Annotated in this window: 56 protein-coding genes and 2 tRNA genes (2 of these 58 only partly in view); 31 read left to right on the top strand and 27 right to left on the bottom strand. The window is 37.7% G+C overall.

Annotated elements, in window-relative coordinates; genetic code table 11:
* The 6 genes in view from yidC to H3T46_RS02385 are tightly spaced (at most 37 nt apart) and all read left to right on the top strand, a layout consistent with a single transcriptional unit that may run on beyond the window.
* On the top strand, positions 1–629 hold the 3' end of the coding sequence (gene yidC / locus H3T46_RS02410; RefSeq protein WP_198197311.1) for a membrane protein insertase YidC. The gene continues 1,141 nt to the left of window position 1, outside the view; only the last 629 of its 1,770 coding nucleotides appear in the window; the start codon falls outside the window, past its left edge; the stop codon is at positions 627–629.
* A gap of 6 nt (positions 630–635) precedes the next feature.
* Positions 636–1,295, top strand: a complete 660-nt coding sequence (yihA, locus tag H3T46_RS02405) for a ribosome biogenesis GTP-binding protein YihA/YsxC (protein WP_155580519.1) — start codon at positions 636–638, stop codon at positions 1,293–1,295.
* 24 nt (positions 1,296–1,319) lie between these two features.
* On the top strand, positions 1,320–2,252 hold the full coding sequence (gene argB / locus H3T46_RS02400) for an acetylglutamate kinase (RefSeq protein ID WP_198197310.1): 933 nt from the start codon (positions 1,320–1,322) through the stop codon (positions 2,250–2,252).
* A gap of 37 nt (positions 2,253–2,289) precedes the next feature.
* Positions 2,290–3,138: a 2,3,4,5-tetrahydropyridine-2,6-dicarboxylate N-succinyltransferase gene (gene dapD / locus H3T46_RS02395; RefSeq protein WP_122123702.1), complete on the top strand. Its 849-nt coding sequence runs from the start codon at positions 2,290–2,292 to the stop codon at positions 3,136–3,138.
* 28 nt (positions 3,139–3,166) lie between these two features.
* On the top strand, positions 3,167–4,300 hold the full coding sequence (dapE, locus tag H3T46_RS02390) for a succinyl-diaminopimelate desuccinylase (protein WP_155569342.1): 1,134 nt from the start codon (positions 3,167–3,169) through the stop codon (positions 4,298–4,300).
* Positions 4,297–4,944, top strand: a complete 648-nt coding sequence (locus H3T46_RS02385; protein ID WP_155569341.1) for a hypothetical protein — start codon at positions 4,297–4,299, stop codon at positions 4,942–4,944. The genes dapE and H3T46_RS02385 overlap by 4 nt, the downstream gene beginning before the upstream one ends.
* On the opposite strand, the gene truA is transcribed toward H3T46_RS02385, so the two are convergent.
* From truA to def, 3 genes are read right to left on the bottom strand one after another with little or no spacing between them, the layout of a single operon-like run.
* On the bottom strand, positions 4,938–5,717 hold the full coding sequence (gene truA / locus H3T46_RS02380; RefSeq protein ID WP_198197309.1) for a tRNA pseudouridine(38-40) synthase TruA: 780 nt from the start codon (positions 5,715–5,717) through the stop codon (positions 4,938–4,940). The genes H3T46_RS02385 and truA overlap by 7 nt on opposite strands.
* On the bottom strand, positions 5,717–6,646 hold the full coding sequence (fmt, locus tag H3T46_RS02375; RefSeq protein ID WP_155569339.1) for a methionyl-tRNA formyltransferase: 930 nt from the start codon (positions 6,644–6,646) through the stop codon (positions 5,717–5,719). The genes truA and fmt overlap by 1 nt, the downstream gene beginning before the upstream one ends.
* A gap of 21 nt (positions 6,647–6,667) precedes the next feature.
* Positions 6,668–7,192: a peptide deformylase gene (def, locus tag H3T46_RS02370; protein ID WP_198197308.1), complete on the bottom strand. Its 525-nt coding sequence runs from the start codon at positions 7,190–7,192 to the stop codon at positions 6,668–6,670.
* Between the two features lie 212 nt (positions 7,193–7,404).
* Here def and H3T46_RS02365 point away from each other — a divergent pair, with 212 nt between their 5' ends.
* Positions 7,405–7,923, top strand: coding sequence for an Hsp20 family protein (locus tag H3T46_RS02365; protein WP_122123698.1), 519 nt, complete (start codon positions 7,405–7,407; stop codon positions 7,921–7,923).
* Between the two features lie 62 nt (positions 7,924–7,985).
* Positions 7,986–8,252 carry a DUF1150 family protein gene (locus H3T46_RS02360; protein ID WP_110438132.1) on the top strand — a complete coding sequence of 89 codons (267 nt, stop codon included), beginning with the start codon at positions 7,986–7,988 and terminating at the stop codon, positions 8,250–8,252.
* Between the two features lie 58 nt (positions 8,253–8,310).
* Here H3T46_RS02360 and hpf read toward each other — a convergent pair whose 3' ends face one another.
* The 7 genes from hpf to H3T46_RS02325 form a co-directional block, all read right to left on the bottom strand.
* Positions 8,311–8,886, bottom strand: a complete 576-nt coding sequence (hpf, locus tag H3T46_RS02355; RefSeq protein WP_198197307.1) for a ribosome hibernation-promoting factor, HPF/YfiA family — start codon at positions 8,884–8,886, stop codon at positions 8,311–8,313.
* A 143-nt stretch (positions 8,887–9,029) separates the two neighbouring features.
* Positions 9,030–9,809 (bottom strand): LPS export ABC transporter ATP-binding protein, encoded by a 780-nt coding sequence (lptB, locus tag H3T46_RS02350; protein ID WP_122123696.1) that lies wholly within the window; start codon positions 9,807–9,809, stop codon positions 9,030–9,032.
* Positions 9,810–9,841: 32 nt separating this feature from the next.
* On the bottom strand, positions 9,842–10,804 hold the full coding sequence (locus H3T46_RS02345; RefSeq protein WP_198197306.1) for an LptA/OstA family protein: 963 nt from the start codon (positions 10,802–10,804) through the stop codon (positions 9,842–9,844).
* A 5-nt stretch (positions 10,805–10,809) separates the two neighbouring features.
* Entirely contained in the window at positions 10,810–11,583 is a 774-nt protein-coding gene (gene lptC / locus H3T46_RS02340) for an LPS export ABC transporter periplasmic protein LptC (protein ID WP_230881068.1), read from the bottom strand.
* Positions 11,580–12,572, bottom strand: coding sequence for an SIS domain-containing protein (locus H3T46_RS02335; RefSeq protein WP_198197305.1), 993 nt, complete (start codon positions 12,570–12,572; stop codon positions 11,580–11,582). Before H3T46_RS02335 ends, lptC begins: the two co-directional genes overlap by 4 nt.
* A gap of 88 nt (positions 12,573–12,660) precedes the next feature.
* Complete coding sequence (locus H3T46_RS02330; RefSeq protein WP_155566906.1) at positions 12,661–13,323, bottom strand: ribonuclease D; 663 nt, start codon at positions 13,321–13,323, stop codon at positions 12,661–12,663.
* Between the two features lie 47 nt (positions 13,324–13,370).
* Entirely contained in the window at positions 13,371–13,787 is a 417-nt protein-coding gene (locus H3T46_RS02325; RefSeq protein ID WP_155566905.1) for an EVE domain-containing protein, read from the bottom strand.
* 282 nt (positions 13,788–14,069) lie between these two features.
* Here H3T46_RS02325 and H3T46_RS02320 point away from each other — a divergent pair, with 282 nt between their 5' ends.
* Complete coding sequence (locus H3T46_RS02320) at positions 14,070–16,370, top strand: TonB-dependent siderophore receptor (protein ID WP_230873062.1); 2,301 nt, start codon at positions 14,070–14,072, stop codon at positions 16,368–16,370.
* A 26-nt stretch (positions 16,371–16,396) separates the two neighbouring features.
* The gene (locus H3T46_RS02315) at positions 16,397–17,080 is read left to right on the top strand and encodes a Fe2+-dependent dioxygenase (RefSeq protein WP_198197304.1); all 684 of its coding nucleotides are present in this window, start codon (positions 16,397–16,399) and stop codon (positions 17,078–17,080) included.
* 176 nt (positions 17,081–17,256) lie between these two features.
* Here the strand turns inward: H3T46_RS02315 and lysA are convergent, their stop codons facing one another.
* Positions 17,257–18,582, bottom strand: coding sequence for a diaminopimelate decarboxylase (gene lysA, locus H3T46_RS02310; protein WP_198197303.1), 1,326 nt, complete (start codon positions 18,580–18,582; stop codon positions 17,257–17,259).
* A gap of 132 nt (positions 18,583–18,714) precedes the next feature.
* Here lysA and H3T46_RS02305 point away from each other — a divergent pair, with 132 nt between their 5' ends.
* Positions 18,715–19,467: a serine protease gene (locus H3T46_RS02305; protein ID WP_198197302.1), complete on the top strand. Its 753-nt coding sequence runs from the start codon at positions 18,715–18,717 to the stop codon at positions 19,465–19,467.
* Positions 19,468–19,471: 4 nt separating this feature from the next.
* Here the strand turns inward: H3T46_RS02305 and H3T46_RS02300 are convergent, their stop codons facing one another.
* Both H3T46_RS02300 and argH read right to left on the bottom strand, forming a co-directional pair.
* Complete coding sequence (locus H3T46_RS02300) at positions 19,472–19,621, bottom strand: hypothetical protein (RefSeq protein WP_196424512.1); 150 nt, start codon at positions 19,619–19,621, stop codon at positions 19,472–19,474.
* Positions 19,618–21,018, bottom strand: coding sequence for an argininosuccinate lyase (gene argH, locus H3T46_RS02295; RefSeq protein ID WP_232349950.1), 1,401 nt, complete (start codon positions 21,016–21,018; stop codon positions 19,618–19,620). The genes H3T46_RS02300 and argH overlap by 4 nt, the downstream gene beginning before the upstream one ends.
* 131 nt (positions 21,019–21,149) lie before the next feature.
* Here argH and H3T46_RS02290 point away from each other — a divergent pair, with 131 nt between their 5' ends.
* Entirely contained in the window at positions 21,150–21,824 is a 675-nt protein-coding gene (locus H3T46_RS02290) for a RadC family protein (RefSeq protein ID WP_232350049.1), read from the top strand.
* Here H3T46_RS02290 and H3T46_RS02285 read toward each other — a convergent pair.
* The 4 genes from H3T46_RS02285 to rpmE form a co-directional block, all read right to left on the bottom strand.
* Entirely contained in the window at positions 21,787–22,914 is a 1,128-nt protein-coding gene (locus H3T46_RS02285) for a 5-(carboxyamino)imidazole ribonucleotide synthase (RefSeq protein WP_198197300.1), read from the bottom strand. The two genes, H3T46_RS02290 and H3T46_RS02285, sit on opposite strands and share 38 nt — an antisense overlap.
* A gap of 26 nt (positions 22,915–22,940) precedes the next feature.
* Positions 22,941–23,450, bottom strand: coding sequence for a 5-(carboxyamino)imidazole ribonucleotide mutase (gene purE, locus H3T46_RS02280; RefSeq protein WP_198197299.1), 510 nt, complete (start codon positions 23,448–23,450; stop codon positions 22,941–22,943).
* A 2-nt stretch (positions 23,451–23,452) separates the two neighbouring features.
* A complete protein-coding gene (locus H3T46_RS02275) occupies positions 23,453–24,094 on the bottom strand; it encodes a DUF1013 domain-containing protein (protein WP_198197298.1) in 642 nt (213 codons plus the stop codon).
* Positions 24,095–24,270: 176 nt separating this feature from the next.
* Complete coding sequence (rpmE, locus tag H3T46_RS02270) at positions 24,271–24,498, bottom strand: 50S ribosomal protein L31 (protein WP_110438117.1); 228 nt, start codon at positions 24,496–24,498, stop codon at positions 24,271–24,273.
* A 198-nt stretch (positions 24,499–24,696) separates the two neighbouring features.
* Between rpmE and mscL the strand changes: the two genes are divergently transcribed.
* Both mscL and H3T46_RS02260 read left to right on the top strand, forming a co-directional pair.
* Complete coding sequence (gene mscL / locus H3T46_RS02265; protein WP_230880500.1) at positions 24,697–25,167, top strand: large-conductance mechanosensitive channel protein MscL; 471 nt, start codon at positions 24,697–24,699, stop codon at positions 25,165–25,167.
* Positions 25,168–25,218: 51 nt separating this feature from the next.
* The gene (locus tag H3T46_RS02260; protein ID WP_198197297.1) at positions 25,219–25,551 is read left to right on the top strand and encodes a hypothetical protein; all 333 of its coding nucleotides are present in this window, start codon (positions 25,219–25,221) and stop codon (positions 25,549–25,551) included.
* Positions 25,552–25,589: 38 nt separating this feature from the next.
* Here H3T46_RS02260 and secF read toward each other — a convergent pair whose 3' ends face one another.
* Positions 25,590–26,528, bottom strand: coding sequence for a protein translocase subunit SecF (secF, locus tag H3T46_RS02255; protein WP_198197296.1), 939 nt, complete (start codon positions 26,526–26,528; stop codon positions 25,590–25,592).
* Positions 26,529–26,538: 10 nt separating this feature from the next.
* Entirely contained in the window at positions 26,539–28,092 is a 1,554-nt protein-coding gene (gene secD, locus H3T46_RS02250; protein WP_198197295.1) for a protein translocase subunit SecD, read from the bottom strand.
* A gap of 242 nt (positions 28,093–28,334) precedes the next feature.
* On the opposite strand from secD, the gene H3T46_RS02245 reads away from it, so the two are divergent.
* Positions 28,335–29,333 carry a Gfo/Idh/MocA family protein gene (locus H3T46_RS02245; RefSeq protein WP_198197294.1) on the top strand — a complete coding sequence of 333 codons (999 nt, stop codon included), beginning with the start codon at positions 28,335–28,337 and terminating at the stop codon, positions 29,331–29,333.
* A gap of 141 nt (positions 29,334–29,474) precedes the next feature.
* On the opposite strand, the gene H3T46_RS02240 is transcribed toward H3T46_RS02245, so the two are convergent.
* The gene (locus H3T46_RS02240) at positions 29,475–30,533 is read right to left on the bottom strand and encodes a tRNA-dihydrouridine synthase (RefSeq protein ID WP_198197293.1); all 1,059 of its coding nucleotides are present in this window, start codon (positions 30,531–30,533) and stop codon (positions 29,475–29,477) included.
* A gap of 164 nt (positions 30,534–30,697) precedes the next feature.
* Positions 30,698–32,533, bottom strand: coding sequence for an ABC-F family ATP-binding cassette domain-containing protein (locus H3T46_RS02235; protein ID WP_198197292.1), 1,836 nt, complete (start codon positions 32,531–32,533; stop codon positions 30,698–30,700).
* Positions 32,534–32,800: 267 nt separating this feature from the next.
* On the opposite strand from H3T46_RS02235, the gene cydD reads away from it, so the two are divergent.
* The 8 genes from cydD to H3T46_RS02195 all read left to right on the top strand — a co-directional run bounded on the left by cydD (position 32,801) and on the right by H3T46_RS02195 (position 42,055).
* Complete coding sequence (gene cydD, locus H3T46_RS02230) at positions 32,801–34,495, top strand: thiol reductant ABC exporter subunit CydD (RefSeq protein ID WP_155568192.1); 1,695 nt, start codon at positions 32,801–32,803, stop codon at positions 34,493–34,495.
* Position 34,496: 1 nt separating this feature from the next.
* Positions 34,497–36,182, top strand: coding sequence for a thiol reductant ABC exporter subunit CydC (cydC, locus tag H3T46_RS02225; protein WP_198197291.1), 1,686 nt, complete (start codon positions 34,497–34,499; stop codon positions 36,180–36,182).
* Between the two features lie 76 nt (positions 36,183–36,258).
* Positions 36,259–36,648: an OmpA family protein gene (locus H3T46_RS02220; protein ID WP_122123676.1), complete on the top strand. Its 390-nt coding sequence runs from the start codon at positions 36,259–36,261 to the stop codon at positions 36,646–36,648.
* Between the two features lie 26 nt (positions 36,649–36,674).
* Positions 36,675–38,507, top strand: a complete 1,833-nt coding sequence (gene recQ, locus H3T46_RS02215) for a DNA helicase RecQ (protein WP_198197290.1) — start codon at positions 36,675–36,677, stop codon at positions 38,505–38,507.
* Between the two features lie 306 nt (positions 38,508–38,813).
* Positions 38,814–39,602 carry a 30S ribosomal protein S2 gene (gene rpsB / locus H3T46_RS02210; protein ID WP_110438106.1) on the top strand — a complete coding sequence of 263 codons (789 nt, stop codon included), beginning with the start codon at positions 38,814–38,816 and terminating at the stop codon, positions 39,600–39,602.
* Positions 39,603–39,733: 131 nt separating this feature from the next.
* Positions 39,734–40,639 (top strand): translation elongation factor Ts, encoded by a 906-nt coding sequence (gene tsf / locus H3T46_RS02205; RefSeq protein WP_110438105.1) that lies wholly within the window; start codon positions 39,734–39,736, stop codon positions 40,637–40,639.
* A 28-nt stretch (positions 40,640–40,667) separates the two neighbouring features.
* Positions 40,668–41,417 (top strand): DNA repair protein RecO, encoded by a 750-nt coding sequence (recO, locus tag H3T46_RS02200; RefSeq protein WP_198197289.1) that lies wholly within the window; start codon positions 40,668–40,670, stop codon positions 41,415–41,417.
* Positions 41,418–41,572: 155 nt separating this feature from the next.
* Entirely contained in the window at positions 41,573–42,055 is a 483-nt protein-coding gene (locus H3T46_RS02195; RefSeq protein WP_155580494.1) for a YbhB/YbcL family Raf kinase inhibitor-like protein, read from the top strand.
* A gap of 66 nt (positions 42,056–42,121) precedes the next feature.
* Here the strand turns inward: H3T46_RS02195 and galE are convergent, their stop codons facing one another.
* Positions 42,122–43,138: a UDP-glucose 4-epimerase GalE gene (galE, locus tag H3T46_RS02190; protein ID WP_198197288.1), complete on the bottom strand. Its 1,017-nt coding sequence runs from the start codon at positions 43,136–43,138 to the stop codon at positions 42,122–42,124.
* Between the two features lie 547 nt (positions 43,139–43,685).
* Between galE and H3T46_RS02185 the strand changes: the two genes are divergently transcribed.
* The 6 genes from H3T46_RS02185 (at position 43,686) to H3T46_RS02160 (ending at position 50,925) form a co-directional block, all read left to right on the top strand.
* Entirely contained in the window at positions 43,686–45,974 is a 2,289-nt protein-coding gene (locus tag H3T46_RS02185) for a Hint domain-containing protein (protein WP_198197287.1), read from the top strand.
* A 12-nt stretch (positions 45,975–45,986) separates the two neighbouring features.
* Positions 45,987–47,213, top strand: a complete 1,227-nt coding sequence (locus tag H3T46_RS02180; RefSeq protein ID WP_155569317.1) for an autotransporter strand-loop-strand O-heptosyltransferase — start codon at positions 45,987–45,989, stop codon at positions 47,211–47,213.
* A gap of 479 nt (positions 47,214–47,692) precedes the next feature.
* A complete protein-coding gene (locus H3T46_RS02175) occupies positions 47,693–48,223 on the top strand; it encodes an iron transporter (protein ID WP_198197286.1) in 531 nt (176 codons plus the stop codon).
* Between the two features lie 130 nt (positions 48,224–48,353).
* Positions 48,354–48,683: a cupredoxin domain-containing protein gene (locus H3T46_RS02170; RefSeq protein WP_155566887.1), complete on the top strand. Its 330-nt coding sequence runs from the start codon at positions 48,354–48,356 to the stop codon at positions 48,681–48,683.
* An 11-nt stretch (positions 48,684–48,694) separates the two neighbouring features.
* The gene (locus H3T46_RS02165) at positions 48,695–49,525 is read left to right on the top strand and encodes an FTR1 family protein (RefSeq protein ID WP_155566886.1); all 831 of its coding nucleotides are present in this window, start codon (positions 48,695–48,697) and stop codon (positions 49,523–49,525) included.
* A 26-nt stretch (positions 49,526–49,551) separates the two neighbouring features.
* Entirely contained in the window at positions 49,552–50,925 is a 1,374-nt protein-coding gene (locus tag H3T46_RS02160; protein ID WP_155571978.1) for a 4Fe-4S binding protein, read from the top strand.
* 122 nt (positions 50,926–51,047) lie between these two features.
* Here the strand turns inward: H3T46_RS02160 and putA are convergent, their stop codons facing one another.
* Positions 51,048–54,689: a bifunctional proline dehydrogenase/L-glutamate gamma-semialdehyde dehydrogenase PutA gene (gene putA / locus H3T46_RS02155; RefSeq protein WP_198197285.1), complete on the bottom strand. Its 3,642-nt coding sequence runs from the start codon at positions 54,687–54,689 to the stop codon at positions 51,048–51,050.
* Positions 54,690–55,211: 522 nt separating this feature from the next.
* Between putA and H3T46_RS02150 the strand changes: the two genes are divergently transcribed.
* The gene (locus H3T46_RS02150; protein WP_198197284.1) at positions 55,212–55,874 is read left to right on the top strand and encodes a L,D-transpeptidase; all 663 of its coding nucleotides are present in this window, start codon (positions 55,212–55,214) and stop codon (positions 55,872–55,874) included.
* A gap of 23 nt (positions 55,875–55,897) precedes the next feature.
* On the opposite strand, the gene H3T46_RS02145 is transcribed toward H3T46_RS02150, so the two are convergent.
* The 4 genes from H3T46_RS02145 to gpt all read right to left on the bottom strand — a co-directional run bounded on the left by H3T46_RS02145 (position 55,898) and on the right by gpt (position 56,968).
* Positions 55,898–55,971, bottom strand: a tRNA-Arg gene (locus tag H3T46_RS02145).
* A gap of 11 nt (positions 55,972–55,982) precedes the next feature.
* A complete protein-coding gene (locus H3T46_RS02140) occupies positions 55,983–56,291 on the bottom strand; it encodes an NADH dehydrogenase ubiquinone Fe-S protein 4 (protein WP_122123665.1) in 309 nt (102 codons plus the stop codon).
* Between the two features lie 59 nt (positions 56,292–56,350).
* A tRNA-Pro gene (locus tag H3T46_RS02135) sits at positions 56,351–56,428 on the bottom strand.
* Positions 56,429–56,494: 66 nt separating this feature from the next.
* Positions 56,495–56,968 carry a xanthine phosphoribosyltransferase gene (gpt, locus tag H3T46_RS02130; protein WP_110438092.1) on the bottom strand — a complete coding sequence of 158 codons (474 nt, stop codon included), beginning with the start codon at positions 56,966–56,968 and terminating at the stop codon, positions 56,495–56,497.
* Between the two features lie 517 nt (positions 56,969–57,485).
* Between gpt and H3T46_RS02125 the strand changes: the two genes are divergently transcribed.
* A protein-coding gene (locus H3T46_RS02125; protein WP_155565538.1) for a hypothetical protein crosses the window boundary here: on the top strand, positions 57,486–57,671 show its beginning. The gene runs 423 nt beyond the window's last position; 186 of the gene's 609 nt are visible here — the first part of the coding sequence; it begins with the start codon at positions 57,486–57,488; its stop codon lies beyond the right edge, outside the window.

Genomic DNA, 57,671 nt, shown 5'->3' with positions numbered 1-57,671 from the left:
CCTTGATTGTAAAACTTGTTTTTTATCCTTTGGCTTCAAAACAATTTCATTCGATGGGCAAGATGAAAGAATTGCAGCCAAAAATGAAAGAAATTCGTGAACGCTATAAAGGCGACCAGGCACAGATGAATCAGCAGATGATGCTATTGTACAAGGAGCAGGGGGTAAATCCTGCCAGTGGTTGTTTGCCGATGTTAATTCAGATTCCGATTTTCTGGTGTTTGTATAAGGATTTGTACGTCACAATTGAAATGCGACATGCGCCGTTTTTTGGATGGATTCATGATTTGTCAGCCCCGGATCCAACTAATATACTGAATTTATTTGGTCTTATTCCTTTTGATCCTTCTGTTATTTCACCTTTGTTGCATGTCGGTATCTGGCCTTTGTTATTTGGGACAACAATGTTCTTGCAGCAAAAATTGAATCCTGCAGTAATTGATCCTGTCCAGAAGAAAATGTTTCAATTGATGCCAGTTATTTTTACGGTTGTACTGGCTACGCAACCTGTTGGATTGGTAATTTATTATAGTTGGAACAACCTGTTAACAGCAATTCAGCAGCTTGTTATTCAAAAACATATGGCAATCAAGGAAAAACAAGCCATTTCTAAATCAAAAAAAGGATAGGTAGCCATGTTTTCAAAAAATGGCATATCCACTCATCAAAATAATGAAAATGCCCAGTTTATTGAAGCTGGGCGGCTTCTTTTTTCTCGAGAAGCAAAATTTTTCTTTGGTGCACAACGGTTAAATCAGCTTGAACCCTCCTTATTACCGGAAGTTGCTTTTGCCGGACGTTCAAATGTAGGCAAATCGAGTTTGATTAATGCGTTAACAGGGCAAAAAATGCTGGCAAGAGCTTCTTCAGAGCCAGGCAGGACTCAACAATTGAATTTTTTCAATATTGGTGATTGTTTGGTTTTTGTTGATATGCCAGGCTATGGCTATGCCAAGGCCTCTCAATCCGTTAAAAAAGATTGGCAAAAGATGATGTTTTCCTTTTTAAGGGGAAGACCAACCCTTTTAAGGGTTATGCTTTTGCTTGACGCTCGTATAGAGCTTAAAGAAAGTGATCATCAGATTATGAATTTATTGGATAGAGCGGCTGTTACATTTCAGATTGTAATGACAAAATGTGATGGTTTGAGTTCGGTTCAATTTTCACAAAAAAAACAAGAGATAAAGAACTTGATTGCAAAACATACTGCTGCCTATCCTTATATACGTTTTACAAGCAGTCAAAAAAATATAGGTATTCAAGAACTTCGGGCTGATTTGGCTCAGCTTATCTAAGAGAATCATCAGGATTTAACTATTATGGGTAATCATCAATCGTTAGAGTCAGTTAAGGAAGCTGCCAAAGAGGCGCATGAACAAGCCAAGACGCTTGCAAGAGCCTTGCCATATTTAAGACGCTATACGGGTGATACGATTGTTATCAAATATGGTGGTCATGCCATGGTTGACAATCACTTGTCAAACGATTTCGGTCATGATATTGCGCTTTTGAAACAGGTTGGAATCAATCCAATAATTGTTCATGGGGGAGGTCCCCAAATAAATCAAATGCTGAAGCGGATGGAAATTGAATCGAATTTCATTGATGGTTTGCGTATTACGAGTGAAGCTATAATTGATGTGATTGAAATGGTTCTGGCCGGGACAGTCAACAAGCAGGTTGCGACCCTCATTAATCAGGCTGGCGCTTTGGCAGTGGGTATATCAGGTAAGGACGGCGGCTTAATCGAGGCGCACAAGCTTGTTAAACATGTCTGGGATGAAACTCTCAAGTGTGAGAAAACAATTGACCTGGGACTGGTTGGTGAACCTGTTCATATTGATCCTAGGGTTTTATATGCTTTATCTGGTTCTGGACTAATTCCTGTTGTCGCACCTATTGGAACCGATAAACAGGGGCAAACCTATAATATTAATGCCGATATTGCCGCAGGGTCAATTGCCGGGGCAGTCAGGGCCTCAAGATTATTTATGTTAACTGATGTACCGGGTGTCTTGGATAAAGATGGAAATCTTATTTCTGAATTAACGGAAGAGGAAGCCAAGGAAGCAATAGCATCAGGAATTATAACAGGTGGAATGATTCCAAAGATTGAAACATGTCTAGAGGCAGTTAAAGCTGGCGCCCAAGCTGCAGTAATTATGGATGGACGAGTACCACATGCCTGTTTACTGGAATTATTTACTGAAGGTGGATCAGGGACCATAATTCGTTCTGGTAAAGTATTATAATATAAATTATTTTATTATTTGATAAGGGAAAAAATTTATGACAGATATAGATGCCTTGCAAAATGAAATTGATAAATTATGGGAAAATCGGGCTCAATTATCGCCCACAACACAGGGAGTTGCAAGGGAAACGGTCGATCAAGTATTAAATCTTCTTGATATTGGCAAGTTACGGGTTGCAACACAAGCCGATCAAAAATGGACAATACATGAATGGATTAAAAAGGCGGTACTTTTGTCTTTTCGTCTTTACGATAATCATGCGATGAAAAGTGAAATTGGCATTGCCGCTTATGATAAAGTTTCATTAAAATTTAACAACTGGGGGGATGCCGATTTTGCCAAAGCCGGTTTTCGTGCTGTTCCAGGATCAATTGTACGTCGTTCAGCCTATATTGCTTCAAATGTTGTTTTGATGCCAAGTTTTGTCAATGTGGGTGCCTATGTGGATAGTGGAACCATGATTGACACTTGGGTAACGGTTGGGAGCTGTGCACAAATCGGTAAAAACTGTCATATCAGTGGTGGTGTGGGTATTGGTGGAGTATTGGAACCCCTGCAGGCTGCTCCAGTCATTATTGAAGATGATTGTTTTATCGGAGCCCGCTGTGAAGTGGCAGAGGGAGTTATTGTTGAAAAAGGCAGTGTCCTTTCAATGGGTGTATTTTTAGGTGCGTCAACGAAAGTAATTGATCGTAATACCGGAGAAGTGTTCATGGGGCGGGTACCAGCTTATTCAGTTGTTGTTCCCGGAACCCTTCCGCCTAAAAAAGCGGTAAGTGAAGACGGCAATACTTTACCTGGATTGGCTTGCGCGGTTATTATCAAACGTGTAGATGAAAGGACACGCTCAAAAACTTCAATCAATGAGCTGTTAAGAAGTTAAATACTGAAAAAGATTGGTTCCATTTAATATGCACGATCCCGTGAAGCTATTGCAAGATCTGATTCGTTGTCCGTCAGTTACACCACAAGATCTTGGAGCGCAGGATATTTTAAAAACAAGACTGAAAAAGATCGGTTTTGAAATATATGATTTGCCTTATGGTGAAGGTAATGACAACGTTTTGAATTTTTTTGCGCGTTACGGGACAGGAAAGCCACATTTATGTTTTGCTGGTCATACAGATGTTGTTCCTGCGGGGAATAATCATTGGCAACATAATCCTTTTCAAGGCGTTATTGAAGATAATATCATTTACGGACGTGGTGCCTGTGATATGAAAGGTGGCATTGCTGCATTTGTGACAGCTGTTGAGAATTTTCTATCTCTTCAAGCTAATTTTACTGGGTCATTAAGTTTTTTGATTACTGGAGATGAAGAAGGGCCCGGTGTTAATGGTACTGTTAAAGTGCTTGAGTGGATGAAGGAAAAAAAACATATTCCTGATTTTTGTCTGGTGGGTGAACCAACATCAGCACAGGAGTTGGGTGATGTAATTAAAGTTGGGCGTCGGGGTAGTTTGAATGCGGTTATTACTGTTGAAGGTATCCAAGGACATGTCGCCTATCCTCATCTTGCAGATAATCCAATTCATAAATTGATGGAAATATTATCCTCTTTAACAACATTACCTTTGGATAAGGGGAATAAATGGTTTCAGCCTTCATCTGTTCAAGTGACATCTATTGATGTAGGGAATAAAACGACAAATTTAATCCCTGCCACTGCGACGGCGCGGTTAAATATTCGTTTTAATCATTTACATAATGGGAATTCTTTAATAGGCTGGATTGAAACTCAAGCCAGACGTGTTGCAGAACATTGTCAAATAGATATAGTTGTATCTGGTGAGGCTTTTTTGACTGAACCAGGAAATGAAGTGCAGGCAATTCGTTTGGCAATTGAAGAAATATCATCTGTCAAACCACGTCTGGATACAGGGGGGGGAACCTCCGATGCTCGGTTTATTTCAAATTATTGTAATGTTGCTGAATTTGGTCTTGTCGGGCAAACTATGCATAAAGCGAATGAATCTGTAACTACTGAAGATTTAAAAAAATTAAGTTCAATTTACACACAGTTTTTGAAAAATTATTTCCTATGACACTTAATTCAAATAATCAAAAAAAATCTTCTGATTCAAAGCTCAAAGATATTTTCAAGGGAATGCTTGCTCTGGGTGGTGGTAAGGAAGAAGGGATAAATTTGTTTCCCTCTTCAACAGATGGAGTGTTAAGTGCTCTGGCACCGTGGATAGCATTATTAGTGGTCATTGATGGTTTTAATATATTAAGTGTTGTTCAGGCAAAAAAAGCATATTTATTTATTTTTACCATATCATTATTTTTATATAAATTATGTACAGTATTACTTATACCGGTTTTGATTCATTCTTTTTCTGTTCTTTGGCATAAGGAAAGATTTTGGAAAAGAACAGTTTCAAGTTATTGTTGGTGTCAATGGATGCCAATTTTAGATTTGATTATAGGTATGATGATTGTATCGTTACCTGGTTTTACGCCATCAATTATATTGGGCTTTATGGCGGTTTTAATGATTTTATATCTGGCTTACATGATCTGGATATCATGGATGACGATTAAAGTGGGATTACAGATTAACAATAAACAATCTCTAATCGTTGTTATCAGTTTGTTTTTTTCAGAAGTAATATTGTTGTTTATTTTGTCAATTTGTAACAGTGATACACTTGTCAGATTATCACATGAATTGTCAGCTGTTCACTGAAAAGGGTCATCTGGATAGGTTATTTCCTTGAGGAACAAACCTGTTGCAGGAGCTTTGATTCCTGCCAATTTTCTATCTCTACCCTGTAAAATTGCATAGGCCTGTTTTATTGGCCAATATCCGTCTCCAATCATTTTAAGGGTTCCTACCATATTACGTACTTGATGATGTAAAAATGAACGGGCCTGTGTTTCAAAATAAATTTTATCATCAATTTGATAAACGTTAAATTTGTCCAAAATACGGATTGGTGACTTTGCCTGACATGCAGCAGCTCTGAATGATGTAAAATCATGGCTTCCCAATAAGGTTTGAGCAGCTTCGTTCATAGCATCGACATTTAATTTCTTTCGTACATGCCATACATGATTAATATCCAAAGCAGGACGGCTCTGACGGTTGAGGATAACATAAATATATTTTCGTTTTATTGCAGAAAAACGTGCATTCCACTCTGTATCAACCAGCCCTGATTGCAAGATTGTAACGGCATGAGGTTTCATATAGTAATTTAAGCCATCGCGAATTTTTTTGGCTGTTAAGGGTATATGTGCCGGAAAATCAAGATGGGCCACTTGTCCCAAGGCATGAACACCCGCATCTGTCCGACCGGCGGTAATGCTGGCTATTTTAAACTGACCGTTGCATAGTTGGCAGGCAGCCTCTTCTAATATTTGCTGAACAGAAAGGCCGTTATCCTGCCTTTGCCATCCAACAAGACCTGTACCATCATATTCGATTTTGACGGCCCATCTTTGTATGGTAAAATTCATTAGACAAGTTTTGTATTCAATTTGAGATGATAACCTTTGAGAAATTCATTGATTGGCATTTTTTTCTTTCCAGCCAATTGTAATTCCAGAATTTTAAGGACCTGATTTTCACCACATGCCACATAAAAATCAGGATGTATAATTGTTCCAGATTCTGCCATGCTTGATTGAGAGCTGAGCTCAGCTTTAAGAATCTTAAGTAATTTTCCTTCTAGAAAGCAGAATGTCCCAGGCCAGGGTGTCAAGGCACGAATTTGTCGATCAATAGATTCAGCTGATTGATTCCAATCAATTTTGCCATCCTCTTTTGTCAATTGCCTAGCGTAGGTTGCGAGCCCTGATAATTGTGGAGCGGGTTTTGAATTTGGATTTTCTGTCAATTCTGAAAGGGTTTCAAGTATGAGTTCACCCCCTAATTGCGCAAGTTGATCGTGAAGAATTTGAGTTGTCGTTTTTTTTGTAATTGGAATAGACTTTTCAATATAAACGGCTCCTGTGTCAAGACCTTTGTCCATCTGCATTATGCTGACACCTGATTTTTGATCACCTGACCAGATTGCCGTCTGAATGGGCGAGGCTCCTCGCCAGCGTGGAAGAAGACTTGCATGGATATTGATACAGCCTAATTTAGGTAGTGTGAGTATTTCCTCAGGTAGAATAAGTCCGTAAGCTGCAACTATGGCTATATCAGGATTAAAAGAGGCGAACTGTTCAAATTCCCTTGGCTGGTTTTTTAATTTGATTGGTGAAAAGACGGGAATATGCAATTGCTCGGCAATATTTTGCACGGCACAGAGGGTCATTTTCCTCCCCCTGCCAGCAGGGCGGGGAGGTTGACAATATACGGCAACAATTTCATGTCCGGCTTGATAAAGTGCCTGTAAAGCGGGAACAGCAAAATCCGGTGTTCCCATGAAGACAATACGCATCCTAGTTTCTCGTATATATAATTAGCGGTGCCTTTTTTGCTCTTTGATAATTTTACGCATAATAATGTTACGTTTAAGGCTTGAAATATGATCCACAAACAATATTCCATCAAGATGATCTGTTTCATGTTGAATACAACGTGCAAGCAATCCATCAGCCTCCATTTCTTGGCGACTTCCATTGATATCCATATAGCTGATTTTAATTTTTTCAGGGCGAATTACATCGGAATATTGATCTGGAAAAGACAGGCAACCTTCTTTATAACTTTCCAATTCTTCTGATTTCTCAATAATTTCAGGATTTATAATGACAATTTTTTCTGGCTGATTATTCTGCATGAGATCAATAACGAAAAATCTCAGCCCAATTCCAACCTGAGGAGCAGCCAAACCGATACCACCTGCCTTGTACATGGTTTCAAACATCATGGGTAAAAGTCCTTTTACGTCTTTCAAATCCTCTTTTTCAACGATTTTGGTTTTTTTACGTAAAAAAGGGTTGGTTGCAAGTAAAACAGGTCTTGTTTCAATATAGTCATTCATTTTCTAAATTTGTGCCATAGTTTAAATTATTCTATCATTGTCTATATAAAGATTTAATATATTAATACAATATTTTGTTATGGTGCGAAATCTAATTTTAAAAGATATAATACTTGTAGTCCTTGGCGATTATTCCATATAATAAAATAGATAGGTGCCATTTTGGGCCTAGTTATATGTCTCGCTTCAATATATTAAAGGAGGGGGCTTTCATGTCAGGAAGGCTTTTTACATCGCCTATGTTCCTGGGCTTTGATCATTTGGAACAGATTTTAGAACGAGCGGCAAAATCGACTTCTGATGGTTATCCGCCCTATAATATAGAACAAATTGGATCTTCCAGTTTACGGATTACCTTGGCTGTAGCTGGTTTCATGATGGAAGATTTGCAAATAACGCAGGAAGATAATCAGCTGGTCATTCGTGGCAGGCAGCTTGAAGATAATGAAGAGCGTGTATTTCTTTATCGAGGAATTGCGGCAAGGCAATTTCAAAGAGCTTTTATTTTGGCTGAGGGTATCAAGGTTGAACGAGCATGGCTGGATAATGGGTTGCTTCATATTGATATTATCCGTCCCAAACCGGAGACAAGAATTCGCCATATTGAAATAGTGCAAAATTCCAATGCAAGGCGTAAATCATATAATAAAGTTATGTCACAGAAAGTTGGCACATCAGATGCCTATCGCTCTGGTGCGATACGAAGTTTGCAACTTACAGAAAAAGAATGATATTATATTGAAAGATGCAGGATTATCTTGCCATCTGTTTTTAAAGGAGGTCTTGATCAATTATGAAGGATTTCGACATCAAGGAAAAATCTAAATTAATTGCGACCAAGGAAGGTAGTGACGTTGTTGATGTTCGTCATTTAACAGACAATCAGCTAAAAGCCTTGGGTGTGTCCCAATTGGCTTACGTAAAGGAAATCACGATCAATGGTGAACAGGCATTTGCCATTCATGCGGCTGATGGGACACCTATGGCAGTGACGGACAATGCCAAGACAGCATATGCTGCGATCTTGCAGCAGGAAATGATGCCTATCATGGTTCATTAATTGATAATAACAAGATAATATTCAATATAAAAAACAGGGATAACTCCCTGTTTTTTGTTCAAGATATCATTCCTGAATCCAGTAGAATTATCCTATCTTCATTTTGCTTATATATGACATTGATACGGTTATTATCCAGATTTTTAAACATCAATACCGGTCTTTCTGATAAATCTAGAACCATGATGGCATCTTGAAGCGATAATGTGTCTATATGAGTCGTTTTTTTATCAATGATTTTTGCATCTTTTTGAGATTCCAACGATGTTTCCAAGGGGATATCATTATCAATAATATATTGGTTACCTTCGAATAATTCATGAGCGGGAGGGGCATGATCTCTTTTTGTAATCAACCTTCCCTTATATTTTTTCAGTCTGTTATGTAAATGTTCAAGGGCAATATTAAATGATTCTTGTACATTATCTGCATTTGCCTCTCCACGTAATGAAAGGGATCGAGAAGCATGGATATGTATCTGACAACGATAATCGGATGGGGATTTGTTAAATGTTACTGAACAATCAACGATATTTTTAAAATATTTTTGCGTGATTTCTTGAAGATTTTGATTAATCTTGTTTCTAAACCAATCAGGAATATCAATTTTATTACCAAAGATGGAAATATCCATTACGGTTCTCCCTTAGTTATATTCCTTACTATTCTAGTATCTAATTTTTCAAAATTAAAGCTTTATCAACGCGTGGGTGGTAATTGTTCTATCATTTTGGTTAACGGTAAGATCTATAGTTAACTTTTAACCGTTAAGGTGAATTATAATGTGAATTTTTCCCCCAAATAAACTCTACGTACATCTTCATGAGCGACCACTTCTTCAGGACGTCCTTCCATAAGAAGCTGGCCACTGTTCATGATATATGCCCTATCAATAATTTCCAGGGTTTCTCTTACATTATGATCCGTAATTAACACACCAATTTCACGATCCTTGAGATGGGAAACAAGATCACGAATTTCTCCGACAGCAATTGGATCAATTCCAGCTAAAGGCTCATCCAGAAGAATGTAATTCGGATCGCTGGCAAGCGCTCGGGCGATTTCCAAACGGCGTCTTTCTCCACCAGATAGGGAAAGGGAGGGGGAATGTCGTAAATGTGAAATTCCGAATTCTGCCAATAATCCATCAAGCGTTTCATGTCTTTTATCGGCATTGGATTCAACAACTTCCAGAACTGCCATAATATTTTGTTCTACATTTAACCCTCTAAATATACTTGCCTCTTGAGGCAGATAACCAATGCCAAGTCTTGCTCGCCGATACATTGGCAATTTGGTAATATCTGTGTTATCAAGGCGAATTGATCCTGTATCTGGCTGAACTAACCCAACAATCATATAAAAACTTGTAGTCTTGCCAGCACCATTTGGGCCCAAAAGACCGACAGCTTCTCCTCGATGAACGCGTAATGACACGTTTTTGACAACCTGTCGTTTTTTATAGGTTTTTCCTATGTTGTCTGCAAATAGCCCTTCATTATCAGGTAAATTTTTGGTTGATGATGTATTATTGGAAGCAGATTCGGTTTCAGGCATGGAATTTGAAACTCACTTATAAAAATTAAAAACTATTTTTTATCGCTTGGTTGATTATTTTGATTTGCTTGGTTTGGAACGACCAGTCCCTGAACTCTTTGACCAGGCATTTCTGTCATGTGAGCAATACCGGTATGCATGTTGATAATGGCAGCATGACCATTTAGCTGGTTTTGGCCTCTTGTGATATGAACATTGCCCACGATGCGGGCGATTCCTGTATTGGGAACATAAACACCGCGGTCACCACGAACAGTTTCAGATTGGGTTCGCACGACAACGTTACCAAAAGCGTTGACTTTTTCCAACTTTCCGGATTTGGTAAGGTCATCAGATTTTTTATTGTCAGTCACGTTATTTTTTTGTTCAGGTTTTTTTTGATCATCAGGGCTGCTATAGCCAACCAGTACATCCGCATTGATTTGTCGACCATCCTTGATATTAATTACGGTTGCATCACCCCGACCAACTGACATTCTGGTTTGGGAGTGATATTCCATGGCATCTTTTGCGGTCATGACATTTTGAGGGGTGGTTAATTTCATATGTTTACCCGTTAAAACCAGGGTTGCCTGATCAATATCATAAACTGCTTTATCTCCCCAGGCCTGATCGGTATTCGTATAAATATGAACATGACCATAAGCGTACAGACGATATATTTCATTTGAACCTGAATCGCTTTGAGTTATATCACCGCTTTTTTGTTGAGGATTGGGGTTTTGGGAGGACTTTGGTTCTGTATCGCCAGCTTTTTTTCGATAATAGGCGATAAGTCTGTCTGCTGTGACCGTTACATTTTCACGAACTGCCTTGGCTTGATTATAGGCGGTCACTTTTTTGGCGTTTTGATCCCAGTCAAATCCTCCAAGAGCTGTAACCGTAATCTGTCCACCATGTGATAGATCTATACTTTGACCATGGACAGTATGGATGTTGAAAAAACTATAAAAGATACTTGAAATGGCAAAAGGTAATAAATTGCGTTTATTCATCAATTTTATTCCGATGATTTAGCTTGAGTAGGATTGGAGGAATTATTTTTTTTATCATCATTCAAGACCAATCGGCCTGGTCCCTTAAATTGGGCAATTCCGGTATGCAAGTCAAGGAAATAGGTTTGGGCATCCAAGATGCCAAAGGGTCCTTCAGCATGAATCCAGTTGTTGCCAGTCACAACAGAGGACTTTAAAGCAACGTCTGCCATATCGCTATACATGAAAACTCCATCATTTCGGTATAAAACAACATGTTTAATCAATCCTAAATCCTGTTCATGCTGTGTATAATTTCCCTTGTCCGCCGTGACCATCATCCAAACATTGTCCTGCAATAAAATATCAGCTTTTGGATTGCCTAGATGGATAAGATTGCTATTGTTAGATTTCTGAACAACTTTTTCAGATGTTATGGTATAGGGTCGATTATGTGTATCCAAGCCATGAAAAGTAGCGTCAATCATGGTTCCACTTTCAATCTTGATACGGGAAAGCTGTTTCATCACTTCCTTGTTGGTATGCAAAGCCCGATCAATCTCCGGCCAGACAGCAATGGAACTTAACAAAACAAGGGCTGTAATTGGTAGGCCCCATTTAACCCACTTCATAATGGTGTTCCGGCGTTCCATTTCTGCGGGTTTAGGAATATGCCGTCTTTCAATGATATTTTGTGATCTATGACTTAAATATTTCTCCTTGTCCTGAAAATCGGTTCTTTCAATTTTGTTTTTTGAACTAGATTCTTCATTCGGTTGACTGTTTGTTGACATATTCATGCAATGCCCGCTCGTAAAAGGTCATGAATGTGCAAAACCCCTATTGGATGATTTCTGGAATCCACGACAAATAAACAGGTAATGGGATGATTATCATTATTCATGAGTTTCAGCGCTTCAGCAGCCAGCATATCGGGTTTAATGGTAAGAGGCGAGGGATTCATGATTTCTTGAGTTGTCAATATTCTTATATCCTTGTTGAATGCTCGCCTTAGATCGCCATCTGTTATCAGCCCGATCAGCCTCCCATTTTCAGAAATAATACCAATGCAACCCAGGGCTTTTTGAGTCATTTCCATGATTGCATCGGTGATAGGCATCCTTGAATGCCCCAAGGGGATATCCTTGTCTGTGTGCATTAAATCTTCAACAATCTTAAGTCTGCTGCCCAATCTACCACCGGGATGATAAATACCGAAATCTGATGCGGTGAAGTGCCTCATTTTCAATAATGTTATTGCCAAGGCATCTCCTATTGCCAGTTGCATTAACGTGCTGGTCGTTGGTGCCAAACCCAGTGGGCATGCCTCCCTTGAATGGGGAAGTGAGAGAATTATGCTGGAATTTTTAGCTAAGGTCGATTGTGGATTGGTTGTTATGCTAATCAATGGGATGCTGAATCGTTTTGCATGAATAATTATATTGAATAATTCCTGGGTTTCACCAGAAGCGGATACAGCCAGAATGATGTCATCTTTTTGAATCATTCCCAGATCTCCATGAGAGGCCTCAGAAGGATGAACAAAGAGAGATGGTGTACCAGTGGAGGCCAGTGTTGATTGAATTTTTTTTGCAATATGCCCAGATTTGCCAATTCCGGTTAATACCACCCGACCATTAATTTCAGATATGAGATTGGCGGTTTCCAAGAAAGATTGAGTAAGTTCGGTTTTGTCTCGAAGTGCATTAATCAAATCCAGGATGCCATTAGATTCTATAGATAGAGCTTCAAGAGCTGTATCAATCTCTGATGAGGCAATTTTGGTCATTTCAATGCACTTGATTAAATTTAATTATTATTAAAACAGATATAATAATATATATAGAGTTTCAAAATGAAATGAAACTGTTAAATTCTTAACCGCGATGATCGAATATATCAGGATCTAGATATCCGAGCTGATCCAGGGTGGCTCTTGTTGGTAAAAATGAAAAACAGGCTTCTGCAATTTCCAAACGATTTTCCCTGATTAATAAAACTTTCAAGATTTCCCACAATTGATGAAGATAAAGAACATCTGCAGCTGCATAGGTCAATTGTTCAATGCTCAGGGTTGGTGAACCCCAATCTGAAGTTTGTTGCTGTTTACTTAATTCAATATCAAGTAATTCTCTGCATAGAACAGCCAGTCCGTGTTTATCCGTAAAGGTTCTGACCAATTTAGCTGCAATTTTTGTACAAATTACGGATTTCATACTTATTTGAAAGGTTTTTTGTAATATCCCGACATCAAATCGGGCAAAGTGCATTAATTTTGCAATGGAGGGATCAGTAAGTAATTTTTTTAGATTGGGGCAGGAATTGAACCCTTTACCACCAAGCCGTTCGGGTACAAACTGGACAATATGAACCTGTCCATCCCCTTTGCTTAACTGAATCAAACAAAGTCGGTCTCGATCATGATTTAATCCCATGGTCTCAGTGTCAATTGCGACTATTTTTCCAAGATCTAGCCCGGAAGGTATGTCATGCTGGTAAAGATGAATATGATCGGGAATTTGTTTATTGTTGTTTTTCATAATTTGTCCAAGTGTTTATTAAATTTTAGCAAGGAAAATGAATTTACTTATAATTTCACATTTCCAAGATCACATAAAATCTGCCAATGTTTTGAACTGATTGGCATTACTGATAATCTGGATTGTTTAATAAGTGCTATATCTTCTAGTTCAGGAATGGATTTGATTTTTTTTAGGGTAATGGGTACAGGTACCGAACATATTGTCTCTACATCAACACAAAACCATTTATGTTCTGTATCGGTCGGATCGGGATAGGCCTCTTTATCAATTCTGACAATACCAACAATTTCCTTACCTTCATTGGAATGGTAGAAAAAAGCTAGATCATTTTTTTTCATTAATTGTAGATTTTTTTTTGCCTGATGATTTCTCACCCCTGTCCAGGGTTCGATTTTGTTTCTCAATTGTTCCTGCCATGAAAAAGCAGAAGGTTCCGATTTAATTAACCAATAATTTGTCATATTTATAAAACATTTATTTTTTATACCTATTGTATTATTATCACATATTTTGAAAATTTGAATTAAAATTCAGTCAATCTCAAACGGATGAAATTTATTATAACTCTTTAAAAATATGTAAAAAACAATTTTACAATTTTTGATGTCCATTTATTCATTTGCAAACCATCATGATTTATTTGATTTCCGCCAGTTGCAATTATATCTGTATACTGATAATGATTCTCAATATCTCATGTTATTAATTATCATTATCAGTATTTTATTGGATGGATTTTTAAATTGTCAGGAATAAAAAGGACGCTTCAACCTGTATCATTGGCAGTAATGGTCGGATTATTAGGGAATACCGCCATCACCAAATCTGCAAATGCAGAAAAATCGAACAATGCTGTTGCATCATCAGCAAATAAAGTAAATCAACAAATAACAAAAGATCAAACAACAGATAACCAGTCAACAACGAATGAGCATATTCTTGTTCGTGGAAAAAAGAATGATAATATTCTGACGCAGAATACAGGTGTCAGTTTGATGCCACAGGATATCATGCATACCCCTCAGAATATCAATCTTGTTCCGGCCAAAATTATGGAAGAGCAAAATGTCAAATCTCTTGATGAAGCATTAAAAAATGTACCGGGGGTAACCTCTTCCGTTGGGGAAGGACGTGGCGGTATGTCCGGAAATCAGTTTCTCATCCGCGGTTTTCAGGCCCAGAATGATATTTATGAAGATGGCCTGAGAGATTTCGGTGTCTATAGCCGTGACAGTTTCAATTATGAAAATGTTGTGGTTATTAAGGGTCCATCTTCATCTGTATTTGGGAATGGAACTACGGGTGGTGCCATTAATGTTGTAACAAAAAAACCAATTTTGAAAGATCAATATAAAGCGGAATTTACTGGTGGAAACGGGGATTATTACCGTGGCACTTTTGATTTGAACAAGCAGATTAATGATAATATTGCTGTTCGTATGGAAGGTATGGCCAACAGCAATAATGTTGTGGGAAGAGATAATTTATATTCCCATCGTTGGGGTCTGGCGCCATCCATAGCTTTTGGTCTGGGAACAGATTTAAGTTATGTTTTGCAATTTGTACATCAACAGGATGATCGCATTCCCGATTATGGTGTTCCTGTAATTACAAAACCTGGTCATACAATTGGTAGACCTGCGACCGAATATGGAATAAGAAGGGGAAATTGGTATGGTAACAAAATGGATAAGGACCAAACCCAGGATAACCAGGTTACGGGACGTTTAACCTATAACATCACTCCTGATATTGTTATCCATAACGATACTCGATATGGTAATTATCAACGTCAGTTTTCTGTTACACGACCTAAATGTACGCCAGCAAATTGTAGTGACCCATATTTTGATGGTCGTCCTCAGGACGCTATTATTCAAACGGCAGGTCCAAGTCCATATGAACAGAGCACTTGGTCGTTCCAAAACGTTTTATCAACAATTGCCAATTTCAATACAAGTTTTATCAAACATCAATTAACGGCTGGTGTTGACATTGCCTATGCTCATGAAAGCCGTCATTACGGGCAATTTTCCGCATCCCTGCCAAACAACAATCTTGTTCATCCAACGGATGCGATTGATTATCCAATACATATCATGCCTGGTGATCCCAACAGTAAAGTAGGGGATCCATCCCGTAGATATGGGCATTCCCGTGATGTTGGTGTTTTCTTGTATGACCAGATATGGTTCACCAAAGCCTGGTCAATTAAGGGTGGTTTCCGTTATGACAACTGGGAAGCGTTTTATAATACCCAAGGGGGCAAATCATTTACAACGCACCGTATGTCGACGAACGATAATGTGTTCAATCCGACAGTAAGTTTGCTCTTCAATCCTGATGAAAATCAGGCCTACTATTTCACATGGTCATCCTCTACAACGCCATTGGGTATGTATTTGACGAATTCGTATGCACCGATGAAGGATGGTCAAAACGGAATGAAACCGGAAAAAAGCCATTTATATGAACTGGGTGGAAAATGGAGCCTTTTGAATCAGCGACTGGGACTGACAGCATCTTTGTTCCATCTTGAAAAAAGCAACCAGATGGTTAGTGATCCATTGTCAGGAGCGGTGACAAGTACGGGTGACAAAGGTTACAATCAGGGAATTGAATTGGGTATATCCGGTAATATCACGAATAATTGGAGCGTTTATGGTGCCTTTGCTGCATATCATAGCAAAGTTACAGGTTCTTTAACGCCTAATGTCAAGGGAAATCGCATGTTCTATGTTCCCTCTCATCAGGGAAATTTATGGACAACGTATAATATAATGCCCAATACACCATACAACCTGTTGATTGGTGGAGGTGTAACATGGCGTGGACCAGTTTATTTGAATAACAGAAACAATGCAAAAGTACCATCAAATGTAACGATTGATGCCATGCTTTCTCATAAATTCGACGATCATTGGAAAGTGTCGTTCAATATTTACAATCTGACCAACCGTTTGAACTATGACTCTTTATTCAGTAATCGTGTGACACCATCTAATGGTAGAGCATTCATGTTCAGTTTGAACATGTTAGAATAACTTCAAAATATAATTAGGTTAGTTTGATGATCATTCATATTCCTCAAGTTTTAAATAAAGAAGAGTTGGCTTACGTTCAGTCTGTTTATAGACGGGCACCTTTTGTAGATGGTAAGGTAACAGCAGGTGAACAATCTGCCCAGGTCAAGCGTAATATACAAATTGACCAGAAATCATCCGAAAGTAAAGAATTGGGAGAAATTATATTGAAAGCTCTGGGACGTAATCCGATTTTCAATTCAGCAGTTGTTCCTTATCGGGTTTGCCCGCCTTTATTCAACCGTTATGATGAAGGCATGGAGTTTCCCGATCATGTGGATAATGCGTTACGTCCAATTCATGAAGCCAATATGCGTATCAGAACGGATGTATCCTCGACTTTGTTTTTAAATAATCCTGAGGATTATGATGGTGGAGAGCTGATCATGCATGATCCAAGTGGTGAGCAATCAATCAAGCTTCCTGCTGGCGACATGATTGTTTACCCAACCTACAGCTTGCATTCTGTCAGTAAAATAACGCGTGGCAGTCGTTGGGCATCTTTTTTCTGGACCCAGTCAATGATTCGAGATTCTGACAAGAGGCGGGTTTTATTTGATCTGGATATGTCGATTATTAAGTTAAGAACCAGAATGGATGATAATGATCCTCAGATTTTAGAGTTGACAAATGTTTATCATAATTTGATGCGATTATGGTGTGAGCTATAGATTGAAATAATTTTTAAAAAAGCACTAAAAAATAAAGTGCTTTTTTTGATTCAAACCTAATGAAATAAAAACATATTTATTAAATATATTTTTATTTATTGACCTTTATAAATAAAAGAAAACCAATCTGAATGCCATAATGACTGTGCTTACTTGTTCGGTATAATATAAATCAATTATCCGTTGGGTATAGTTTCATTATTCCATAAGGATTCAAATGTTTGTCGTGGTTTGATAACAAATAATCTTTTATCCTTGATCATCAATTGTAAAGCTTGGGGACGGGCATTATAAGAGGAACTCATGACATGTCCATAGGCACCGGCATCCAGAATGGCAATTTCATCATTTTCCCTTAATTGGGGAAGTAATCGTTGGCGAGCAAAAATATCACTGGATTCGCATATTGGACCGTCAATATTCTGTTTTTCCAAGGGACGCTTATATATTTCAGCCTGTATAGGTAAGATACCGTGCCACGCATCGTACATTGCTGGACGCAAAAGGTCGTTCATGGCAGCATCAAGAATAATGAAAGGGGATGCATCTGGTCCATTGTTTTTTCTTCTGACTACTTTGCTGATCAGGATGCCTGCCGGACCAACCAGCCAGCGGCCAGGTTCAATGCAAATACGGATATTAAGGGAAGAGAAAATTTCTTGCATTAAATTAGCTAGAGCATATGGGTCGGACTCTTTTTCGTCATAGTAAGAAATGCCAAAACCACCTCCACAGTCTAGAACAGAGACTTCTAATCTTTCTTTACGTGCTTGTTTAACAAGTTTCGCCATTTTTAAAAAAGCTTTTTTATAGGGCTCTACAGATGAAATCTGACTACCAATATGGACATCAAATCCCAATGGGAGAATATTATTCAGTTGGCTTGCTTCTTTGTAAACCTGAAGAGCTTGCTCATAAGCGATACCAAATTTGTTTTCCGCCAAACCTGTAGTAATTTTATGATGCGTTCTGGCATCGACATCAGGATTGATTCTTAAACAAATTGCGGCTTTTTTTCCTGTATCCATTGCTATTTTAGAAATAAGATGAAGCTCTTCACGGCTCTCAACATTGATTTGGCCTATTTCTAATTGAATGGCGGCTTTTAATTCTTCCTCTGTTTTTCCTACTCCTGAAAAACAAATTTTTCGTGGGTTGATATTGACTTTTAGTGCTCTCTTTAATTCACCCAGACTGACAATGTCAACTCCCGCTCCTTCTTTTGCCAAAAGATCAAGTATGGCCAGATGATCATTTGCTTTCACAGCATAATGAATAGAAATGTCCATTTTGTTTTGCAGAAATGCTTTAGAAAGTTTTTGAAAACGTGATGTTAATATATCTGCATTGATTACCCATACCGGACTACCATAATGATCAGTAAGAGATTGAAGTGAAACTTTACCAAAACAGAGTCCTTTCTTTTCATCAATAATAAAGTCTGGATGCGTTTGTAAAAGGGTTTGATAATTTGTTTCAGGTTCGGTTTTAGAAGATGACATTAATCAAAAAGCCTTTAGTCGGAAAAAATAATATTATACTAATTTTATAACAATCTATAAAAAAACAGTAGGATAGAATAATATTATTATTCTTTATTAAGGAAAAAATAAATAGCGATAAGGGATGGAAAATTGAATATTTTTATCAGAATATTTGCATGTACGATATTTATATTGATTTCAACCTTATCCTATTCTGTTCCCGCAAAAGATTTGCCAGGTATTAGTCAAAAAAACAATCATCGACAATTGGTAAATGCTGCAGAGAAACCTTGGCAAATTTTGGGACGTGTACAAACAGAGCTTGGTACGCATTGTACGGGATTTCTTGTCAGTTCAAGATTGGTGATAACTGCAGCTCATTGTTTATGGATTAGAAAAACCAATCATTTTGTCAATCCACATTCTGTTCATTTTCTTCTGGGATACCAGCGACAAACTTACCGATCAGCTTATAATGTCCTTAATATTATTAAATCAGAAAATTATAAGAGAGAGGGTTCGGAAAAAGCCACATTGGACAATATTCACCATGACTGGGCTTATCTTGTGCTTAATGATAAAAAAACAAATCAAGAGGATTTTTTCGGTTTTAATAAAGATCAACCTTATATCGGTATGAATATATATCTGGCTGGTTATGATCAGGACCGTCAGGAAGTTTTATATGCTGATCAAGAATGTCATGTAACCGATATATTAAAAAATAATGGGGGTAAAACTATTCTTGCGCATGACTGTCAAGCCACATATGGAAGTAGTGGTGCCCCTTTGTTTACAGTAAATAAAAATAAGGAATGGGTTATAACGGCCATTCAGATTGCCGCTTATTCAGACCGCCCTGGTGGTATGGCCGTGTTGCTCACCACCCCACCCAGGGATTAATGGATTAGTCTTGAGGTGGATAGGCTCGGGGATAAATTACTTTTTCGGGGGGACCAACCGGTTTAGGAGATGCTTTTTTGCCACATCCAGACAGGGTGATTGTGAGGATTGCAAGACTACCAAGAGCGAAAAAAAGAGAAAAAAAACGTTTCATGATATATCCTTTAATTTATCGATCCATATTTTTGCAGATTTTCTTACATTTTTGGGAGCGGTGCCACCTTCACTGGTTCGAGAGGCAAGTGAGGACTGAACTCCTAAAACTGAATATATATCATTGTTAATCAAAGGTTCGATTTCCTGCATTTTTTGTAAGGGCACATTCTCAAGAGCAAGATTATGTGTTTCGGCATAGCTGACAATTTTTCCTGTAACATGATGAGCTGTTCTGAAGGGTAATTTTAATTCTTTAACCAGCCAGTCTGCGAGATCTGTGGCTGTAGAGAAACCGGACCCCGCCCAATAGGCCATATTGTCTTGATTGGCCTTTAAATCTGCAATCATTCCTGAGCAAGCGGCTAAACACAGAATAATAGTTTCGGTTGCAGCAAAAACCTGTTCCTTGTCTTCTTGCATATCTTTAGCATATGCGAGAGGAAGACCTTTCATAACGGTTAAAAGTCCTGTAAGTGCCCCTGAAATTCGTCCAACTTTGGCCCGAACCAGTTCGGCAGCATCTGGATTTCGTTTTTGTGGCATGATGGATGAACCTGTAGTATAGGCATCTGAAAGCTGGATAAAAGAAAAAGGAGGTGAACACCAAATTACAATTTCTTCCGCCATGCGTGAAAGATGAATCGACATGATGGAAAGAGCGGAAAGATATTCCAGGGCAAAATCACGATCAGAGACCGCGTCAAGTGAATTTGCCATGGGACGGTCAAATCTCAATAATTTAGAAGTCAATTGGCGGTCAATTGGGAATGAGGTGCCAGCTAAAGCCGCCGCACCCAAGGGATTTTCATTTAGTCGTTTGCGTGTATCTATCAATCGTCCCCGATCCCGATTCAACATTTCTGTATAAGCCAGTAAATGATGACCGAACGTTACCGGTTGGGCAGATTGCAAATGAGTGAAACCGGGCATAGCTGTTTCCGCATATTCCAGAGCTCGGGAAGCAAGGGTCAGCATCAGATGATTTATCATTAGAATTAATTCATCGATATTTTGTCTGATCCATAAACGAAAATCTGTCGCAACTTGGTCATTTCTTGAACGTGCTGTGTGAAGCCTTTTTCCCGCCTCACCGATACGTTCTGCCAAACGGACTTCGATATTCATATGAATATCCTCAAGGGCTCTGCTAAATTCGAATTGACCAGATTGAATTTCTCGCTCAATTTCCCTAAGGCCTTGATGAATACTGTTTTTATCCGTTTCGGAAATTATTTTCTGTTTGGCCAGCATTTCTGCATGAGCTATTGACCCTTGTATATCCTGTTTCCATAAGTTTTTATCAAAGCCGATAGAGGCATTTATTTGCTCCATAATGGCTGAAGGTCCAGAGGTGAAACGTCCTCCCCACTGTTTGTTGGCAGTTTTTTGGTTCAAGAATTCAATCTCCTAATTTGTTGGTATTTAATCTTACGTAATTAATATTTGAACTGTATTAATGAAGAACTTATCCTATTCGAACATAAAGAATCAATATTTTGAGAATTGAGGATGTTTTCAATATGAAAATGCACAGTTTTATGAAAGAAAAACAAGATAATATAAAGTCTGATTCACAATATTTAACTTTGTTATCCCAATGGATAAAATTTGAACAACATAATGAAAATTGGCAAGAAAATGTTCTAACAAAACTTGGATCTTTTCCGCATCTTTTTACCTATGACAAAAATCAGTTAATTGAGGAATTCAATTTATCTGAAAAGGATATAGCGTTTATTTCCCTTATTTATGCAGCAAGCATACGTATTTTGAAATCAGAAATTTATAATAAAAACATTCTACAGTTTAAAAAATATTTAACCGATTATCTAATTGCTTTCTTATCAAGAGAAACGATTGAACATTTCTATATTATTCTTCTCGATAGGAATGCCCATATCATTTCAATCAGTCATCAAGCTTCAGGAACCGTGAGTACCACATCCATCCATATCCGTGAAATAGCGAAATGTGCTCTTAAATTCGATGTTGAATCCTTGATTCTGGTACATAATCATCCCAGTGGAATAGCGTTACCTTCGGAAGCGGATAAAAAGTTAACATATATATTAGTTGAAGCCTTGGAAGCAGTTAATATTGATATCGCCGATCATATAATAATCGGGAATGGTATCTATTTTTCTTTTGTGGAAAGTGGATTGCTTAATCCCCAGAACAAAGAAATGATAATGCCGCTTTAATTCCGAATTCTCCGGGTAAACCATTATATGGAAAATTTATATTGACATGTCCCATTTTTCGACCCGGTTTTGCTTCCTTTTTTCCGTATAAATGTCCTATCATTCGATCATTTTCTAAAATTTTTGGCCAATATTCCAGTGTTTGGGGGCCTATAAGATTTTTCATGATGGTATCCGAATGTCGAGCTATAGGCGGTAAGGGAAGATTTGCGACAGCACGAATATGCATTTCAAATTGGTCAAAGGGACAGGCATTCATTGTCCAATGTCCTGAATTGTGAGGACGGGGTGCTATTTCATTGACAAGAATATTATCCTGATCATCAATGAACATTTCAACTCCCAAGATACCAACAAGTTTGAGAGCCTGAGCTATCTTAACTGCGATCTCTTTGGCTTTATTTTGCAATGCTGAGGTAATTCGGGCTGGTGCGATACTGAGGTCAAGAATTCCATTTTTATGTCGGTTTTCAGTAACATCGAATGTTTGTAATTCATCATGTTCATTCTGAACAACCATCACGCTAATTTCTTTATAAAAGTTTACTTTTTTTTCAGCAATTAGAGGATGAGGATTCAAATTTTTAAAGGATTTTTTGAATTCTTCGTCGGTACGGATAACGGCCTGACCTTTACCATCATATCCCAATCTAGTGGTTTTAAGGATAAAAGGAAATCCCAGTTTTTCTGCCGCATTTATGCCATCTTCTAACTGAAAAATAGAAATCCATTGAGTGGTTGGAATATCATGTTGATTTAAAAAGTCTTTTTCAAGAAACCTGTCTTGGCTGATTTTTAAGACATTGCTGGAAGGATGAACAGGTCGTACAGTGGCAAGATATTCTATTCCTTTTATATTTATATTTTCAAATTCAAATGTTATTACATCAACCTGTTTTGCAAATTGTTTTAAAATTGATTGATCATGATAAGATCCAACCGTAATGCCAGAAGCCACTTGAGCGGCAGGGGCATCCATAATGTCAGATAAAATATGTGTTCTAAATCCAAGACGTGCCGCCGCTACAGCAGACATTCTGCCTAATTGTCCGCCTCCAACGATTCCTATGGTTGAATTAGGTAAGAGCATAAGTTCCTCTTATTAATAATGTATAATTAAAGTGGAGAAATGGCGACAGAATCTGTTTGTGCTTTGCGCCAGAAAACTAAGCGTTGGGCGATTGACTGATCAGCGATGGATAGGATAGATATTGCCAAAAGTGCCGCATTAATGGCCCCAGCTTTTCCGATGGCCAGGGTGCCAACCGGAATACCTGCAGGCATTTGCACAATTGATAACAAACTGTCCTTGCCGTTTAGGGCATGGGTTTGCATTGGTACACCAAGAACTGGCAAATGTGTCCAGGCGGCAACCATACCGGGAAGATGTGCAGCGCCACCTGCGCCTGCAATAATAACCCTGATTCCCCGTTCAACAGCGGATGTTGCATATTCCCTTAATCGATCGGGTGTGCGATGAGCCGATACAATTTTTACTTCATGTGATATATCAAGTTTTTTTAATATATCAGCACTGTGACTCATAATATCCCAGTCCGACTGGCTGCCCATAATAACACCAACAGCAAGGGAGATATTTGATGAAGAGGGATGGGATAATGGCATAATTAATTTAGATCGTCGGATTGATTGTTTTTTTCAGAATAATTGGAAAATATATGATTGATATCTAGCTCTTCTTTCTTTGTTTCTGAGGGGTTAAGGGAAGAGGTATCCGTCTCATCCTTCTCAACACGTCTGTTCGCTTCGGCAACAGCACTGTTTAAATCCATTTGACTGCATAATCCCAGTATGATTGGATCACGTGGTTTAATATTGGCGGAATTCCAATGCTGTTTATCTCTTACCTTGGCAATTGTATCTTTAGTTGTCCCCAAAAGCTTGGCAATTTGCTGATCTAGCAATTGGGGATAGTTTCTTAACAGGAAGGCAATTGCATCAGGACGATCATTTCTCTTTGAAATGGGAGTATATCTTGCGCCTTTTGATCGCTTGACGATTTGCATGCGATTTGCTGATAATTTTAACTTTCGATCTGGATCAGCCTCACAGCGATTAATCTCTTCCTGGGTTAACTGGCCATTAGCAACAGGATCATAGCCAATGATACTTTGAGCTACCTCGCCATCGGCAATTGCCTGGACTTCCAAAGGATGCATGCCACAAAATTCTGCAATTTGATTAAAGGTTAAAGCAGTTTTTTCAATAAGCCATACTGCGGTAGCCTTAGGCATAAGAGGTAAGGTCATGACAATCCTGTATGATAAAAATAGAGTAGAATATTATTAAAAACTTAAAACTGTAAATTTTAAGTTAAAACAATATAGACTATTTTAAAAGCTGTAATTTAGTAATTTTATTTGATTGAGATAAGGGTGATGAAGTCACCCTTACATCAATAAGGTTAATAAAATAATCTAATTATTTAAACCTTTTTTTGTCCGATACCAGCAAAACGCTTGTTAAATTTCGCAACTTGACCTCGTGTATCATTGATACGCTGAACTCCGGTCCATGCAGGATGAGATTTAGGATCTACGTCAAGACGCAATGTATCGCCATTAGAGCCATAACAGGAACGGGTTTTGAATTCAGTACCGTCTGTCATGACGACTGTAATTTCGTGATAATCTGGATGGATATCGTTTTTCATGATTTTCTCTTAACAGATTGTAAAAAAAACTCCGTTAACAGACGGAGAAAGAAAATGTATTTATAGTCATTTTACTGCTCGAAATCAATCTCTTCTTTGTTATTTTTTACTGTTTGACATTTTTTTCTTATTTAAAATTCTTTTTTCAAATATAATTGATGCGTAACTATTTTTTAGAGCAATTGAATGGAAATGAAAATGAGTAATGAAAATATGGCTAAAAAAAGTAGGAGCATTAAATGGATTCATGAATTTGAATCCTTTATCATGCGGGGTAATGTTGTTGATCTAGCTGTGGGTATTATCGTTGGTGCAGCTTTTACAAGTGTAGTTAAAAGTTTGGTGAATGATATTTTCAATCCCATCATTGGTTTGTTTCTAGGTGGTGTCGATTTCAGTAATTTATTTATCACCTTAAAGGGACCTCATGTTAAAACACTGGCCGAGGCACAAAGAATAGGTGCGGTAACTTTAAACTTTGGAGTTTTTCTCAACACGATTATTCAGTTTCTAATTATCGGATTTGTTGTTTTCCTGATTGTCAGAGGGTTGAATGATATCTATAATCGTATCAAGACGCAGCAAGAAGTTAAAGCCGCACAACCAACAAAACAGGAAGTTTTACTGCAGGAAATAAGAGACATTCTTGCAAACAGAAAACAATCCTAGATCAATTTTTGATAAATTGATTACAAGTCTATGGGAACAAAGAAGTTTTAAATGTTTAAGCGATATGTTTTATTAGGATTAACCCTTTTTTTGTTTCCCTTGAGTGCCTGTCAATCACAAGAGAATTCATTAAAGTCATCTGAACACTTAACCCCACATTCCATTGCCTACAATTACATATTTACTCATGGTATGTGTATTGGTTATCTAGGTAGTTTATCTTCTGTTTCATTGACTGATTTCCAGGATATTTTTTTTAAGGATCAAAATGCAAAACATTACGTTATGATGGCATTATCGAAACCGAATAATCATAATTTGAAAAATGCAAAAAATTCTGTGGAAATACTGATACAGTCTTTGAATAAAAATAATATTCGTTAAAAATTGAGCAGTTCTTTTAAACTGCTCATGAAATAATTCTAGGATGATCTTTTGGTTTTTCTTCTCAAGCTTCCCTCTTCCATAAATAGAAGCAGGGGAGCGGCAATGAAGATGGAGGAAGACGTTCCCACAACAATACCAAATAACATTACCCACGCAAAACCGGAAAGAGATGCACCACCGAACAGAGCAAGAGGTAAGGCGGCTAAAAACACGGTAAACGAAGTGGCAAGGGTTCTGCTTAACGTTTCATTAATTGATAGGTCAAGCAATTCTTGAAATGGCATGGAATGATATTTTCTTAGATTTTCCCTTACTCGATCATATACGACAACTTTATCGTTTGTTGAATAGCCTAGAATTGTCAAGATGGCAGCCACCATGACCAGATCGAATTCAAAATGTGTGATTACAAGAAATCCGATTGTTTTTGTTAAATCAAGAAGCAAGGTTATAATGGCGCTAAGTGCAAATTCCCATTCAAATCGAAACCAGATATAAATCATAATCATAAAAAGACTGATTCCAAGTGCCAAAAGCCCATTTCTGAATAATTCAGAGGAAACAGAGGCACCAACAGCATCGGCTCGTATAATTTTTGTACCAGTTTCATAATTTGTAACGGCTGATCTGACTTTGCTGATCAATATCTGGGTTGCATCGCCATTATTTTCTTTGGGTGCGTCAAGCCGGATCAGGACATTATTTTTCCCACCAAATTGTTGTAATCCAGCTGCTGTAATGTCGGCATCAGATAAAAATTTGCGCAATTTGCTAAAATCAGCAGGTTCAGGAGTTTGCGCTTCAACCACAATACCGCCACGGAAATCCAGTCCCAATGTCAAGCCGGGATGAAAGAAAAGAATAATTGATGCAATAGATAAAACCGCTGATGTTATCAGGCCGGCAAAGCGTCCACGCATAAAATGAATTTTTGTGCCATGTGGGACGAGATGTAATAAAGGACGACCAAGCATATTCTTTCTTTCAAATCGGAAGTTCTTTAGGGCGGGTGACAGCATACCAGCGAATTGTCAGCATCCAGGAGAGGCATAAGGTGGTGAAAAGGGTCGTAACAATACCAATGGTGATAGTCAATGCAAATCCCTTGACCGCACCCGTTCCAAATATGAATAACATGACGTGTGCAATGAAAGCGGTGACGTTACTGTCGATGATTGTATTGAGAGCACGATCAAATCCAGTTTGTAAAGCGTTAAGGGGCGTACGGCCATTACGTGTTTCTTCGCGAATGCGTTCATTGATAAGAATATTTGCGTCAACTGCCATTCCAAGGGTTAGAAGCATTCCCGCCATACCTGGCAAGGTTAGTGTCGCTTCGAAAAGAGATAAAATGGCACTCATCAATACGAGATTTGCAAATAAAGCGATGTTCGCATAGAGACCAAAACGACCATAAAATAGAAGCATAAAAATAATCACAAGGACAAAACCGCTTACCAGACTCAATCCTCCAGCCCTGATAGCATCAGCCCCCAGTGATGGACCAATTGAACGTTCTTCCATCACTTTTAGCGGAGCAGGCAAGGCACCTGCTCGTAAAAGTAAGGCAAGATCAGTGGCTTTTTGCGCATCAAATCCGCCTGTAATTTGACCATTCCCGCCTGTGATTGGAGTCCGAATGACAGGTGCCTCTATAACCTTATTATCCAACACTATAGCGAAACGTTTGTTGATATTGACACGGGTAACATTTGCGAAAGATTGTGCGCCTGCATTGTCAAAACTGAAATTTACTGCATATTCGCCACTTTGCTGATCAAATCCAGCACTTGCTCCTGTTAGGTCGGCACCGTCAACTTCAATATGATCACGTATTGGTAATTTTTCATTTTCATTTCCAGCTATTGGGAGAAATGTTACACCAGGTGGAGGTAGGTTTGGGTTTGCATTTTCATCCAATAAGTGAAATGTCATTTTAGCTGTTGTACCAAGTAATTGCTTAATCCGGTTCGGATCACTGACGCCCGGTAGCTGAACAATGATTCTGTCTGTACCCTGACGGGTTATGGATGGATCGACAGCACCTGTTGCATCGATACGTTTGCGAACAATTTCAATGGATTGAGTTACCGCCTCGCTTGCGCGGTGCTGCATTGCATCAGTTGAAAGTTCCATTCTAATTTGATCATTGTTATTACTAACCTCAAATTCATTGGGAACCGCTTTTGGCATTGATCTCAATGCAGATAAAACACCCTCTTTTTCACTTGGATCACGCAAATTAAAAACAATGGTATGATCTTTGGGAACCATATGTAAATTGCGATAACCTAGATTTTTGGAAATAAGGGTTTGCCGAACATTGTCATTCAACGTCTGTAAACGGTTTTTGCTGATGGTCTCCACATCCACCTGCATCAGTAAATAGGATCCTCCTTTTAAATCAAGGCCAAGATGGATCTGATGCCAAGGTATCTTAAAAGATGGATGTTTAACAAAATTGGGTAAACATAATAATAGCCCCATGAAACAAGTGGCGAAAACCAGGGCAAGTTTTGTTCGACTGTAATACATCATCGCAGTAACGACTAAATCCTTTTTGTCCCGATGGACTGAAAATGGTTAAAGGGAACGTTTAACAACAGGGTCGTTGTCATGTTATTCGATGCAATATGTTTTGGTTATAATACTATTATATGGCAAGGTATATATAGCATTATAAATAAAAACAATGTTTAAATACGTTTAAGAATATTTTATTTTCTATCCAAATTTAAGAAAAATTGTAAGTTTAAATTTAATATAAAGCGAGAAAACAAATGGCAGAACAGTCGATTTTGCGTGTGGGTATTGCTGGGGCGGGATATTTTGGTCGTTTTCATGCTTTAAAATCTTTTAAAGCAGAGCGTGAAAATCTGATCGGTATCTATGATCCAGTAATTGGCAATGCAATAAAAGTTGGAAAAGAAGCCGGTAATGTTCCCTATATGCCACTTGACCAGCTGTTACAATCTTGTGATGCCTTGATTATTGCCGCACCTGCCGAATTTCATTATGAATTGGCCCTTGTGGCCCTTGAAAAAGGTAGGCATGTTCTAATAGAAAAACCGATTGCCTCAACGCTTGATCAGGCTGATCATCTCATTGATCTGGCAAATAGTCGTGGACTTGTCTTGCAAGTTGGACATCTTTTACGTTATTCAGCGGAACAGAAAGTTATACATGAACGTATAAAGAAGCCTTTATATATTGAAACCATGCGAATTGCACCTTTCAAGCCGAGAGGGGTTGATGTTTCTGTTATTCTTGATCTAATGATCCATGATCTCGATCTTGTTCTTGCTATCGTACCATCTCATATACGAAAAGTGGATGCGTTGGGTGCATCCGTGACATCAGAATTCGAAGACATAGCAAATGCTCGGGTTACTTTTGAAAATGGATGCGTTGCGACCATTGCAGCCAGTCGTATTTCCTTAAAAACTGAGCGTAAAATGCGAATTTTTTCCGAAGAAGGGTATTTATCGGCTGATTTTATGGAAAATCAATTGGTCATGATTGGAAAAGAAAAGGGTATGCCTTTACCTGGTACCAATGGATTTAGAAGAGAAGTGGTGAAATGGAAAGATCATGATAATATCGAGGCTGAGCATCATGCTTTTGTAAAATCCTGTCTTGATGGAATACCAGTTCTCGTGGATGGGGTTGCGGGGCGAAGGGCTTTGAATGCAGCATTGACGGTGATCAAAAGTATAAAAGAATCAAGAGAGCGAATGCAGGTTTCTGGATTATTGAATTCTAAAACAAATAGCTTTTAATATTAATATATATATTTAATTTGATAATTATAGGCAATTTATCAATTTTTTAATGATGACAATGAAAAATTAGCAGGAGAATCCATTAAATCAAGTTATCGAAAATATTTTTATTTCGATAACTTGATTTAATGTAAAAAATTATTGAAGCGCCTTTTTTATTTGTAATGCTAGCGCAGGATTCCACATTGCGCCGGTTGCACTCATGACAGCATCAGCACCCAGGGAAAGATATGTTCGATAATGTTCAGGACTATTGACTCCCCCAACACCTATAATGACAAATTTTTCATTATGATTGGCTCTCCATTCATATAGCCGGGAAACCATTTCTTCACCGGCCCAACGAATTGCATCACCACAAACTCCTCCTGTTGGACGGTCCTCTCCCAAAGCCTGTTTACCTTGAGAGGTCACAGGTCTTGCCGAAAGGGTGTTGATTGCGCAGAAGCCGTCAACGATAGGAGCCAATCTTTCAAGAAAAGAATAAAGAAGTTTGTTATCTTTAAAATAAGCCAATTTAAGCATCAATGGTTTATCTGGTACGGCATTCTTGATCGCGTGGGCAATTCGTTCAACCTTATCAATATCAAAACATAAAAGGTTATTTACCCTTTCATTGGGACAGCTCAAATTTGCCTCTAGAAGGGGAACACCTGTCTCATCGACCAAACGGGCCGCTTCTGCATAATTTTCCTCGATATGATTGGTAACACCCAATGTGCCCTGGAAACTGCCGATTACAACCTGTCCCGGTTTTGCATAATTAACTGCGTCCTCCATGTCAGGTTGCCATATATCTGGATCAAAAGAGGGGACACCAAAAGAGTTTGTTATGGATAAAGGCAAATCATAATTTTGATCAGCTAATACTGTATCAACATTTTCTGAAAGTCTATGTTCCGGATGGACAGCTAAGACATTGGGAAGGGGATGGCATTTATATTTTTTTGTTCTGACCGTCTTATAGACGCACAAATCATATCCCCAGTCCAGTGCCGCCTTTACATATTTGCCATTGAGTAAAGGTCCGGCGGGAATACCGAATGGTAGATTAATCTTATTTCCCAGAAAATGAACAGAAGGTTGGTTTACAATAGAAATTTCCGGTTTTTGTGTAAAATCTCCAAAAGGGCCTTTCTGGTAGTTTTCCTCATAACTTAACATTGGATTGTAAAATGGATGGTTATGATATTCCATGAACAGGGTTCCTCCTTATGATTATACGTGATTTTCAAATTGTTGATATTTAAAGCCGGAAGTTGCTTGATATTTCATGTCATTCCTATAACATATTACAAAATATATGGCAGTCATGACAGACAATTCAATCAGGTAAAACAAATAATTTAAAATTACAGGATTTACTGATTAGATGAATTACTTAATTCATCATTTGACTTCAAATTCTCCTGCAAGATTTCCAATTCAAGCCATCTTTCCTCAAGTTTTTCTTGTTCTTTTTGTTTATCCAGTAATTGCCGTGTGAATTTTTCAAATAAATCAGGGTCTTCCTGATATAATCCTGGATCATTGAGAAGTTGATTCAGCTGCATTATAGAGATTTGAAGTTTCTGAAGCTTTTCTGGTAAATGATCCAGTTCATACTGGTCTTTGTATGAAAGTTTTTTAGGTTTTGGTTTAATGGGTATTTTTGAATATGTTGATTTTTGCGATTTATTTTGTGTTTTCCTGATAAGATTTTCCTGTTTATATTCACGAAGTGCCATCATGTCAGAATATCCACCGGCATATTCTGTCCAGATACCATCACCTTCAGCTACAAGAACTGAAGTGGCAATTCGATCAAGAAAATCTCGATCATGACTGACCAGAATAAGGGTCCCTTTATAAGTGGACAACACTTCCTGTAACAAATCAAGCGTTTCCAAATCAAAATCATTCGTAGGTTCATCCAGAATCATCAGGTTTGAAGGTTGGCTCAAAGCACAAGCAAGCAATAATCGAGCTTTTTCTCCACCAGATAAAACCTTTACGGGTGTTTTTGCTTGTTCTGGTTGAAAAAGATACTGTTTCATATATCCGATAACGTGTTTTTTTTCCCCTCCGACATCTACATAATCTCCACGTCCACGTGTCAGCGTTTCTGCCAATGTTTTTTCAGGATCAAGAATCTGTCTGTGTTGATCTAGATAATTGATCTCAAGTTTGCTTCCAAGTTTGATTTCTCCCTGATCAGGCTGTTCCTGCTCTGTCAATAATTTCAGCAACGTACTTTTGCCGGCACCATTTGGACCAATAATGCCAAGCCGATCTCCACGTACAATACGTAAATTTAAATTATTTATGATTGTTCTTGAATTATAGGATTTGGTTATGTTTTTTGCATCTATGACAATTTTACCGGAATTTTCTGCATCACTTGATTGTAGGGTGTCCAAGGAAGGATTCTGTATATGGTTTTTTCTTTTTAGACGAAGTTCTGAAAGTTCCGCCATTCGTCTAACATTACGTTTGCGTCGGGCGGTAACGCCGTAACGCACCCAATCCTCCTCTCTTGCAATTTGACGATTTAACTTATGATACTCCAGCGCTTCCTGTTCGAAAAAATTCTCCCTCCATAATTCAAATTCGGAAAATCTCATGGAAAGTTGCCTTGCCTGTCCTCTATCCAGCCAGATAATGCCTTTTGCCATATTATCCAGAAATCGACGGTCATGGCTGATCACTAAAACCGCAGAAGATAAAGATTTTAATTCAGATTCCAGCCATTCTATTGTTGGAAGATCCAAATGATTTGTGGGTTCATCCAACAGTAATAGATCTGGTCTTGGAGCTAAAACCTTGGCCAGTGCACAGCGTCTTGTTTCACCCCCTGATAGATGTGCAGGATTTTCATTACCAGTTAATCCCAGTGCCTCAAGCAGAATTCGCCCACGAAAATGATCATCCGGACTGGGTAATTCTGAACAAACATAATCAATGGTTTTTGTGAAATAAGAAAGATCAGGTTCTTGGGATAGGCATTGAATGTTAGTGCCAGGCTGTATAAAAAGATTTCCTGAATCTCTATTTTTCAATCCTATTATAATTTTGAATAAGGTGGATTTCCCTGATCCATTTCTACCGACCAGACATAATTTTTCATTATTTGCAATATTGAAATTCAGGTCGGTAAAAAGGGGGTGACCTCCAAAACTGTAAGAGAGATTTTGTATAAGCAAAAGTGGAGATGACATATAATGAGATAATGTGGTTAACAGAGTGTTTGCTATATAAGAAAATTTGTATATTAGAACATATTTATTAAATATGAAGATGTAAATATTTTTATTAAATAGACAAAATTTTGAAAATAAATTGATTTTGTTTTTAAAAATTTGGGAATAAATAAAATTACTGAAATTTTGAATAATCTGATAATTTTTTTATTTTACTTTTTAAATTGTAAATTACCCAGATTGAATTGCCAATGCATCTTTTTATCGTGATAAAGAGTGGATTATATGCCTGATAAAAAAACAAAAATTAAAAACTGGACAAGATTACAAACGAAAATTGGCAAAAAGGCAATTTTCCCTCTTGTAATTTTAGGATTGCTTTCAAGCTTGATTGCTGTCGGTATGGCATGGGTGATTGCTGAAATTATCGGAAAAATCTTGGTTCCATCCATACCAATACAATTTCCAATTTCAATACTGATATTATTTTATCTGTTACTATCGCTTCTCAAAGGATGCGTATTTTTTTTGGAAGGTGACTTTACGATCAAAATCGGTCTTAAAGCACGGCATCGCCTACGTAATTTGATTATCAATCATATTATGCAAATCGGTCCTTCGATATTAAGGCGACAATCAAGTGGCGCTTTGACAGCATTGGCGGTTGATCAGGTTGAATCTTTGGATGGTTATTTTTCACGATGGTTGCCGGCATCGGTTTTATGGATTGCCTCACCACTACTTATTCTTTTTTTTGTGTATTTGGTTCAACCATGGTCAGCGTTGATTATGGGTTTATGTGGTTTGATGGTTCCTATTGCACAGGCAATTTTTGGAATTGGAGCAGCCATGGCTGCAAGAAAGCAATTTTTGGCAATGACCCGTTTGCAGGCTCAATTTCTTGATAGAGTAAGAGGGATTGCAACGATTGTATTGGCTGGTCGATCAGATGACATGGCCAATAGACTTGCATTATCAGCAGATGAATTGCGTAAGAGAACGATGAAAATATTACGGGTTGCATTCTTGTCGTCTGCCTCTATTGATTGTGCGATGATTATCGCGATTATTCTGGTAGTGTTGATGGATGGAAGTCAATTTGTCCAAATTCATTCAATACAATCTATTCCTGTCACGCATATTCTCTTTACTTTATTGATTATTCCGGATTTTTTTGGTCCTCTACGCAGTTTGGCTCTGGCCTATCAGGACAGGGCACGACTTGGCGGAACGGCTGCATCTATCGTTGAATTGCCTGTCAAAAATGAATTTTCAACCAATGTAAAGGATATTCCTTTCAATGATAAAGTGGAAATAAGCTTTAAAAATGTTTCCTATCATTGGGACGCTCAAAGAGGTCGTATATTACATTCCCTGAATTTCGACATCAAGGCAGGGGAAAGAGCTTTATTGATAGGTCAGTCTGGTGCAGGAAAATCAACCATTATCGAAATGATTCTCGGATTTATAAAGCCGAATGAGGGGCAGGTTTTGGTAAATGGATTGGATATTACCGAATATTCGGCTGCTTCATTGTCAAAATTAATGGCATGGATCGGACAAAAACCTGTTATTTTTTGCGGTACTATTCGTGAGAATATTATGTTTGCCAGACCCTCCGCAACCGAGCAAGAATTTCAACAAGCCATTGAAGCGGCGGCGATAGATCGATATTTGTTAGATTTACCGCATGGGCTTGATACGGTAATTGGTGAAAACGGTTATGGGTTATCGGGTGGTCAGGCCCAAAGAATTGCTATTGCACGAGCATATCTGAAAAACGCTCCATTATTATTGCTTGACGAACCTACAGCTCATCTTGATCCCGAAACGGAGAGGGATATCTTTAATCAATTGTTGAAACTGACTGAAAATAGAACAGTCATTATGGCCACCCATTCGGAACAGGGGCAAAAATTGCCTGGTATACACATCAATTTAAATCATGGATTTATAATTTCCTGTCAGAAGGAAGGATAATATGCAAAATATTCAAGATATTACCAGATCTGAAAAATCCTCCGTGACGGCAGCGTTTAAAACAATATTTTCGATATGGTATAAACGGTTGCCCGCTTTACTTTTTGGAATTTTTATCTCCTTGATAGCCGTATTATTGGGATTGGCTTTAATGAGCTTTGCCGGGGGCAAGGTTGCCTTGACAGCTATGGGTGCAATCATAACCAGCTCGCTGTTTTTAAAAATCGTCGGGGTTTCCCGCATGATTATGCGATATGTGGAAAGATTGTTTACCCATAATGCCATGTTTCATGCTTTAGCAGACTTAAGGATATGGTTTTTCCATACACTTGCTATGGGAAGTGCGGCAGGATTGGGTTTCCGTCATAGTGGGGATATATTATCCCGATTGGTTTCTGATATTGAAACATTGGACGGATTATATTTGCGTCTTATTTTACCGTTTTTCGGTTCCATATTGACATCATTTGTGCTTTTTACAGTTATAGCCCACTATAATTTGGCATTGGCTGTATCTATCGTGATTTGTTATGGAATTTCTGCATTTTTATGCCCATTTGGTGCGGGCTTCATAACCCGGAAAAGAGGGAAAAAACTTGTTCAGGGTACGGCACAGCTGAGAATAACAGTTCTGGATTTTATTCATGGTTTAAGGGAAATAAGAGCCTTTGGAGCAGAACATCGAGTTTCCATATTAATGAAAAAAAACGAGAATGAACTTTTTGATCAACAATATATTCAGGCAAGGGAAGTAGCGTTAATAGGAGTCATCGCATATTTTTTTGGTCAAGTTGCTGTTTTATTTGTATTGATGAGCGGATTGAACATTGGTTTTCATGGATTGAACGCTTTTCACACGGTTTTCTGTCTTTTTCTGACTATTACAGCATTTGAATTGGTCGTTCCTTTGAGCAAGGCAGGAGGTTTGGCAGGTCAAATCGTCAATGCCGCCATAAGAGTTGTGAATATTAATGACAATAAAAAAGTTGAAGACAATTCTAAATCTGGTAAAGTTCCACCTGAAACCGGGGATATCAAGTTTCGGGATGTATCGTTTCGTTGGGGAGAGTCACAACCATGGCTTTATCAGAATTTGAACCTGACGATTGCACAAGGAAAAAAAATTGCCATTATAGGATCATCCGGTGTGGGAAAATCCACTCTGGCGGCCTTGTTATTAAAGGTCATTCAGCCAATAAAGGGCTCAATAACATTGGCTGATCAAAATCTTGACTGGTTTGATAATGAATCAGTCCGCAAACGAATAGCATGGCTTTCTCAAAACACCCATTTATTTGATGATACAATTCGTCAGAATCTTTTGCTTGGGAACCCTGATGCGACAGAGGAAGATTTGTGGCAAGCCCTTTCTGATGCTGCAGTGGCAAATGTTGTTCGTGAAATGCCGGATGCACTGGATACCTGGCTTGGAGAGGGTGGTGTAAAGGTTTCCGGAGGACAGGGAAGAAGGATTGCATTGGCACGTACATTGTTACTAAAAGCCCCGATTTTACTTTTGGATGAACCAACATCAGGATTAGACGGTGATACTGAAAAAGCGTTTTTTCAAACCCTAAATCAGATAACAGGCAACCGAACGGTGATTTTGATAATGCACCGTTTAACGGGTGTTGAAAACATAGATGAGGTATGGCGGTTATCTAATGGACAACTAGTTGCGGAATAAAAGAAAATTATATATTTTATTACTTGTTGATATTATATATTGATTTGAAAATGTTGCCTTGAAAGAAAGTAATTAAATGCGTCGATTTGTTCCTGTTTTACTAGCATCCATTTTGTTGGGGGCATGTTCCCAATCCGGTTCTTTAACGCAAAAGAATGACAGAACCTATGTTGTATTTTTTCCATTTGCTTCCACGGATCTGGATGATTCGGCTAACAAAACCATTTCTCAAGCTGCTACTTATGCGAAAAAATTTCCTGAAAAACAGGTTTATGTCAAAGGTTATGCAGCAATTTATGGCGATTTATCCAAAGATGAAATGATGGCAATTCAGCGTGCCAAAATTGTTGCACAAAAGGTTGTGGATGATGGAGTTCTGTCAAACCGTGTTCATGATATTCCCCGTCCGCCAGAAAATCGTAAAAGTCAAGTGGCGGCAAGACGTGTGGAAATTATAGTTCAATAAATTCTATCTGGATAATCTTTTTTAACTTGTTTGATAAAGTTAGATTGCATGATGAGAGAGACCCCCAAAAAATACTAGAAACAGTTTTTGGGTATCAGTGTTTTCGTGGTTTGCAAAAACAGGCGATTGATCTTGTAATGCAAAATCAGGATGTTTTGTTATTGATGCCCACCGGGGGAGGTAAAAGTATCTGTTATCAAATCCCGGCTTTGTGTCGTCCTGGAATGGGCTTGGTTATTTCACCATTAATTGCGTTGATGGATGATCAGGTAGCAGCTTTAAGGCAATTAGGTGTGAGTGCAGGTGCATTACACTCAGAATTGGAAAATGAGGAAGCATACAATATCCGTCATGATATTGCTTCAAAAAAACTCAAACTCTTATATGTTTCCCCAGAACGCTTACTCCAAAACGATACATTGAAATTTTTGGAAAAAATTCAAATTTCCATGATTGCAATTGATGAAGCCCATTGTATATCCGTATGGGGGCATGATTTTCGTCCGGAATATCGCCTTTTATGTGATTTACCTTGGATATTTCCCTCTGTTCCAAGAATTGCCCTTACAGCAACAGCTGATCCAGTCACGCAAAAAGATATCATTCAGGCTTTGGATATGCCTGAAGCCAAAATTCTGCGATCCAGTTTTCATCGGTCTAATTTATTTATACGTGTAATACAAAAAAATACCGAATCCAAACAGCTAAGGGAATTATTAAAAAAATATCGGGATGCGGCTTGTATCGTGTATTGTGGAAGTCGTAATAAATCTGAACGGATAGCTCATAATCTTGTTCGTTATGGTTTTACCGCTGTGGCTTATCATGCCGGTTTATCCGCACTTGAAAAAAGAGGTATCCTATTAAGGTTTCGATCAGGAGAGCCTTTAATTATCGTTGCGACGGTTGCTTTTGGAATGGGAGTCGATCGTCCGGATGTCAGATTGGTTGTACATTTGGATATGCCCAGGGGACCAGAAGATTATTATCAACAAATAGGTCGAGCTGGACGGGATGGTGATCTTGCCGAAACCGTTTTATTCTATAATGGTGCTGATGTTGCTAAGGCGCGATATTTTCTTGAACATTCTACGATTACAGATGAACAGAAGAAAATCGCGTGTTCAAGACTTGATATGATGGTGGCATTATCTGAAACGGCTGAATGCCGAACAAAACTTTTGTTGCATTGTTTTGGAGAAAACCTGGATAAGTCTTGTAATCACTGTGATAATTGTAAAAATCCTGTAAGACTGTTAAATGGAACTATAGCGGCTCAGAAAGTGATTTCTGCAGTATACCGCACTGGACAACGTTTTGGAGCAATGCATATTATTAATGTATTGCGAGGCAAATATAATATTCAAGTTGAAAATTTCCAGCATGATCGACTTTCTTTATTTGGTATTGGGAAAGATAAGTCACACAATTTTTGGCGTTCTGTTATTCACCAATTGATGGCCCGCGATGTTTTGCGTCAGGGAGAGGAATTTTCAAATTTGTTTCTAAACCAAGAAAAAGCCCGTCCGTTGCTAAGGGGGAAAAAGAGTTTATTTCTGCGTGAAGATATTGAAAAATCTGAAATATATAAATGTCAAAATAGAGACGATACATTGCTAATAACACAAAACCGGCATAAATTATTTGATGAATTAAAAAAATGGCGATCAGATGAGGCGCGTAAACAACAGGTTCCTCCATATATCATTTTTCATGATTCGGTGTTAAGGGAAATAGCTCTTTGTAATCCCCAAACCTTGAAAGATTTTAAGGATATAAAAGGTGTAGGGAATATGAAATTGGAACATTATGGATTGAAATTATTAGAAATAATCAAGGAGTTTCAAAATAATAGATAATGATTATTTATATTGGATGATTTTACGCATAAGACTAAACGATAATGAAGTCATTTATTTTACACTAATTATTCATTATTTTTTTTGACAATCAAGAATAAAGAAATTTAAAAAATGTTTTCACAAAGATCAATATTTTTGCATATGTTTCTTTATTAAAGATTCACTTGAATTTTTATCAAAAATCTATCATATACGATATGATCGATATTGTTCGACAATTCACACGTAAAGGTTCGACCGCTGGTGCTTGAAAAAGGTAATCGGTACTTTACGGAGGTTTAACCAGTTATAAGGATAATATTTATGGCAATGCCAGATTTTACTTTGCGTCAGTTATTGGAAGCGGGTGTTCATTTCGGACATCATACACGTCGCTGGAACCCTAAAATGGCACCTTTCTTATTTGGTGTCCGTAACCAGGTTCATATTATTGATCTTCAACAAACGGTTCCTATGCTGGATCGCGCATTGCATGCCGTTCGTGATACAGTTGCCAATGGTGGAAGAGTATTGTTTGTTGGCACAAAACGTACAGCTTCTGAGATTGTTGCGGAAACAGCCAAACGTTGTGGGCAGTACTATGTCAATCACCGTTGGCTAGGGGGTATGCTGACAAACTGGAAGACCATTACCAATTCTATCAAGCGTTTACGCCAGATCGAAGAAACGCTTGATGGCGATACAATTGGGTTGACCAAGAAAGAGATTCTTCAGTTGACCCGTGAACGTGATAAATTGGAACGTTCACTTGGCGGTATCAAGGAAATGGGTGGTTTGCCGGACATACTCTTTATCATTGATACGAATAAGGAAAAATTGGCTGTACAGGAAGCTAACAAATTGGGTATTCCTGTTGTGGCTGTCCTGGATAGCAATTCAGATCCTGATGGGATTACCTATCCAATTCCAGGAAATGATGATGCATTACGTTCAATCAATTTATATTGTGATTTGGTTGCCGGTGCTGTGTTGGATGGTATTTCCAAGGAATTAGGTGCCGCAGGTGAAGATATTGGTGCGGCAGAGGAATTGCCTCCTGAAATTATTATGGAATCTGTTTCTGTACAAGAGACACCAGACGTTCCAGCTTAATTGCCAATAAGTTTTCGGATTGTTGACGATTCAATATGAAATTCGTCAAAAAATCAATTTATATTAAATGATACAAGCATAACGTCTCGATATTGATCGAGACGTTCGTGTGTTAAGAAAAGGGAAAAATGATGGCAGAGATTACAGCTGCATTAGTAAAAGAATTACGTGAAAAAACCGGTGCCGGTATGATGGATTGCAAAAAGGCGCTTAATCAGACAGCTGGCAATATCGAGGAAGCTATTGATTGGTTACGTAAAAAGGGATTGGCTACTGCTGCAAAAAAATCCGGCCGTGTGGCTGCTGAGGGATTGGTAGGAATTGCGACAGCGGGTAACAAGGCCGCCATGGTCGAAATTAATGCTGAAACCGATTTTGTCGCCAGAAACGAACAGTTTCAACAATTTGTTGAGGATGTCGCCAAAGTTGCATTGACAGTGGGTGAAGATGTCGAGGCGTTGAAAAATGCCACAATGGAAAATGGAAAAACTGTTGCAGAAAATCTAACCAACTTGATTGCCACAATTGGTGAAAACATGACCATTCGACGTGTGCGTGTTTTTGAAGTTTCTTCTGGTGTTGTAGCAAGCTATGTTCATTCCGCCTTGCGTCCAGGTTTAGGAAAAATTGGTGTACTGGTTGCTTTGGAGGCACCTGAAGCATCTGATGAAATTGAGGATCTCGGTCGTAAAATTGGTATGCAGGTAGCCGCTGTACGTCCAATTGCATTAAGTGTTGAAGAAATTGATCCTGCTGCTGTTGAACGTGAAAAAAGCATTTTTATTGAACAGGCGCGTGCATCAGGTAAACCGGACAATATCATTGAAAAAATGGTTGAAGGTCGCTTACGTAAATTCTATGAAGAAGTTGTTCTTTTGGAACAAACGTGGATTCATGATGGTGAAAGCAAAGTCAAGGCTGTTGTTGACAAAAATGGAGCAAAACTTGTTGCCTTTGAACGTTTCCATCTGGGTGAAGGCATTGAAAAAGAAGAAAGCGATTTTGCTGCTGAAGTTGCCCAAGCTGCCAAGGGTTGATTACAATTAACAGGGTGGGGGAGATAGAATGCGGGAATGGTCTTCCCCGGTTATTGTTTTGAATACACGCCCTTATGGAGAAACTGATGGAATAGTGTCTGTTCTTTCGCTAGAGCAGGGATTATTCAGGGGGCTTGTCAAGGGTATGATTTCCCGTCGTCAAATTTCCATTTGGCAGACGGGAAATTTTGTCAATGTCGATTGGTCAGCGAAACTATCAGATCAGTTGGGATATTTCAAGGGCGAATTGATACGTTCGAATTTTGCAATTCTATCGTCTTGTCCATTGGCATTTTCAGCCATGCTGTCCTTATGTGCTGTTTCCGAAAGTGGATTACTTGAGCGTCAACCGGTGGAATATATTGCAAAATCATCTTTTCAATATCTTGATTTTGTCGCGGAAAACCCTACAGATTCAAATAAAGAAATTGTTCCTCGGCTATTACGATGGGAATTAAATTTTCTTGCGGCACTGGGGTATGCGTTGGATATATCAATCTGTTATGAATCTGACAAGTGTCAATCTTTTTTTGTGTCTCCACGTACGGGAAAAGTAGTTACGGAAGTTATGGCAGGAAAGTGGAAATCAAAATTATTCCCTTTTCCATCTTTTTTTCTGAATGAGGAAGAAAATGGCAATCAGAAAGATTGGATGAATGGTTTGAAATTATCCCGTTATTTTCTAGAGAAAAATGTGTTTTCCTTAATAAATAAAGACTTGCCCAGGGCAAGAAAAAATTTTGAAGAAAGAGTGGCGGCAAATATTGACAATTTTTGATATTCAATTTCATTTTTTAGATTTATGAAATAAAAAATGAGAAGAATTTGCATGTAATATCAAATTATTTGTAATCTCTGCAAAATTAAAACCATATACAGCCTTAGAAAAATAAAATATAACTGTCATATAATGACATATTTAAGGAGATTGATATGGTTTTCCGAATTTGGAGCCATTCCTATAAAGAAGGTGATGAAATGCCCAATGCCCAACGTTATCATGGCATGGGACAGAATGGAGGTAATCTTTCCCCCTCTTTATTTTGGGAGGATGCTCCAGATAGTACAAAAAGCTTTGTTATAACCATGTACGATCCTGATGCTCCAACCGGGTCTGGATGGTGGCATTGGGTTGTTGTCAATATATCACCCAACATAACACATCTGGTTGAAGGGGCTTCCTCCAATAAATTGCTGCCTGAAGGTGCAATCGAGATTCGAAATGATTTTGGTCAAAAGGAATACGGGGGTGGAGCACCACCACCTGGAAAACCGCATCGTTATATAATTACGATTCATGCATTGAATATAGCAAGAATAGATGTGACACCTTCCTCAACTCCAGCTTTCGTCGGTTTTAACGTGCATCATCATTCATTGGCTTCTGCACAATTGATCTGTCATTTAAAAGGATGAATGAATTATCACAATCATTGTTTTACAGATTGTGATAATTTGATCAATATATCGCTAATTTAAAAGCTACCCTTCAAAACCGTTGGGATTTTTACTCTGCCAGTTCCAAGAATCCTGTACCATATCATGCAGATTCAATCTCGTTTCCCAATTCAATAATTTTTTGGCGCGGTCAGCATTAGCCCAATATGCCGGTAGATCTCCATCACGGCGTGGGGCAAAATGATATGGCAATTTTTTTCTGAACACATTTTCAAAAGTGGCTATAACCTCCAGTACACTATTTCCCTGACCGGAACCCAAATTGAAAATATTCACTCCTGATTGGGTGTCATTATAGTTGAGTGCGGCCAAGTGTCCCTCAGCCAAATCCATAACATGAATAAAATCCCTGATACACGTTCCATCTCTGGTTTCATAATCATTGCCGAATACTGCAAGGGAGTCCAATTTTCCAATAGCTACCTGGGTGATATAAGGCATGAGATTATTGGGAATACCCTGGGGATCCTCGCCAATCAATCCTGATGGATGCGCTCCTACGGGATTAAAATATCTTAATATTGTAATTGACCAGTCCTGGTCCGCGATTGATAGATCCTGAAGAATTTTCTCAATGAAGAGCTTGCTGCGACCGTATGGTTGGGTTGGCTCTCCGGTTTCCATGGTTTCGATATATGGAATAATCGGCTGGGTTCCGTAAACAGTTGCGGATGAACTGAAAATAAATTTTTTGACGTTGGCCTTTTTCATGGCATCAAGCAAATTGATAGTACCATAAACATTGACATCATAATATTCCAATGGTTTGCGTACCGATTCACCAACGGCTTTCAGTCCTGCAAAATGAATAACTCCCTTTATATTGTTTTCTTTGAATATGGAGTCTAAAAGATCTTTGTTTCTTATATCCCCTTGATAAAATCTTGGTCGTTTTCCAGTAATCTTTTTAATGCGATCAAGAACGATTTCCTTGCCGTTATAAAGATTGTCAATGATAACTGGATCTATACCTTGTTTTATTAGTTGAATACAAGTATGGCTTCCAATATAACCGCAACCACCTGTAACTAATATTGTCATGAATATGGTCCTATATTCAAAAAATTAAATTATATTACTATTCAAATTAAATCGGTCAGCATATTACTGTACTGGGATTTGTAAATAAAGAAATTAATTAGTCCCATGAAATGTTACAATTCAAAAAAGAATAAAATTTTTTAATGATATTTTAATATATCCTAGACTAAAAAATGCTAACTAATTTTTTGATATGATTGATTATTAAATTTTTTACATATTTATCAATAATATATATGTATTATTCACATATTATTTTTGTTTAGAATTATTTACGTTTTCAAAACGTCATGAATTTGTTAAATTTATACAGGATTTGTCCGATTTACCTATATAAATTTAAGTTGAATTTTAATTCTGAATAAAATCAGTATCTTAAAAATAACTATTATGTTAATAATTTCATTAATTACATCATAATTATAATTGTGGTAAAATTATAATTATATATTGAAAATTGATTTCATATTGCTTAAGTGAAATATTAAACAATTGGAAAGATTGATTTAGATTATTTAATTTTTTATTTTATAGGGATAAAACTGTTATGGCTGGTAATAATATTATTTCAAGTGATACGGATTTTAGGCATGTTGTTATTCAGAATGATTATCCAATATTATCCGGTGGAGAATGGAGAGCAAAACTAGATGATGCCGGGAATACTGTCTATGTAAGCGGTGGTACCAGTGTCAAGGGGCCAGTAAACATGATTCATGGCATATTGAATATTGAAAGTGGTGCTGTCGTAAGCGGGTTAAATGAAATAGCGAATATGAGTGGATTTGGTGGACGGGCTAATCCATTAATTAATGTTATGTCAGGTGGTGTGATTAAAGATTCAAATCTTATAAATGGTGATATTCATATTTATAATGGCGGTATCTCATCCGATAACTCTATGGTATCAGAAAAAGTGACGATAGATGATGGCGGAATTTCCAATAATGATACATTCTACAATCCAGGTGATACAGCAGAAAGTGGCGGTACATTAATTAATCCCAATTTGACGGGGGGATCAAGTTCTTTCAGAACTGCGGCAAACAGGTCGGACATTTACTACGCGTCAGGTGCCGTGATGACCGATCATCATATGCCTGATATTACCTCCATTAATTCAGGCACAAAAAATGTTAGATTACATATAGCAAGTGGGGCTGTATATAATGAACCTGAAAACTATGTCCCGCCTGATTTTACAAATTATGAGATAGAAAATGACTATCCTCTGTTAACAGGTGGCAACTGGATCGCGGATGTGGATGAAAAAGGTAAAACCTATTTTCAACGGGAAGGACAGCCCAACTCCGAAAGGATTTATGGTCCAGTAGATATGATTCATGGCATATTGACTATTCATAGCGGGGCAGTCGTGGATGGTCTCAATCAAATAGCTAATATGAGTGGATTTGCTGGTGATGCTAATCCAACTATAAATATTCAGTCGGGTGGTAAACTGACAAACTCCACGGTTTTTAATGGTTTTCTTAATATATATAGTGGGGGAATTTCACAACACAATAAATATATATCAGAAGTATCCAAAATTGAAAATGGTGGAATATCTGATGATGATACTTTTTATAATCCTACCACAAGTAAGGATGTTAAAGATGAAAATTATAGAAACGGAGGTATATTAAGAAATCCCAATTTGAAGGGGGGATCAAGCTCTTTTCGCACAACAGATGGTGCAGGTAAATATACTATAGCAAATGGCGCAGGGTTTGTTAATCCTCATATTGATAATTCAGCAAATGCAAATGGAACAGATATAACATTACCCATTAAAGGTGATGAAACATATCCATGCTTTTTAGCCGGAACTTTAATCAAAACTGATAGGGGTGATATCGCTGTTGAAAATCTTGGGGTGAATGACAGGGTTTATATTCACACAGAAAACGGGTTGCAATTACAGCCCATAACCTCCATAGTCAGTGATACACATTTTGTTAACACGCATTTGCCCGATGATGAGGGTGGATATCCTGTCTGTATTCTGAAAGATGCCATTTCCGAGAATATTCCGTATCAAGATACTTATGTAACACCTGAACATTGCCTGTTTATTGATGGTAAATTTATACCTGTGCGTATGTTGGTCAATAATCATTCCATTTTTTACGATCATTCACAGAAAATGTACAGATACTATCATATTGAAACAGGAGAACATTCTGTCATCACGGCGAATGGAATGCTTACTGAAAGTTATTTGAATACCAGGGACACCATCAAGGATGTTGAAAATAATGTTATCCGGTTGCCTAAAAATTGGGTAAATGATGCCGCGGCTCCATTAAACGTTGATCGTGATAGTGTGGAAAAAGTATATAATTCCCTCTTGGATCAGGCTTTGGCCAAACATATTGATAGAAAAGGCAGAAAACCCCTAATTACAAATGATCATGATATTTGCCTTATAGCCGATAATGGCAATGTTATCGAAAAGCGAATTGATAATGGAAAAGTAACCTTCGTTATTCCAAAAAATACCAGGAATGTCCGGATTGTTTCCCGTGCAAGCCGACCAAGTGATGTTATTGGTCCATTTGTTGATGATAGACGCTATCTCGGTCTATTGATCAAGAGCATCAAGCTTTTCAATAAAAATAAGAGTTTTGATATTGATGTTCATCTCAGTGAAGAAAATCTTGATGGATGGCATACACTGGACAGTGATTCAGTCAGATGGACAAATGGCAATGCCTTTCTACCTTTGGAGGATTATTGCAAAGACGATAAATGTGTTCTCGTTCTGGAAATCGTTTCTGCAGGTCCCTATGTTCTTGAGGAAAATGAAGAGCGCAAAAAAGCGGTACAACAGTAGAATCGGATTTACATGACGTCTGCATCATCAAAGGATAAAAAATCCTATGTAAATGTGACACCTGTACCTACTCAGTCGGCACCCAAAGAAATCCGATATGATTTCAATTTGGGTGCCAGAGTAATGCTCCCCAAAAGAGAAAAGGGATTATGGAAAGTTACATTGCAAGATCTTGATACCGGCAATATCCTGTTCCAAGGTCAAGTCGCTGGGGGAACGGTCAGTTCCTCCAAACGTTTTTATGTCAATTTTAAAATTACTGTGGAGGAAATAGAAAATAATGTAACAAGAAAATTGTTCAATCATCAACTGGATCTAAAAGATAAAAAGGTTGTCATTCAATGTCCGGTTGGAACAATTGGTGATACTTTTGCCTGGTTACCCTACGCCATTGAATTCAAGAAAAAACATTCGTGTAAGTTGCACTGTATAATTGATGAAAAATTTATTGATCTTTTAAAAAGATCATATCCAGAAATCAATTTTACAACAATGAAAAAGGCCGAGGAAAATAACATATTTTCTGATAGTTATGCCTGTTATTATTTTGGTCTGTTTTTCAAGGATGAGCAAAATTTATATCAGCCATGTGATTTCAGGTTGGTGGGGTTGCATAAAACAGCAGCTTACATTTTGGGGTTGTCGACAGAAAAAGATGAGAAACTAACCCTTAGATTACCTGATGAATCCAGACCTATCAAAGAAAAATATGTATGTATTGCCGTTCAAGCAAGCTCTCAATGTAAATATTGGAACAATCCCAAAGGTTGGGAACTTGTTGTTGATTATTTGAAAAGTCAAAACTACAGGGTGATCTGCATTGATCAGAATACCATCTCGGGACATGGTATAATATTTAATTCCATACCTTACAATGCGGAAAATGAAACAGGAAACCGGCCTTTATCAGAACGCGCAAGATGGTTGAAACATGCCGAATTTTTTGTTGGATTGAGTTCAGGATTGTCCTGGATGGCGTGGACAATGAATATTCCTGTTGTCATGATTTCCGGATTTACCCATCCCATGAACGAATTCTATACGCCATATCGGATTATAAATTGGCATGTCTGTAATTCCTGCTGGAATGATATGAAATATGAATTCGAACATGATAATTATACGTGGTGTCCACGACATCGTGATACGCCCAGACATTATGAATGTACAAAATCAATAACTTCTACTTTTGTTATTCAAGTCATTCAAAAACTGATTTCAAATATAAATAAAGAATGATTCTACCAGAATATAAATTTATTATCATGGAAGTATAAAAATTCCCTGATAATAAATTTTAAAAACAATTAAATTGTTCCTAATTATATATAATAAATTAATTAAAATATTTCCCTAATATCAATAATAAAAAATTACATAAATATCTTGTTAAATAATTTTTTAACATTACGTTAGTTTTATTAAGTAATTTACATTTTATATTTTGTAAAATGCTAATAATTGTTTTTCTATTGAAATAAGATGTTGGGTTGTATTTGTTCCCAGATTTCAGATAATCAGGCAATTCTTTTTGAATATACAGGTCTGGTCAAACTTCCATATGAATGCATTGTTATAAACTTTTATGAATAAAATTGATATTTTAATATAAACAGTTGCTATTAATTTTTATTTGCATATAAAATTGATTTCTATTTTCATTTTATGCTCTAACTCATTGATTCGATCACATATTTGATTAAGGAAAGTAATTTATAATGTTTAAAAAAAATCTTTTGATAGGCTGTACAATCCTATTGTCAACACCAGCCTTGGCTGTAGAATATCCCATTGGCAAACCACAGATATGTGGAAATATGGAAATTGCTGCAGTCTATCTGCAGCCTATCGAAATGGAGCCTGACGGTATCATGTTGTCAGCGACAAATTCTGATGTTCATCTTGAAGCGGATATTCATGCAACAGCCAATAATAAAAATGGTTTTCAAGAAGGCAGCTGGATGCCTTATCTACAAGTATCTTATGAGTTAACCAAAATTGGTGATGAGAAAAAATTACAAGGTATACTTCATCCAATGGTTGCAAATGATGGACCGCATTATGGCGAGAATATCAAACTTCTGGGAGCGGGAAAATATCATTTAAAACTCACGCTTCATCCACCGGCCAGAGAATCCATGTTTGGTCGTCATGTTGACAAGGAAACGGGTGTTGCACCCTGGTTTGGGGAGTGTGTCACACAATATGACTTTACATATGCCGGAACTGGTAAAAAGGGTGGATATTAATATTTAAAGCAGCGACTAAATATAAATTATTAAGACGTTCAACATATTTATAAATAAATATTACATCTTAATAATTTAAGATTGTTTATTGATAACCCAATCATTAAAAGCATATTTTCGGATATTCAGAATGAAAAAATTTTATGCTGTTTTGGCATTGTTTTCCATTTGGCCAGTATACGTTTTCGGTGCACCACTTCAAAATTATGATATCACCATCACGGATGGTGTTTTTAAACCCTCATCAATAGAAGTGCCGGCAAACCAGCGTTTTAAAATTACCATTAAAAATACAGGTAAAGTACCGGCTGAATTTGAAAATCTTTCTTTAAGGGTTGAAAAGGTCTTGGGGCCTGATGTGACCTCTTTCGTGGTTATACATCCACTTAAAACGGGGAAATATCATTTTATCGATGATTTTCACGTCAATATGCCAGGCTTTGACATTATTTCCAAATAGGAGTTTTTATTATGGGTGCGCCTTTGTTTATTGTATGGCGTGAGAGCGTTGAGGCATTACTGGTTATAGGCATTTTATATGCATGGCTGAGAAGGGAGAATCTGGTATCCCTGACAAGACAGCTATGGATTGGGACAGGACTTGGTCTGGCGCTTGCAGGATTATTGGCTGTTGCATTTTGGATCGCCAGCACTTGGTTTGCCGGTGCGGGTGGAGAATGGTTTTTTACCATTATGATGTTTGTCGCGGCATGTTTGATATTGCAAATGGTAATCTGGATGCATCATCATGGTAGAGGTGTGAAAAAGCATCTTGAACAGGAGGCAGCCGAAAGTGTACAGAAATCCGGAAGTGGAATAGGGATTCTTCTTTTATCCATGCTGGCAGTCGCAAGAGAGGGATCAGAAACAGTTGTATTTTTGGCAGGTATTGGTGCGGAACAAAAGGGATCTTCATTGCGGTTATTTATACTGGGCGGTTTTTTGGGATTAATCTTGGCATTACTAACATTTTGGTGTTTACAGAAATCATTTAAATTCATTTCATGGAAATGGTTTTTCATTGTAAGTGAATTTCTTTTGCTTCTAATTGGTGGTGGACTTTTTATAAGCGCCATTGATAAAGCCTCTGTCCAGATTGCCGCTTATGATATTCCGGAATGGATTTATAATTTTATGGATAATCCTGTATGGAGTACAGCAGGGTTTATTCCTGACAACAGTACCTTAACAGGTTTGACAGGTTATCATGCGGAACCTTCATTAATGCAAATTTCAGCTCTTGTTATTTACTGGTTCATTGCCATTTTATTGTGCAACGTAACTTTTAAAAAAACTTATTAATACAATAAATAATATTGGAACAAATAATGAGGGTTTTGCTGAAAAAGGCAATTAATCAAACGGGAATTGCTATGCAACGTCATCAAACCATTATTCAGGGAATTAAATGGTTTGTTGTTGCAATTTATTTTTTGCTTCTGATTATTCCCGCCTTAATGCATTTACCCCCAAAACATTCGCACATTTTTAACAATATTGTTTTATTTGCCCAATTTGTTTTTTGGGGGATCTGGTGGCCCTTTGTAATATTGTCAATGTTATTTATAGGACGAATTTGGTGTGGTGTATTTTGTCCAGAGGGAACTTTGACGGAATGGACATCCAAAAATTTCGGACGAAACAAGAAAATCCCCCGTTTACTCAAATGGAGAGGTTGGCCGGCGATTGCTTTTATATTAACCACTTTGTATGGACAACTTATAAGTGTTTATGATTATGCGATACCTGCATTATTGATACTGGGAGGTTCAACAGCAGCAGCAATAGTTATAGGCTATCTATATGGAAATGGTAACCGTGTCTGGTGTCGTTATCTGTGCCCGGTTAATGGTGTGTTTAATCTTCTTTCTCGGCTTTCTCCTTTTACTTTTAAGACAGATCAGCAAAAATGGTCAGAATTTCAAGAAAAAGAAAATTCAAATCCGCATTGCCCACCAATGATTAATATTCGACAGCTTCATGGCGTTTCAGCTTGCCATATGTGTGGACGTTGTGCAGGCTATAGAAATGCTGTCAGTTTGCAGACGAGATCCGTGAATGAAGAAATTCTTGTTTACGGTAATGAACAGCAAAATATTTGGCAGATCAGACTATTGTTATTCGGTATGATTGGCGTTGCTATTGGAGCATTTACGTGGACGGTTTCGCCTTGGTTCGTTTATTTTAAACAATATTTGGCAGAATGGTTGGTTAATCATGAAATATTTTGGCCATTGAATGCAACGGCTCCCTGGTGGATTTTAACGAATTACCCTGCCAACAATGATAGTTTCAATTTGCTGGATGGCTTTTGTGTCAGTTTCTACATTCTTGGATCCGGAATCCTTTATGGCGTGTGGTTAACATTGATCTACAAATTTTTGGCCAGACTTTATCATAAACCTGATTTTTATCTATATTTTTCCCAAGCGCTCATACCTTTGGCAGCGGCAGGTCTTTTTCTCGGTCTCAACGCAACAAGTGTCAAATTACTTCAATATGAGGGGATTGTCTTTTGGTGGCTAAAGGACATGCGTGCGATTATTCTAGGGGGCGCCAGTATTTGGAGTTTATACTTGGGCTATAAAATTCTTCGGAAATATAATAAATATTTTTATCAAATGTTTTTATCGTTTACCCTTTATACTGTATCTGTAATACCCGTTGTTGGGGCATGGGTTTTAATGTTTTGGATATGGTAAATAATTGAAAACATTAATAAATGAAAACCCTATCTTTTTTATTCTGTAAATAGGGTCGGTCTTTATTGAACCCCTATTATATAAAATAATAAGGGTTTGTGTTTTATAAATCAAAATTGATATTAATCTATTGTCATTAAAGAGGCATTTCCCCCTGCAGCAGTCGTGTTATTGCTTATGGAGATCTCTTCCATGAGAAGATCCGTATTTTCGAAATTTTCATCTACATCTAGTGCAGAAATAATTCCATTGTCTGAAAATGCCATGTTCTGACGAGCCTCTTCAAATTCGGGAACATCTTTTTCACCCAGAATGATCGTGCAAGGTTGCTCATTCATTGATTTTACCTTTCTGATGTGTAATGACAATTCATGGGGCAATTGTGAATACCATTCTGTGATCTGATCAGGTGCAAAAATCAGGACTGAATTTCCACATTTCAGGGATAAGGAAATTTGTCTCAATAAGATATCTCGTGTTTTAGCGATACATAATACTGTTCCTCGTGGTGAGAGAGAATAAATATTTTTTTCTCCTACTGGTCCATTTAATTCAATATTTGAATTTACTATTGTATGGGATAACAGATTTTTTGCTGTAGAAACAAAATTCTTTTGATTGTTAGTCAACCAGTCCAGCCACTGCTGTGCAATGGGGGGTAGAGATTGTTTGGGGAATTCATCGAAAACGGGGCTTTGTTGCAACATCCTTCTTAGAATGAAGGGTGCACCTGCCTTTGGACCTGTTCCGGAAAGACCTTTTCCCCCAAAAGGTTGTACGCCAACAATCGCCCCGATGATATTACGGTTAATGTAGATATTACCTGCATTAATTTTTGTTGTTACATCCTCAATGGTTTCATCAATACGGGAATGAATACCAAACGTTAACCCAAATCCTGTTTGGTTTATCGATTTAATTATATGGTCAATCTGATCTCGTCTAAATCGAACAACATGAAGGACAGGACCAAAAACTTCATCAGGAATATCGGATATCTGATTGATTTCGATTATGGTCGGCATCATAAATGTACCATTTTCTGTTTTTTCAGGTAAAGGTAGGGACCAGATCTTAAATCCTTTCTTTTTCATATATTCGACATGATTATTTAGACGATTTAATGCATCCTGACTGATTACAGGACCTATGTCGGTTTTGAGAGAAAGAGGATTATCTATAATAAGCTCCTTGGTTGCACCCCGTAACATGGTAATAACCCGATCCGCGCAATCTTCCTGAACGTACAATACCCTTAGGGCAGAGCATCGTTGACCGGCACTGTCAAATGCAGAACTGATGATATCAACAACAACTTGTTCAGCGAGGGCAGAGGAATCAACGATAAGTGCATTTTGTCCGCCTGTTTCAGCCACAAAAGGAATAATGTTGCCTGATGGAGATCTTCTGCTGGCAAGATTTTTAGAAATTTCACGGGCAACTGCTGTTGATCCTGTAAACATTACTCCATGGACTTCCTTATTTGAAATAAGAGATGCCCCAATATCTCCCTTACCGGGTAATAATTGAAGAATTTCTTCCGGTATACCCGCTTCATGCATAATTTGAACTGCCTTAGTGGCAATTAAAGGCGTTTCCTCGGCTGGTTTGGCAATAACAGGATTTCCGGCAGCAAGAGCTGCAGAAATTTGCCCGATAAAAATGGCCAGTGGGAAATTCCATGGGCTGATGCAAACAACGGGTCCACTCAATGGTGCGTGAGTATTATTATTGAAAGTTCTGGCAACTGTTGAACCATAGTATCTGAGAAAGTCAATTGCCTCTCTTACTTCAGCCAGGGCATTGGGAAAAGATTTTCCCGCTTCACGAATAATCAATCCCAATAAAGGATACAATTGCTCTTCCAAAAGATCTGCAGCTTTCAACAAGGGAACAGCCCTTTTATCAGGATCCAATCCAGCCCAGTCCTTGGCACCCTTTACTGCCGATTTGAACGCACGATCAATTTCCGCTTGTGATGCCTCGATAACTGTCCCTACCTTATCGTTATGATCAGCAGGATTTAAAACATCCAATGGTTTGTTTTTGAACTTAGTTTTCTTTCCTGCAAGAATTGGAAATGCTTCCCAAGATGCTGGAGAATCTTTAAGGGCCTTAGAAAGATCATGTAGAATAAATTCATTGTTGAAATCAATGCCTCTTGAATTCAGTCTTTCCTGACCATAAATGGAGCGTGGTAAACGGATGGCTGGATGAGGACTGCCAACAGGATTTATTTTCAGAGCTTCATCCACAGGGTTTGCAATCAGTTGATCAATTGAAATATCACTGTTGCCAATCTGGTTTACAAATGAAGAATTAGCTCCATTTTCCAATAATCTGCGAACAAGATAAGCAAGCAAAGTTTCATGTGTTCCTACAGGGGCGTATATACGACATGGTCGTGAAAGATCACCCGCTTGTACGATTTTGCTATATAACTGTTCACCCATACCATGGAGACACTGAAATTCATATTGTTCAATATCATAATCTTTTCCTGCAAGTGCATAAATTGTTGCAAGTGTTCGAACATTATGTGTGGCAAACTGTGGAAAAATTGCGTCTCTATTGGACAATAATTTTTTCGCGCATGCAATATAACTAATATCTGTATGAATTTTGCGGGTATAGACAGGAAAATCGGATTGACCTTCAACCTGCGCTTTTTTAATTTCACTGTCCCAATAGGCACCCTTTACCAAACGTACCATCAATCTGCGGTTTGTTCGACGAGCCAGATCAATCAAATAATCCAGGACATAGGGAGCCCTGCGGCCATAAGCTTGGACAACAAAACCAATACCGTTCCAGTTTTTCAGATCTGGGTGATTACATAAGGCTTCCATCAAATCAAGAGAGATTTCAAGGCGTTCACTCTCTTCTGCATCAATATTGATGCCAATATTATATTGGCGTGCAAGACGAACCAAATTCGTTAAAGTCGGAAGGAGTTCTTTCATGACTCGGTCATATTGGGAACGAGAATAACGGGGGTGTAAAGCGGATAATTTAATGGATAATCCAGCACGTTCATAAACCGAGTTTCCATGTGTTGAACGACCGATTGCATGCAAAGCATTTTCATAATCAACCCTGTAACGTTCCGCATCTTCTTCTGTTATCGCAGCCTCGCCAAGCATATCGTACGAATAACGAAATCCGATATCTTCCATTTTTCTGCTTTGATTTAAAGCCTCTTCCATTGTTTGGCCAAGAACAAATTGTTCACCCATCATGCGCATAGCCCGATCAAGGGCGATACGGATTATGCTTTCACCTTGCCGCTGTACCAATTTTGTAAGGGTTGCTGCAAGATTTTTTTCTTTTACAGGCGTAACGAGTTTTCCTGTCAAAGCAAGTCCCCATGCGGCGGCGTTGGTGAAAATAGGTTTCTTGAAACCTGCATGTGATATCCAGTCACCAGTGCTGATCTTATCCCTGATTAATGCATCACGTGTTTCAGTATCAGGAATGCGTAAAAGAGCTTCGGCAAGGCACATAAGTGCAACGCCTTCTGCGGAAGATAATGAGAACTCCTGAACAAGAGTCTCGACACCCTTCAGGTTACGATGTTCTCTTAAATATTGTGTTAATGATCTTGCATGTTCCGATATCTGTCTGTTCATTTCATCAGATAGGGTAGCTTGTGGAAGTAGGGTTTTGACACATTCCGTTTCTGGAAGCCGTATTGTCGCCGTAATTTTATCTCTTAAAGAGTTCTGAGTGCGTATATTATTGTCAAATTGAGAAAAAACAGACATAAAAATCCTCGAAACTGAAAATATAATATTTAAGATTATGTCGCTTCTTACATAATTTATCCATTGAATAAAACAAGAATTATATAAATATGATAATTTTATTATAAATTTTATGTTTATTTATTGAGCTATTGTTTTAATTTAATAATGAAAAAACAGGATATGAATTATGTTTACGTAATTATGTATTTAACTGCAACGTAATTATTATATTGTAATTTAATCAGCGATTGTTGGTTTTACCTTATGGAAGCAACTGAAAATATTGCATATTATTTGAGATATTGATTAAAAGTGACAGCTTAATGAATCGTATATTTGGTGATACGTTATTATTGTATTTTTATAGTAAAAATTGTTTTCGATTCTGTTTGAGAATATGGTGTTCATTAAAAATGGATATTGAATAATTTGTTTAATTTATTTTCAAAAAAAATCATTCCATTAATAGGTTGTTTATTTTTTTCAAGTTGTAATCATTCACAAAAATCAATTTTGTATCACTGGCAAAAAAAACAGCAAATGATCGTTGTTATAACTGATGGATGGTATAGTAATAGGGGAAAGTTATACAAATTTGAATATTTGCATTCAAAATGGCACAAAAAAGGAAATGGTGTTTCTGTATCTCTAGGTAGTCAAGGATTGGCTTGGGGCAGGGGATTGCATCCATTTATCCAAGAAGGTCTGTATAAAAAAGAGGGTGATAAGCGCAGTCCTGTTGGAATATTCAAAATAGGCTTTGCATTTGGTTATAGGAATAATCTTTCAATAAATTATCCTTACCATGTCATGACACAATATGACTACTGTATTGATGATCCTACATCGTCTCAATATAATCAAATTATTGATAAACAAAATTTTTCTTTAAAAGAAAAATTTATTTTGTCTGAACCTATGCGTAGGGATATTCATTTTAGAGGGGACCAACTTTATAAATTAGGTTTTGTCATTGAACATAATGAGAAGAATATTCCTCATTATGGAAGCTGTATCTTTGCACATTTAAGAAAAAATGCGAATGCGGTGACTTCAGGTTGTACAGCAATGGATGAAAAGGATATGACACAAATTCTTAGATGGCTTAATCCTGATTATCATCCAATTTATGTATTATTACCTAAAGTTGTTTATCATCGGAAACAACAGGTTTGGAATTTGCCATCTATGAAAAATGATTAAACAGTTTTGCGAAAAATTGGAAATGCGCCCTGCTGGATTCGAACCAGCGGCCCACAGCTTAGAAGGCTGTTGCTCTATCCAGCTGAGCTAAGGGCGCAAAAAATAATTTCAGTGAGTCCAGTTCATTTTCCGATTGTTGTGAAAATTATCTTCATAATTTTTGACAACATAATGATGACTACCTGGTTCTTCCAAATCATAAGCAATTGAATTTTTTTCTGCATATTGAATTGCTTGATCTTTTGTAGGGAAACTGAGTTTTACTTCAGTTTGTGTCTCACTACATCCTACCCATCCAGTTAGGGAATCGTGTGATCGAGGGGAGGATTGTCCATAATCAAGAATCCATCTATGACTGCGAATTTTACCAGATTGTGTAGCCTTTTGAGGGCATTTATAAATTCGCGCCCGTGTCATGAAAACCTCTTTTGCTTATTAAAAAATACCCAAGGATTTTAACCCAAGGTCTTTATTAATGGTCGGGGAGCCCGGATTCGAACCGGGGGCCTCTTGTACCCAAAACAAGCGCGCTAGCCAGGCTGCGCCACACCCCGAATGGCCCTATAGCTATCCTGTTCTGCGCTATAAGGCAAGTTATTTTTTATAAAATATGCTTTTTTTTATTTTTTTTGGGATTTGATAAGAGGGGGTGCAAAGGCGGGGGCCATATCCCATGGGAACAGGATCCACATATCCTGTTGAACTTCCATGATAAATTGGTCAGTATATTCCTTGCCGGCAGGTTTGGCATAAAGGCAGGCAAAATAAGCTTTTGGTAACAACTTACGAATAGCTTTGGCAGTAATTCCCGAATCAACAAGGTCGTCAATAATTAGAAAACCATTACCATCTTCGGTAATGGAGGGATTTTTAATGATATTTAATTCACCTCTTTTTTCTTCATCATAAGTGACAACTGATATTGTATCAATCAAACGAAGTTCCAATTCACGTGCAATAATTCCCGCGGGAATTAACCCGCCACGTGTTATCGCGATAATTCCTCTGAAATTAAAATTGCTCAAGCGTTCAGATAATATACGGGCATCTTTGTGTAATTGATCCCAGGAAACGGTCATATATTTGGTAGCCATTAAAATAAAGAACCTCCATTTGGAATTGAGTAATCTGGCTGAATAGGAATGTAATAACTTTTGGAATCAGGCATACAAAGCACTATCGTGTCGAATGCAGTTGATCCCTGATGGTTGAAAGGTAAATTAATAATGGCACAAACATGTTTTTCCAAGAGGGATTCTGGCAAAAGAGTGGGTTAATTAAGTAAAAAAAGTATTTTTGGAACCAATGACTGAATCAGAATCAATTTTTAAAGGAAAACTTCCCTGTTTATTGCTAGGAGTTACCCTTTAGATTGAACCTGCCCTGAAGTTTGATTTATCACTCATAAAGAATCCATGGTAAAACGGTAAAGAATTTATAACGAAACGATCCAAACAAATATATCTTGTTTATTTTAATATGGGAAAATATTAATGTAAAATGAAACTGTATATTTTATGATTACAATATTTGTTACAGTTATTAAATATAGGCTTTTAAATATTGGAAATTCGTTTCAAGATTTCAGAAGTCAAGACGGATTATGTGAATATGGATAAGAAAAACCTAATTTCTTATTGTCTAGACAGTTTGGTTGTCATCTTAATTTTTTTAAGTGCATGTTCAGCTTCTGATACACCTCCTCAAAATAGTATGAGGTTAACCTCAGACAGGGTCGCTCGTTTTTCGATGCAAAGCAGGGATTTCGATATAACTGATAGATCAGAGCTTATGCGT

Source organism: Commensalibacter sp. M0133 (assembly GCF_016101485.1).
GTDB lineage: Bacteria > Pseudomonadota > Alphaproteobacteria > Acetobacterales > Acetobacteraceae > Commensalibacter > Commensalibacter melissae.
The sequence above is the reverse complement of the archived record's forward strand: the minus strand, read 5'-3'. Positions and strand labels throughout refer to the sequence as shown.

Excerpts from the sequence above, each read along its gene's own strand:
- yihA (WP_155580519.1), top strand. The coding sequence starts at position 636 with ATGTTTTCAAAAAATGGCATATCCACTCATCAAAATAATGAAAATGCC.
- argB (WP_198197310.1), top strand. The coding sequence starts at position 1,320 with ATGGGTAATCATCAATCGTTAGAGTCAGTTAAGGAAGCTGCCAAAGAG.
- dapD (WP_122123702.1), top strand. The coding sequence starts at position 2,290 with ATGACAGATATAGATGCCTTGCAAAATGAAATTGATAAATTATGGGAA.
- dapE (WP_155569342.1), top strand. The coding sequence starts at position 3,167 with ATGCACGATCCCGTGAAGCTATTGCAAGATCTGATTCGTTGTCCGTCA.
- H3T46_RS02385 (WP_155569341.1), top strand. The coding sequence starts at position 4,297 with ATGACACTTAATTCAAATAATCAAAAAAAATCTTCTGATTCAAAGCTC.
- truA (WP_198197309.1), bottom strand. The coding sequence starts at position 5,717 with ATGAATTTTACCATACAAAGATGGGCCGTCAAAATCGAATATGATGGT.
- fmt (WP_155569339.1), bottom strand. The coding sequence starts at position 6,646 with ATGCGTATTGTCTTCATGGGAACACCGGATTTTGCTGTTCCCGCTTTA.
- def (WP_198197308.1), bottom strand. The coding sequence starts at position 7,192 with ATGAATGACTATATTGAAACAAGACCTGTTTTACTTGCAACCAACCCT.
- H3T46_RS02365 (WP_122123698.1), top strand. The coding sequence starts at position 7,405 with ATGTCAGGAAGGCTTTTTACATCGCCTATGTTCCTGGGCTTTGATCAT.
- H3T46_RS02360 (WP_110438132.1), top strand. The coding sequence starts at position 7,986 with ATGAAGGATTTCGACATCAAGGAAAAATCTAAATTAATTGCGACCAAG.
- hpf (WP_198197307.1), bottom strand. The coding sequence starts at position 8,886 with ATGGATATTTCCATCTTTGGTAATAAAATTGATATTCCTGATTGGTTT.
- lptB (WP_122123696.1), bottom strand. The coding sequence starts at position 9,809 with ATGCCTGAAACCGAATCTGCTTCCAATAATACATCATCAACCAAAAAT.
- H3T46_RS02345 (WP_198197306.1), bottom strand. The coding sequence starts at position 10,804 with ATGAATAAACGCAATTTATTACCTTTTGCCATTTCAAGTATCTTTTAT.
- lptC (WP_230881068.1), bottom strand. The coding sequence starts at position 11,583 with ATGAATATGTCAACAAACAGTCAACCGAATGAAGAATCTAGTTCAAAA.
- H3T46_RS02335 (WP_198197305.1), bottom strand. The coding sequence starts at position 12,572 with ATGACCAAAATTGCCTCATCAGAGATTGATACAGCTCTTGAAGCTCTA.
- H3T46_RS02330 (WP_155566906.1), bottom strand. The coding sequence starts at position 13,323 with ATGAAAAACAACAATAAACAAATTCCCGATCATATTCATCTTTACCAG.
- H3T46_RS02325 (WP_155566905.1), bottom strand. The coding sequence starts at position 13,787 with ATGACAAATTATTGGTTAATTAAATCGGAACCTTCTGCTTTTTCATGG.
- H3T46_RS02315 (WP_198197304.1), top strand. The coding sequence starts at position 16,397 with ATGATCATTCATATTCCTCAAGTTTTAAATAAAGAAGAGTTGGCTTAC.
- lysA (WP_198197303.1), bottom strand. The coding sequence starts at position 18,582 with ATGTCATCTTCTAAAACCGAACCTGAAACAAATTATCAAACCCTTTTA.
- H3T46_RS02300 (WP_196424512.1), bottom strand. The coding sequence starts at position 19,621 with ATGAAACGTTTTTTTTCTCTTTTTTTCGCTCTTGGTAGTCTTGCAATC.
- H3T46_RS02290 (WP_232350049.1), top strand. The coding sequence starts at position 21,150 with ATGCACAGTTTTATGAAAGAAAAACAAGATAATATAAAGTCTGATTCA.
- H3T46_RS02285 (WP_198197300.1), bottom strand. The coding sequence starts at position 22,914 with ATGCTCTTACCTAATTCAACCATAGGAATCGTTGGAGGCGGACAATTA.
- purE (WP_198197299.1), bottom strand. The coding sequence starts at position 23,450 with ATGCCATTATCCCATCCCTCTTCATCAAATATCTCCCTTGCTGTTGGT.
- H3T46_RS02275 (WP_198197298.1), bottom strand. The coding sequence starts at position 24,094 with ATGACCTTACCTCTTATGCCTAAGGCTACCGCAGTATGGCTTATTGAA.
- rpmE (WP_110438117.1), bottom strand. The coding sequence starts at position 24,498 with ATGAAAAACGATATCCATCCAGATTATCACGAAATTACAGTCGTCATG.
- mscL (WP_230880500.1), top strand. The coding sequence starts at position 24,697 with ATGAGTAATGAAAATATGGCTAAAAAAAGTAGGAGCATTAAATGGATT.
- H3T46_RS02260 (WP_198197297.1), top strand. The coding sequence starts at position 25,219 with ATGTTTAAGCGATATGTTTTATTAGGATTAACCCTTTTTTTGTTTCCC.
- secF (WP_198197296.1), bottom strand. The coding sequence starts at position 26,528 with ATGCTTGGTCGTCCTTTATTACATCTCGTCCCACATGGCACAAAAATT.
- secD (WP_198197295.1), bottom strand. The coding sequence starts at position 28,092 with ATGATGTATTACAGTCGAACAAAACTTGCCCTGGTTTTCGCCACTTGT.
- H3T46_RS02245 (WP_198197294.1), top strand. The coding sequence starts at position 28,335 with ATGGCAGAACAGTCGATTTTGCGTGTGGGTATTGCTGGGGCGGGATAT.
- H3T46_RS02240 (WP_198197293.1), bottom strand. The coding sequence starts at position 30,533 with ATGGAATATCATAACCATCCATTTTACAATCCAATGTTAAGTTATGAG.
- H3T46_RS02235 (WP_198197292.1), bottom strand. The coding sequence starts at position 32,533 with ATGTCATCTCCACTTTTGCTTATACAAAATCTCTCTTACAGTTTTGGA.
- cydD (WP_155568192.1), top strand. The coding sequence starts at position 32,801 with ATGCCTGATAAAAAAACAAAAATTAAAAACTGGACAAGATTACAAACG.
- cydC (WP_198197291.1), top strand. The coding sequence starts at position 34,497 with ATGCAAAATATTCAAGATATTACCAGATCTGAAAAATCCTCCGTGACG.
- H3T46_RS02220 (WP_122123676.1), top strand. The coding sequence starts at position 36,259 with ATGCGTCGATTTGTTCCTGTTTTACTAGCATCCATTTTGTTGGGGGCA.
- rpsB (WP_110438106.1), top strand. The coding sequence starts at position 38,814 with ATGGCAATGCCAGATTTTACTTTGCGTCAGTTATTGGAAGCGGGTGTT.
- tsf (WP_110438105.1), top strand. The coding sequence starts at position 39,734 with ATGGCAGAGATTACAGCTGCATTAGTAAAAGAATTACGTGAAAAAACC.
- recO (WP_198197289.1), top strand. The coding sequence starts at position 40,668 with ATGCGGGAATGGTCTTCCCCGGTTATTGTTTTGAATACACGCCCTTAT.
- H3T46_RS02195 (WP_155580494.1), top strand. The coding sequence starts at position 41,573 with ATGGTTTTCCGAATTTGGAGCCATTCCTATAAAGAAGGTGATGAAATG.
- galE (WP_198197288.1), bottom strand. The coding sequence starts at position 43,138 with ATGACAATATTAGTTACAGGTGGTTGCGGTTATATTGGAAGCCATACT.
- H3T46_RS02185 (WP_198197287.1), top strand. The coding sequence starts at position 43,686 with ATGGCTGGTAATAATATTATTTCAAGTGATACGGATTTTAGGCATGTT.
- H3T46_RS02180 (WP_155569317.1), top strand. The coding sequence starts at position 45,987 with ATGACGTCTGCATCATCAAAGGATAAAAAATCCTATGTAAATGTGACA.
- H3T46_RS02175 (WP_198197286.1), top strand. The coding sequence starts at position 47,693 with ATGTTTAAAAAAAATCTTTTGATAGGCTGTACAATCCTATTGTCAACA.
- H3T46_RS02170 (WP_155566887.1), top strand. The coding sequence starts at position 48,354 with ATGAAAAAATTTTATGCTGTTTTGGCATTGTTTTCCATTTGGCCAGTA.
- H3T46_RS02165 (WP_155566886.1), top strand. The coding sequence starts at position 48,695 with ATGGGTGCGCCTTTGTTTATTGTATGGCGTGAGAGCGTTGAGGCATTA.
- H3T46_RS02160 (WP_155571978.1), top strand. The coding sequence starts at position 49,552 with ATGAGGGTTTTGCTGAAAAAGGCAATTAATCAAACGGGAATTGCTATG.
- putA (WP_198197285.1), bottom strand. The coding sequence starts at position 54,689 with ATGTCTGTTTTTTCTCAATTTGACAATAATATACGCACTCAGAACTCT.
- H3T46_RS02150 (WP_198197284.1), top strand. The coding sequence starts at position 55,212 with ATGATCGTTGTTATAACTGATGGATGGTATAGTAATAGGGGAAAGTTA.
- H3T46_RS02140 (WP_122123665.1), bottom strand. The coding sequence starts at position 56,291 with ATGACACGGGCGCGAATTTATAAATGCCCTCAAAAGGCTACACAATCT.
- gpt (WP_110438092.1), bottom strand. The coding sequence starts at position 56,968 with ATGGCTACCAAATATATGACCGTTTCCTGGGATCAATTACACAAAGAT.